Origin of the sequence: Sedimentitalea sp. (genome assembly GCF_039973035.1) — a bacterium.
Lineage (GTDB): Bacteria > Pseudomonadota > Alphaproteobacteria > Rhodobacterales > Rhodobacteraceae > Sedimentitalea.
The window spans coordinates 1-57,671 of sequence record NZ_JBDWLR010000001.1 but is presented as its reverse complement, the minus strand read 5'-3'; the positions used below and the strand labels follow the sequence as shown (position 1 = coordinate 57,671).

General features: G+C 56.1%; 48 protein-coding genes and 7 pseudogenes (1 of these 55 running past the window's edge). 31 read left to right on the top strand and 24 right to left on the bottom strand.

Features of this window, described 5'->3' with window-relative positions:
- Positions 1 to 331 carry the 3' portion of an aromatic ring-hydroxylating dioxygenase subunit alpha gene (locus ABJO75_RS00275; RefSeq protein WP_348124762.1) on the top strand. 731 nt of this gene lie to the left of the window's left edge, so the window shows 331 of its 1,062 coding nt (coding positions 732-1,062); its start codon lies beyond the left edge, outside the window; the stop codon is at positions 329 to 331.
- Positions 328 to 939 carry a hypothetical protein gene (locus tag ABJO75_RS00270; RefSeq protein ID WP_348124760.1) on the top strand — a complete coding sequence of 204 codons (612 nt, stop codon included), beginning with the start codon at positions 328 to 330 and terminating at the stop codon, positions 937 to 939. Before ABJO75_RS00275 ends, ABJO75_RS00270 begins: the two co-directional genes overlap by 4 nt.
- Positions 940 to 1,526: 587 nt before the next feature.
- Here ABJO75_RS00270 and ABJO75_RS00265 read toward each other — a convergent pair.
- From ABJO75_RS00265 to ABJO75_RS00230, 8 genes are all read right to left on the bottom strand, one after another.
- On the bottom strand, positions 1,527 to 2,648 hold the full coding sequence (locus tag ABJO75_RS00265) for a C45 family peptidase (protein WP_348124856.1): 1,122 nt from the start codon (positions 2,646 to 2,648) through the stop codon (positions 1,527 to 1,529).
- 10 nt (positions 2,649 to 2,658) lie between these two features.
- Positions 2,659 to 3,729 carry a PHB depolymerase family esterase gene (locus ABJO75_RS00260; protein WP_348124759.1) on the bottom strand — a complete coding sequence of 357 codons (1,071 nt, stop codon included), beginning with the start codon at positions 3,727 to 3,729 and terminating at the stop codon, positions 2,659 to 2,661.
- Between the two features lie 29 nt (positions 3,730 to 3,758).
- The gene (locus ABJO75_RS00255; RefSeq protein ID WP_348124758.1) at positions 3,759 to 4,175 is read right to left on the bottom strand and encodes a CopG family transcriptional regulator; all 417 of its coding nucleotides are present in this window, start codon (positions 4,173 to 4,175) and stop codon (positions 3,759 to 3,761) included.
- A 186-nt stretch (positions 4,176 to 4,361) separates the two neighbouring features.
- Positions 4,362 to 4,589 (bottom strand): transposase, encoded by a 228-nt coding sequence (locus ABJO75_RS00250; protein WP_348124756.1) that lies wholly within the window; start codon positions 4,587 to 4,589, stop codon positions 4,362 to 4,364.
- A gap of 76 nt (positions 4,590 to 4,665) precedes the next feature.
- Positions 4,666 to 6,432, bottom strand: a complete 1,767-nt coding sequence (locus tag ABJO75_RS00245) for a hypothetical protein (RefSeq protein WP_348124755.1) — start codon at positions 6,430 to 6,432, stop codon at positions 4,666 to 4,668.
- A 58-nt stretch (positions 6,433 to 6,490) separates the two neighbouring features.
- Positions 6,491 to 7,807: a sugar ABC transporter substrate-binding protein gene (locus ABJO75_RS00240; RefSeq protein WP_348124753.1), complete on the bottom strand. Its 1,317-nt coding sequence runs from the start codon at positions 7,805 to 7,807 to the stop codon at positions 6,491 to 6,493.
- 170 nt (positions 7,808 to 7,977) lie between these two features.
- Entirely contained in the window at positions 7,978 to 8,118 is a 141-nt protein-coding gene (locus tag ABJO75_RS00235; protein WP_348124751.1) for a hypothetical protein, read from the bottom strand.
- A 26-nt stretch (positions 8,119 to 8,144) separates the two neighbouring features.
- Entirely contained in the window at positions 8,145 to 8,708 is a 564-nt protein-coding gene (locus ABJO75_RS00230; RefSeq protein WP_348124749.1) for a transposase, read from the bottom strand.
- 130 nt (positions 8,709 to 8,838) lie between these two features.
- Between ABJO75_RS00230 and ABJO75_RS00225 the strand changes: the two are divergent.
- Positions 8,839 to 9,076: pseudogene (locus ABJO75_RS00225) on the top strand (integrase core domain-containing protein); the annotation flags it as partial.
- Positions 9,077 to 9,107: 31 nt separating this feature from the next.
- On the opposite strand, the gene ABJO75_RS00220 reads toward ABJO75_RS00225, so the two are convergent.
- The 4 genes from ABJO75_RS00220 to ABJO75_RS00205 form a co-directional block, all read right to left on the bottom strand.
- Positions 9,108 to 9,902 (bottom strand): PRC-barrel domain-containing protein, encoded by a 795-nt coding sequence (locus ABJO75_RS00220; protein WP_348124747.1) that lies wholly within the window; start codon positions 9,900 to 9,902, stop codon positions 9,108 to 9,110.
- 301 nt (positions 9,903 to 10,203) lie between these two features.
- A complete protein-coding gene (locus ABJO75_RS00215; protein WP_348124745.1) occupies positions 10,204 to 10,773 on the bottom strand; it encodes a type 1 glutamine amidotransferase domain-containing protein in 570 nt (189 codons plus the stop codon).
- A gap of 303 nt (positions 10,774 to 11,076) precedes the next feature.
- Complete coding sequence (locus ABJO75_RS00210; protein ID WP_348124743.1) at positions 11,077 to 11,430, bottom strand: PRC-barrel domain-containing protein; 354 nt, start codon at positions 11,428 to 11,430, stop codon at positions 11,077 to 11,079.
- 568 nt (positions 11,431 to 11,998) lie between these two features.
- Positions 11,999 to 13,204 carry an MFS transporter gene (locus ABJO75_RS00205; RefSeq protein WP_348124741.1) on the bottom strand — a complete coding sequence of 402 codons (1,206 nt, stop codon included), beginning with the start codon at positions 13,202 to 13,204 and terminating at the stop codon, positions 11,999 to 12,001.
- 625 nt (positions 13,205 to 13,829) lie between these two features.
- On the opposite strand from ABJO75_RS00205, the gene ABJO75_RS00200 reads away from it, so the two are divergent.
- From ABJO75_RS00200 to ABJO75_RS00185, 4 genes and pseudogenes are all read left to right on the top strand, one after another.
- Positions 13,830 to 14,486, top strand: a complete 657-nt coding sequence (locus ABJO75_RS00200) for a DUF998 domain-containing protein (protein WP_348124739.1) — start codon at positions 13,830 to 13,832, stop codon at positions 14,484 to 14,486.
- On the top strand, positions 14,486 to 15,004 hold the full coding sequence (locus tag ABJO75_RS00195) for a YetF domain-containing protein (protein WP_348124737.1): 519 nt from the start codon (positions 14,486 to 14,488) through the stop codon (positions 15,002 to 15,004). Before ABJO75_RS00200 ends, ABJO75_RS00195 begins: the two co-directional genes overlap by 1 nt.
- Positions 15,005 to 15,260: 256 nt before the next feature.
- A pseudogene (locus ABJO75_RS00190) lies at positions 15,261 to 15,368 on the top strand (IS481 family transposase); the annotation flags it as partial.
- 278 nt (positions 15,369 to 15,646) lie between these two features.
- On the top strand, positions 15,647 to 16,753 hold the full coding sequence (locus tag ABJO75_RS00185) for a PHB depolymerase family esterase (protein ID WP_348124735.1): 1,107 nt from the start codon (positions 15,647 to 15,649) through the stop codon (positions 16,751 to 16,753).
- A 130-nt stretch (positions 16,754 to 16,883) separates the two neighbouring features.
- On the opposite strand, the gene ABJO75_RS00180 is transcribed toward ABJO75_RS00185, so the two are convergent.
- Positions 16,884 to 18,281 carry a PAS domain S-box protein gene (locus tag ABJO75_RS00180; RefSeq protein WP_348124733.1) on the bottom strand — a complete coding sequence of 466 codons (1,398 nt, stop codon included), beginning with the start codon at positions 18,279 to 18,281 and terminating at the stop codon, positions 16,884 to 16,886.
- A 403-nt stretch (positions 18,282 to 18,684) separates the two neighbouring features.
- Between ABJO75_RS00180 and ABJO75_RS00175 the strand changes: the two are divergent.
- Positions 18,685 to 18,837 (top strand): annotated as a pseudogene (locus ABJO75_RS00175) (IS6 family transposase); the annotation flags it as partial.
- Between the two features lie 280 nt (positions 18,838 to 19,117).
- Here the strand turns inward: ABJO75_RS00175 and ABJO75_RS00170 are convergent.
- The 7 genes from ABJO75_RS00170 to ABJO75_RS00140 all read right to left on the bottom strand — a co-directional run bounded on the left by ABJO75_RS00170 (position 19,118) and on the right by ABJO75_RS00140 (position 24,895).
- A complete protein-coding gene (locus ABJO75_RS00170; RefSeq protein WP_348124732.1) occupies positions 19,118 to 19,606 on the bottom strand; it encodes a GNAT family N-acetyltransferase in 489 nt (162 codons plus the stop codon).
- Between the two features lie 3 nt (positions 19,607 to 19,609).
- Positions 19,610 to 20,536 carry a 3-keto-5-aminohexanoate cleavage protein gene (locus tag ABJO75_RS00165; protein ID WP_348124730.1) on the bottom strand — a complete coding sequence of 309 codons (927 nt, stop codon included), beginning with the start codon at positions 20,534 to 20,536 and terminating at the stop codon, positions 19,610 to 19,612.
- A 9-nt stretch (positions 20,537 to 20,545) separates the two neighbouring features.
- Positions 20,546 to 21,883, bottom strand: a complete 1,338-nt coding sequence (locus tag ABJO75_RS00160) for an aspartate aminotransferase family protein (RefSeq protein ID WP_348124728.1) — start codon at positions 21,881 to 21,883, stop codon at positions 20,546 to 20,548.
- Between the two features lie 13 nt (positions 21,884 to 21,896).
- On the bottom strand, positions 21,897 to 22,658 hold the full coding sequence (locus ABJO75_RS00155) for an amino acid ABC transporter ATP-binding protein (protein ID WP_348124726.1): 762 nt from the start codon (positions 22,656 to 22,658) through the stop codon (positions 21,897 to 21,899).
- Positions 22,659 to 22,674: 16 nt separating this feature from the next.
- Complete coding sequence (locus ABJO75_RS00150) at positions 22,675 to 23,331, bottom strand: amino acid ABC transporter permease (RefSeq protein WP_348124724.1); 657 nt, start codon at positions 23,329 to 23,331, stop codon at positions 22,675 to 22,677.
- Positions 23,332 to 23,370: 39 nt separating this feature from the next.
- Positions 23,371 to 24,018, bottom strand: coding sequence for an amino acid ABC transporter permease (locus tag ABJO75_RS00145; protein ID WP_348124723.1), 648 nt, complete (start codon positions 24,016 to 24,018; stop codon positions 23,371 to 23,373).
- 82 nt (positions 24,019 to 24,100) lie between these two features.
- Positions 24,101 to 24,895, bottom strand: coding sequence for a transporter substrate-binding domain-containing protein (locus tag ABJO75_RS00140; protein ID WP_348124722.1), 795 nt, complete (start codon positions 24,893 to 24,895; stop codon positions 24,101 to 24,103).
- A gap of 141 nt (positions 24,896 to 25,036) precedes the next feature.
- Between ABJO75_RS00140 and ABJO75_RS00135 the strand changes: the two genes are divergently transcribed.
- From ABJO75_RS00135 to ABJO75_RS00105, 7 genes and pseudogenes are all read left to right on the top strand, one after another.
- Positions 25,037 to 25,996, top strand: a complete 960-nt coding sequence (locus ABJO75_RS00135; protein ID WP_348124720.1) for a LysR family transcriptional regulator — start codon at positions 25,037 to 25,039, stop codon at positions 25,994 to 25,996.
- 57 nt (positions 25,997 to 26,053) lie between these two features.
- Positions 26,054 to 27,051 (top strand): annotated as a pseudogene (locus ABJO75_RS00130) (IS481 family transposase).
- 9 nt (positions 27,052 to 27,060) lie between these two features.
- Positions 27,061 to 27,189, top strand: a pseudogene (locus tag ABJO75_RS00125) (transposase); the annotation flags it as partial.
- A gap of 469 nt (positions 27,190 to 27,658) precedes the next feature.
- Positions 27,659 to 29,158: a hypothetical protein gene (locus tag ABJO75_RS00120; RefSeq protein WP_348124718.1), complete on the top strand. Its 1,500-nt coding sequence runs from the start codon at positions 27,659 to 27,661 to the stop codon at positions 29,156 to 29,158.
- A 104-nt stretch (positions 29,159 to 29,262) separates the two neighbouring features.
- Positions 29,263 to 30,081 (top strand): transglutaminase family protein, encoded by an 819-nt coding sequence (locus ABJO75_RS00115; protein ID WP_348124716.1) that lies wholly within the window; start codon positions 29,263 to 29,265, stop codon positions 30,079 to 30,081.
- Positions 30,082 to 30,854: 773 nt separating this feature from the next.
- Positions 30,855 to 31,187 (top strand): transposase, encoded by a 333-nt coding sequence (locus ABJO75_RS00110; RefSeq protein ID WP_348124855.1) that lies wholly within the window; start codon positions 30,855 to 30,857, stop codon positions 31,185 to 31,187.
- Between the two features lie 690 nt (positions 31,188 to 31,877).
- Positions 31,878 to 32,840: a Gfo/Idh/MocA family oxidoreductase gene (locus ABJO75_RS00105; RefSeq protein WP_348124714.1), complete on the top strand. Its 963-nt coding sequence runs from the start codon at positions 31,878 to 31,880 to the stop codon at positions 32,838 to 32,840.
- A 125-nt stretch (positions 32,841 to 32,965) separates the two neighbouring features.
- On the opposite strand, the gene ABJO75_RS00100 is transcribed toward ABJO75_RS00105, so the two are convergent.
- Together ABJO75_RS00100 and ABJO75_RS00095 are read right to left on the bottom strand one after the other, a co-directional pair.
- Complete coding sequence (locus ABJO75_RS00100; protein ID WP_348124712.1) at positions 32,966 to 35,464, bottom strand: arylsulfatase; 2,499 nt, start codon at positions 35,462 to 35,464, stop codon at positions 32,966 to 32,968.
- Positions 35,465 to 35,544: 80 nt separating this feature from the next.
- Positions 35,545 to 36,285 carry a porin family protein gene (locus ABJO75_RS00095; RefSeq protein WP_348124710.1) on the bottom strand — a complete coding sequence of 247 codons (741 nt, stop codon included), beginning with the start codon at positions 36,283 to 36,285 and terminating at the stop codon, positions 35,545 to 35,547.
- A gap of 287 nt (positions 36,286 to 36,572) precedes the next feature.
- Between ABJO75_RS00095 and ABJO75_RS00090 the strand changes: the two genes are divergently transcribed.
- The 6 genes and pseudogenes from ABJO75_RS00090 (at position 36,573) to ABJO75_RS00065 (ending at position 42,466) form a co-directional block, all read left to right on the top strand.
- Positions 36,573 to 37,538: a helix-turn-helix domain-containing protein gene (locus tag ABJO75_RS00090; protein WP_348124708.1), complete on the top strand. Its 966-nt coding sequence runs from the start codon at positions 36,573 to 36,575 to the stop codon at positions 37,536 to 37,538.
- 206 nt (positions 37,539 to 37,744) lie between these two features.
- Positions 37,745 to 38,533, top strand: a pseudogene (locus ABJO75_RS00085) (IS3 family transposase); the annotation flags it as partial.
- Positions 38,534 to 38,541: 8 nt separating this feature from the next.
- Positions 38,542 to 39,048, top strand: a complete 507-nt coding sequence (locus ABJO75_RS00080) for an ABC transporter ATP-binding protein (protein ID WP_348124875.1) — start codon at positions 38,542 to 38,544, stop codon at positions 39,046 to 39,048.
- A 579-nt stretch (positions 39,049 to 39,627) separates the two neighbouring features.
- The gene (locus ABJO75_RS00075) at positions 39,628 to 41,058 is read left to right on the top strand and encodes an NAD-dependent succinate-semialdehyde dehydrogenase (RefSeq protein ID WP_348124877.1); all 1,431 of its coding nucleotides are present in this window, start codon (positions 39,628 to 39,630) and stop codon (positions 41,056 to 41,058) included.
- A gap of 251 nt (positions 41,059 to 41,309) precedes the next feature.
- A complete protein-coding gene (locus ABJO75_RS00070; RefSeq protein WP_348124878.1) occupies positions 41,310 to 41,831 on the top strand; it encodes a TRAP transporter small permease in 522 nt (173 codons plus the stop codon).
- Between the two features lie 83 nt (positions 41,832 to 41,914).
- Complete coding sequence (locus ABJO75_RS00065) at positions 41,915 to 42,466, top strand: carboxymuconolactone decarboxylase family protein (RefSeq protein ID WP_348124880.1); 552 nt, start codon at positions 41,915 to 41,917, stop codon at positions 42,464 to 42,466.
- A 90-nt stretch (positions 42,467 to 42,556) separates the two neighbouring features.
- Here ABJO75_RS00065 and ABJO75_RS00060 read toward each other — a convergent pair whose 3' ends face one another.
- Complete coding sequence (locus tag ABJO75_RS00060; protein WP_348124882.1) at positions 42,557 to 43,306, bottom strand: SDR family NAD(P)-dependent oxidoreductase; 750 nt, start codon at positions 43,304 to 43,306, stop codon at positions 42,557 to 42,559.
- A 149-nt stretch (positions 43,307 to 43,455) separates the two neighbouring features.
- Positions 43,456 to 44,700 carry a C4-dicarboxylate TRAP transporter substrate-binding protein gene (locus ABJO75_RS00055; protein ID WP_348124883.1) on the bottom strand — a complete coding sequence of 415 codons (1,245 nt, stop codon included), beginning with the start codon at positions 44,698 to 44,700 and terminating at the stop codon, positions 43,456 to 43,458.
- Here ABJO75_RS00055 and ABJO75_RS00050 point away from each other — a divergent pair.
- The 10 genes and pseudogenes from ABJO75_RS00050 to ABJO75_RS00005 all read left to right on the top strand — a co-directional run bounded on the left by ABJO75_RS00050 (position 44,699) and on the right by ABJO75_RS00005 (position 57,309).
- A complete protein-coding gene (locus ABJO75_RS00050; protein ID WP_348124885.1) occupies positions 44,699 to 45,646 on the top strand; it encodes a LysR substrate-binding domain-containing protein in 948 nt (315 codons plus the stop codon). The two genes, ABJO75_RS00055 and ABJO75_RS00050, sit on opposite strands and share 2 nt — an antisense overlap.
- A gap of 298 nt (positions 45,647 to 45,944) precedes the next feature.
- Positions 45,945 to 47,252 carry a TRAP transporter large permease gene (locus ABJO75_RS00045; protein ID WP_348124887.1) on the top strand — a complete coding sequence of 436 codons (1,308 nt, stop codon included), beginning with the start codon at positions 45,945 to 45,947 and terminating at the stop codon, positions 47,250 to 47,252.
- A gap of 79 nt (positions 47,253 to 47,331) precedes the next feature.
- Positions 47,332 to 48,924 (top strand): NAD(P)/FAD-dependent oxidoreductase, encoded by a 1,593-nt coding sequence (locus ABJO75_RS00040; protein WP_348124889.1) that lies wholly within the window; start codon positions 47,332 to 47,334, stop codon positions 48,922 to 48,924.
- Positions 48,925 to 49,034: 110 nt separating this feature from the next.
- Entirely contained in the window at positions 49,035 to 50,729 is a 1,695-nt protein-coding gene (locus ABJO75_RS00035; protein WP_348124891.1) for an NAD(P)/FAD-dependent oxidoreductase, read from the top strand.
- Between the two features lie 23 nt (positions 50,730 to 50,752).
- On the top strand, positions 50,753 to 51,814 hold the full coding sequence (locus ABJO75_RS00030; protein ID WP_348124892.1) for a cyclase family protein: 1,062 nt from the start codon (positions 50,753 to 50,755) through the stop codon (positions 51,812 to 51,814).
- A gap of 93 nt (positions 51,815 to 51,907) precedes the next feature.
- Positions 51,908 to 52,708, top strand: coding sequence for an SDR family oxidoreductase (locus ABJO75_RS00025; RefSeq protein WP_348124894.1), 801 nt, complete (start codon positions 51,908 to 51,910; stop codon positions 52,706 to 52,708).
- A gap of 30 nt (positions 52,709 to 52,738) precedes the next feature.
- A complete protein-coding gene (locus tag ABJO75_RS00020; protein ID WP_348124896.1) occupies positions 52,739 to 53,488 on the top strand; it encodes an SDR family oxidoreductase in 750 nt (249 codons plus the stop codon).
- An 81-nt stretch (positions 53,489 to 53,569) separates the two neighbouring features.
- A complete protein-coding gene (locus ABJO75_RS00015; RefSeq protein WP_348124898.1) occupies positions 53,570 to 55,180 on the top strand; it encodes a GMC family oxidoreductase N-terminal domain-containing protein in 1,611 nt (536 codons plus the stop codon).
- A 52-nt stretch (positions 55,181 to 55,232) separates the two neighbouring features.
- Positions 55,233 to 56,192 carry an alpha/beta hydrolase gene (locus tag ABJO75_RS00010; protein ID WP_348124900.1) on the top strand — a complete coding sequence of 320 codons (960 nt, stop codon included), beginning with the start codon at positions 55,233 to 55,235 and terminating at the stop codon, positions 56,190 to 56,192.
- A 313-nt stretch (positions 56,193 to 56,505) separates the two neighbouring features.
- A pseudogene (locus ABJO75_RS00005) lies at positions 56,506 to 57,309 on the top strand (IS5 family transposase).
- The last annotated feature ends 362 nt before the right edge of the window (positions 57,310 to 57,671 follow it).

Here is a 57,671-nt window from a genome sequence, read left to right as displayed (position 1 = left end):
GGGTCCGGGCGGCCCGTTCCGGATCATTGGCTTTGCGACGCCGATTGACGAGAACACCCACCACAGCTTTTTCTGGCGTTGCCGCCAGGTGCAGGGGTTGGCTGCGGAAAGCTGGCGGTTCCTCTATCGCGCAGTGTTGGAGGACCGGCATTGGCACGTGCTGGAACAGGACCGCACGATGCTGGAATCGATACCATCAGACGCCCGCCGTCGCGAGATGCTGTACCAGCATGACATCGGCGTATCTCGTCTGCGCCAGATGATGGTAAAGCGCGCCAAGGCCCATTTCAAAGCGCTGGATGCGGCAGAAACGGAGAAAGAATCCGCATGACCCCAATTACCTCGGAAGCGTTGCGTGCGGCCCTGACCGCACCCTTCGTTCCCGGTGAGGCGCTGGACTTGACTAGGCGCCGAGTAACCGGGCCGGTAGATTTATGTGGACTGACATTGAGTGGGTTCGATTTGAGTGGCTCGGTGTTTGAGCACAATCTGGATTTGTCAGGTGCCACTTGTTTAGGGCTAACGTGGTTAAAGGCTTGTCATTTTACTGCCGGACTGCGCGGATCGGAGACCGTCTTTGGGCATGACCTGCGTCTTGACGGCTCTGACATCTATGGGGATCTGAACCTGCGTGGCGCCGAGATGTGCGGCACGCTTGTTCTGGATGATGCCACGCTCGACGGGACGACGGATTTGCGCGATGTTCAGGCGCTTTCCAGTCTGTCCTGCGCACGGGCCGTGTTTCGCGGCGACGTGGACATGAGCGGGGCAGAATGTCTGGGCGGTGTGTGGGCGGACAGTGCCTGTTTTGAAAGTCACGTTACAGCCCTGCAGACGGAAGTGCACGGTCGAACATGGCTTCGCAACATGCGTGTCGGTGGACCGTCGCCAAGCCACTTTCAGACCCAACTGGTAACGTACGGATACCTATGGGAGTGATTGGGAACGGTACGCTGAAGTGTTGTTGCATAGCATCGCTCAGCTGATACCGGGTGCTGTTTTTTCGCTCACGACGCTGTGGCTGCCGCACAATTTTAACGCTGATCCCGCGACAAGTTCCCCAAGCAGAAGCATCGCGTGACGAATTGGGCTGAGTAAAACTTAAGCTTGCGGCAGCAAGGGGACCTGCCGGTCTAGATTGGCGAAGGGGCACCCGCTCTGTGATCGGCACCGCGCCGGACGAAGCCAGGTGGGTGGCCTGTTTAATGAGATCTGGCGATTGAGACCTGCCTGCCCTTGGGCATGGTCTTCCGGCAGCCGCTGCGCCAGACCCAATGCTTGATGTGTTCGATTGCCAAGTTATCGGGGGAATCGAAATCGCGGTGCCCAGTCTCTCCACATTGTCGCGTCGGGGCAACGGCCTGACATTGTGCGTTCAGCCGCATGACAACGGCCAAGCGGAAATCCAGTTGGTCGTGCCCTCTCAGCGATGCAAGCATCGCTTGCCGGGCAACGGATAGCACCGGGCTGAAGATCCACGGTGTAGGCAGCAGTGCCACGTCTCCGAGCGTCCTTTCCCATCGGGCTTACGCGGCTACATCCTCATGTGCGGCGCGTGGCAGATAGGCGCTGATCACTTGTTCGGTGCCATTTGCGTAGTCTGCGGCCAACCGCTGCCAGTCGATCCGGGCCGCCGCTGACCAGTCCACACCGTCAAACGCTACTGTGCCCGCCACGCCAACTGTCGCATTGGTGTAAGTAACAAAGCGTTGCCCTTCCTCAAATTCACTCAACGAGTGATCCCATCGGTTGCCTGCCAACGTCAGCCCCATCACACATCTCTTCGGATCGTATTCTGCCGTGAACAGGGTGCCGAACCCTTCGGTGTATCGATCCTGGATTAAAGGTGTGTTGAGGAACTGCTGATTTAGATCCGCTGGCGCAACGCTCAGGCCGTCCAGATGCGCTAGACGTTCGTGGCTGCGCGTAAAGGCGGGTCGTTCCGCTTGTTCCGGACCGCTCTGGTGATTTGTCGCGATCGCGTTCGGCATCAGCTTGACCCCGCCCCCGGGGGATATCTCCAGACGCGCGGTTCGGCCTGAAGCATCCGCAAGCACCAGATTGTAAGCCATGTGGGATGGTATGCGCCTCAGTGCGACAATAGCCTGCACCACGGTATCGCAGGTCTCCAGCACGTACCGCAGGATCGTGGTTATGCCAAAACCCTCACCAATGTCCGAACGGCCACCGTAAGCAAGAGCAACGCTGAGCCCTGCATCGTTGATGCCATCAGAGAGTCCCCAGAGAAATTCGACCATCCCCATGACAGGGCGTCCTGTCCATTCCGTTCGCAGCAACAGTCCTTCGTTCAGCTCTGGTGACAGATCATAGTTGCGCACCAGTCGCACCTCGTTCTGATCGGCAACGGCAGCAAGCGAGCATCCCCCCAGATAGGGCGGCGGGCACCACGTCGATAAAAAGCGCGCCGCACGATCCGATCCGCCCGCGAGATCAACCAGACTGCGATAGACTGGCACGAGCTCCGGCATGTACCTTTCCAAAGCGCATCCGCACTGCGTTCGCGTTGGGCCAGTGTCGCCACCACGGGCCATAAACCAGGCTTCATAAGCAGGCCATGATCGCTGCCAACGCGCAGCCCATTTCGGGCCGGGAGTGTCTTCACTGATGGCGTCAAATGTCAAAGTCATCTGTGTCATTTCAATTTACCTCTCTCGGCGTGTCAAAGAAGAAGCGGACCATTTCTGCACTTGCGCTCGGTCCTCTTGGATCGGTGTAGGAGCCAGAGGCAGAACCGCCCGACCAGGCATGGCCCTGCCCTTCAATGATCCAGTATTCGACGAGACCCGCGCCGGTGTCGTCACTTGCAATCACCCGCTTGAATTTCCGGCCGTTGTCCTCTCCATGTTCGCGAGTCTCATGGATATTGATCGCATCCCGATTGATGGCTCGCTGAACGATGCCTTCACCGTTCTTGGGATGCACCGTCGCATCCGCAGCGCCATGAAACACAATTGTTCTGACATCCCGACCATCTTGGATACACGCAGGTGCCGCGAGAATGGTCCCTCCCATTGCCGCAAATGCAGATGGAACGTCTTTGGCGGCACCCACCGGCAATCCCGAATGGGCGCCAACCGCAGCAAAAACATCCGGGTAGGCTTCGCCCAAGATCGCGGCCATCGCCCCGCCAGCGGACAGACCTGCAACAAATGTGCGGTCTCGATTGATGCCATGCTCAGTTGCCATTTGGGTTGCCAACCCGGCCAGAATAGCAGGCTCTCCCCTGCCCCGCCGCTGATCACCGCGACTGAACCAGTTCCAGCAGGACTGTGCATTGTCCCCGCGCGATTGCGCTGGATAGATGACGACAAAGCCATGTTGTTCGGCCAGTTCATTCATACCCGTGCCCGCGGCAAAATCTTCGGGCGATTGGGTGCAGCCATGCAGCATCATGATGACACCGGTCGCACCGTCCCGTGCTGACGCCGGAACATAGGTTCGGTACATCCGACTGCCTGCGGGGCAGGTATAGGTGTCCTGATTGAATTGGGCTCCATCGGGCAGCGCCGCAGAAGTAGGCCCCCCCGTGTGGTTCCGTGACAGCGTGGCGAGCACATTGTCCAATGTAGACATTCCGCCAGAATTCGGCAGACCCGCGCCCGACGAAAGCCCGTGTTGTGCCAAAGTGCGTTGCACCAGATCATTGGCATCCGAAAGGCGTGCGCCATCGATCGCAGGGCGCCACGCGCCTACGTTAAAGAGTTTCATGGTCGTTTCCTTTTTAGGGTTTGAGCATCCTATTTGATGCGGTCGGCAAGTGCCTTCTTGATGTCTGAACTCGCCTGCAAGGCGCCCAGCACCGTGATAGATCCTATGGTTTGAAGCGCCAATTCCGGGGTGACTTCCGCGTCGATCCGCGCAAGGCCCACGACCTTGACGTGCAGCATCTCGCCTGCATCCCTCAGTGCCTCAAGATCTGCGACAGAGTAGTCGCGCAGACCCAGCTCCATCGTGTGCCGCTCAAGCGACTGACTGACCACGCTGGTGTGTGTGTCCAACTGGTTGCGGATCGCGGTACGGATCAGGTCACTTCGATTTGAGTAGAACCCCTCCTGCACCAGCAGATCGATGCGCCCAAGATCAACAAAGCCCAGATTGATCGTGATTTTTTCATTTTCGGGTTGTCTGTCGCGCAGCTGCTTAACATTTGTCATGCAATTCTCCATCCATGTGGATGGTATATGGAGTTATGAGCGGTAAGCGCAAGCTATTTTCCGAGAAAATCTAGGCTGAAGGGCAGGTTCTCGCATCGCCCGCACGCAATTTAGGATGACAGCTGGTCGCATGGCTTGTCTCAGCTATTGAAAGCTCTCCGCCACGGACCGACCGCGTTGCAGAGATCAATTATAAGGCGGATTAAGCTTCAACAGTTTGCATGTCGAAATCACGTGCTTGCAGACCATCTGCTTAGCAGTCGACCGCATGAAGCTCTGTGATTGTCTAAGCGGAAGTCGAAACACGACCCATAGACTAAGGCAAATCTCGATTGCCAAATCGGAGTAACGCGTCTGGCTACCGCGGGTTTTCCGACGCAGCGTCGCCCAAAATTCAACAGCATCATTTGACATTCATACGGTCAAATCACCACGGTGACCAAGGATTAGGTCTTACTCAAAAGTATTCACCAACCGATAACGTGCCGTGTCATTGCGTTGGTGTGGCTGCACCGGAATTCCCGACGTCACGACGTTGCACCGCCTTGCCTCGCTGAAGATCCCACCAGGCAAACACGAAATAGATGAGCGTGCACCAGATGGTGACGTCGTAGAACATCTCGCGGTTGACGTAATAGGCATAGAGATCGGGGCTATTGAAAAGCACGCGCCACGCGAGCACGAACGGTATCAGAAGACCGATGACGATCCAGATTGCGCGGATGACCTTGGTCAGGATCGAAGTATCCTTGACATGCACATGGCTCTCCCTTCGCGCCAGCTCGGCATGGTACTCCGCCACCCGTCGATCAAAGTCGGCCTCGCGCTTCTCCGCCTCGGGGTAACTTTCGCCGGCCCCTGCCTGCTTGGCCAGAACGGTATAACAGACAAGGGAGAGGACCCATGTTGGCAGGAAGAGATAGACGAAGGGAATGATGTTGATGAAGTTCAACCCGAAGCCGAAGGCGAGACAGATCCCCCAAGTTATCAGCGCTGGCATGTTATCCTTGGCACCTTTAAGGCGGTGCCAATTGCTCTTCATTCCCAGCCTGGGAAGGATGTGCTGCTCGGCGAAAACAACGCCGCCGATGGGCACAAGGACAAGTCCTGCGTAGGCAAGGATCGGCAGGATGCTGCGGTAGATGAACGGAAAACAGCTTCCGACGACGACCACGGCCCCGACAGCGAGCGTGATTTTCTGGCGCGCGATGTTGGGAAAGACCGCCTGTGCCGCCAGACCGGCGCGATAGAGGTTGGGGTTGGCCGTTGTCCAACCCGCGATCACGACGATCACAAAGCCAGTGGCGCCGAGCGCGTAGTAGGCAACGTCGCCGGGTGAGACGACCGCGACGCTCAATTTCATGATTGACGCGGTTGCCGCCCCCATCAGGGCCGCAGAAATCCAGGCGACGTAGTGGCCAAACATCATCCCGGTTGCGGTGCAAAGGCCATAGATTGATTTCCTCGCGTAACGCAAAAGCGCCATGTCGACGAGACCGAAATGTGCGAAGGTGTTGGCTGCCCAGGCGAAGCCGATGACTTCAATCAATCCGATCCCGGGTTCTCCAGCGGCATTGATTCCGGTAAACACCGTCGCTCCCGCCAAATTCACAAAATCCGAGAAACCTGCAAGCGTGGTGTATCCGGTAAGAGTCTCGTTCAACGCAGGGATCAGGACCATACCACCGGCCGTAAACATCACCATCAGCCATGGGGTGCAAATGGTCGCGAATTCGGCCACCACGTTGAACCCATAGTAGGCCACTGCCACCGCGATCACGCTTGCCGATGCAGCGATCATGGCGAAGTAGAGGTTGCTGGGGTAAGGATAGACCTGCGGCGGAATATCAAAGAGCGCCCGGACCGCGGTGGCGGAAACGGTGATCATCGCCGCGGAAATGGCGACGAAGATCAGCACATTCGCCCCGTTATAGAATCGCGGGACGAGCGCCCCCATGTTTTGTTCGAGATAGGTGTAGAGACTGAGCCGCGTCTTGACCGCGATGGGGGCGGTAATTAGCCAAAAGCTCATCACGGCCAGTGTGTTACCGATCAGCAGCCCGATCAGGATATCTTGAATTGACGCGCCCATGGCGACGAATGCCGCGCCAATGACGAATTCGGTCGCGGCGACATGTTCGGCACCATAGAGACCGAGAAAGTGACCGGCCCCATGCGTTCGGTGCTCGGGAACCGGAAGGAGTTCGTCATCCATCTCGGAGACGGGCTTCTGATAGACGTCTGCTACCTCTGTCACGTTATCCTCCCTTGGTGTCGTTGCTTTGTGGTCGGGCCGTGCACATCCACGTCCAAAGTCAATCGTCGCTTATGAAACGTGCCCGCTCGATCACCTTTCCCGTGACCCATTGCGCGTTGTCGAGCGCCTCATCGGTCGGGATCTCGCCTGCCAACGCCTTGGCGATCTGAGAGCCGACGGCTGTCGCCATGCCCGGAAACTCGGGGATCGCGACGTATTGGATACCCGTGTAGGGAACGTCGTCGACGGTCGGGTTATCCGGATCGGACGCCTCGATCGATGCCAGCACCATCTCGGCAAAGGGGGCAGCCTCCAGATACTTGCTATTCTCGTAGAGAGAGGCCCGCGTACCCGGCGGCGCATTGATCCAGCCTTCCTCCTCGGCGACGACTTCCGCGTATTCCTTCGACGTCGCCCAAGCGACAAAGCGTTTGGCCTCCTCTTGATGCTCTGAGCCGGACGAGATTCCAAGCGCCCAGGCCCAGAGCCAGTTGGCCCGTTTGCCGAGGCCCCGATGGGGGGCAAGCGCAAAGCCAACCCGGTCGGCCACGTTTGATGTTTCGGGATCAGCGATCGATGACGCTGCAACTGTGGCATCGATCCAGATCGCGCACCGTCCGTTCTGGAACAAGTTCAGTGTTTCGGTATAGCCGTTCTGCGCGGCGTCCGGCGGACCATAGTCCCGAACCAGACTCACATAGTCATTGACCGCACTCGCCCAGCTTTCACTGTCAAACTGAGGTTGCCAGTCATCGTCGAACCAACGCGCACCGTAGGAATTCGCCATTGCCGTGATGACCGCGACGTTTTCACCCCACCCCGGCTTGCCCCGCAGGCAGATGCCATAGACATCATCGTTCTGTTCGCTGATTGTGGAGGCCGCCGTGCGGATGAAATCCCAGGTTGGCTCATCCGGCATTTCCAGCCCCGCCTCCTCGAACAGGTCGGTTCGGTACATCGTAAAAGCGGATTCCCCGTAGAAAGGCGCGGCGAAAAGCGTGCCTTCATAGCTCAAGCTGTTTCTGATCGGCGGTAAGATGTCGTCGCTTTCATAGTTTTCGGGCATCTCGTCGAGCGACGACAGCCAGCCCCGTTCGGCCCAGATCGGCACTTCATAAGTACCAATCGATACGATATCAAAACGCCCGGCTCCGGTTGCGATATCGGTCGTAACCCGCTGTCGCAGCGTATTCTCGTCGAGCGTGATCCAGTTGAATTCAATGCCGGGATTGTCAGCAGTGAATGCGTCGGACAGCTGTTGCATACGCTCCATATCGGGGTTGCTCACCGTCGCGATGGTCAGCGTCGTCTGCGCGGATGCTGTGGTGGCCAACGCCAGTGGCACAGCGACGATCAGAAAGGCTCGCCATAGCATGGTCGGTTCCTCCCACTGGTAGCATTACCTAGGGTAAACCACTAAACACCGTAGGGTTGAGTGTTGTCAATATTTAGCTTCCAAACTTCGAAATAGCGGTTGGATCCCTCTGGCTGGCCGTGTGGCACGGATCAACTGCAACTCAGAACGCTTCCTACCCGAAACGGAATTCAGGCGATCCGTTCTAAACTTGGGCGGCCAAGTCCGGCCATGGAATCGAGAATCTGCACGCCAATCTTGCCTTCTGTTTTCTTATTTTCGAAGTTGCGCGCCTTTGGTTTGGACCCGATGACGCCTGTCCAGCCGTCCATGATCATTTCGCCCCAACTTTGTTGGTCTAGCCAGTGGCTTTCCGCCAGGCAATCCGCGCGCGGGCTGCGATCTCGACGGTATGACAGTCATGTGTCATCGGATCATTGCCCGCATTGAGGCTCAATATTGCATTTTTTGGTAGTGGGATCCTCACCTCGATCATCGATCCGAACCAAGCGGCAAGCAAATCAGATGCTGCTTCTCCATCATAAGCACAGTCTGCCAAAAAGTGAGAGACTGGGGTATCGGCCTGAGCCAAGAGATATGGAAGCACTGTCGGATCGCCAACATTATTGGGTGTCAGATCAGAGCAGACGTCTTCGCCACTGACAAAATCAAGACCGACTTGGAGCTTGCGCCAAGAGCGCCGTTTGCGCGTGGTTTGTAAAGTATGACATCGCCTAAAATTTGGTTCAGCGAAGCACCATCTAGGTCTTTCGTCCAAATCGCCTCGCAGGACGGAATAACCCAAGTCAGAACATGCGAAATTCCGGCTACAGAGATCGTTGGCAAAATGCTCAAGGCAAAGGAAACCACATATGTTCTCGCCGGCAAGGTTTCTCACAGGGACGTTTTCGGCAAACGCCATCCCCTCGTATGTCGGTATTTTGCCGCTGGCGGCAAGGCGGACGGATCATACGACAAACCAGCCGCAACATTCACAGCTACTAGAGCCTTAATCATCGCTTACGCTCTCGGTGCGTTTGATACATAAGGCCGAATTGCTAAACGGTGAGAAACTTTTATTTGTTGCGTGAAGCCCAGATCATCATCGAAAGATAGAGGAACCAATACAACACCAAGCGACCCCATAGTGCACTGAATTACCGCCCAACCGCGCCAGAGGCCATCATACCGATGGACCAAAGACCAATCATGCACCAACTTTCAATTTGGACCACTCGAGCGGGGCTGCTCAACAGCGACATTTCTCTTACTGATGAACAGGTGGGGTGAGGACTCCCCCTCACCCCAGCGGAGCTTTTGGTTAGCCTTGATATTCAGGCTGCTTCTCAAGTATCTGTTGCGAACTGTCGATGTAGACACGCAGATCGCCGCCGTTCTCAGGACGCACGATTGCTATTTCATCGAGCGTCACAGCGACGGGGTGTTCACCCATCCCGAGAAAGCCGCCGACGTCGATCACGGCTCGGTCGATCTTGCCATCGTTGGTCAACAGCAATTCGCTGATTTCACCGACCTCCTCATCTGCAGAACTGTAAACGCGCGTACCGGTCAGGTCCTCAGCGGTCAAATCATCACGCTTCACAGTCGCATAGCCATCACGCTCGATCGCGGGGGGCGTCAGCATCGGACGATCAGAGGCCGGGTCAGTTGCTTTGCTGTGCTTCGAGCTTCGCTCGTAGGCCGGCGCCTCTTTGACGCCTGCAGCGTTGGCGTTGACGACGAGGAAAAATTCATCCGCTGCTTCGCCATCGCTGACGAATTTCAGCTGCGACATTTCAATGGCAACGTCTTTTTCGCCAATGCCGATGAACCCGCCGACGCCGACGATGAATGATTGAACGTCACCATCACGGGTCAGAACGATCTCGTTGACCTCACCAATATCATCCCACTCCTTCTCGCCTTCGGCGGCAAAGCCGGTTTCATTGTTGATGTCAGTTTCTGTCGCGTAGACACGCATGCCGATCAGCTCGGATGCGTTCAGGTTGACGCTTTCATCAAACGTCATGTCAGAAAAAGCAGCTTTGTGTACGTCGGCGTAGGCGGCTGTGCTGAGCACAAGAGCTGCTGCGGTCGAGGTCAAAAAGCGTGTCATGGTATCTCCTTTTTGATGAAGCTGGTCGTCGCCAGCGGTATGGCAATGAAACCAATAAGGAGCGTTGCGGTTCCAATAAATTTTGGGTGGTGGATAATTCTATCTAACATTTGATCATTGGAATCAGCATGTTGATAAATACACAAACGTATAGAAATTTTTTGAGTGCCTAGATTTCCATTTAGAAACTCGCAAAAATTCGCGCACAGGAACTGACTTCACACTTCACGACCCAAGTCCGGGTACGCACGGATGCGTTGTAGTTTGCCCACGACAATCAATGCCGTGGGCATCTGAAGTCTCAACTAGCGAGTTTCACGTCCCGCTGATGCTTACCTTCACGCACTTCTTCGATGATCTTGGCGACAAAAGCGTCAAGATCTTCAGGGCTCCGTGATGTGATGATCCCGTTCGAGATCGCCACCTCCTGGTCCACGAACCTTGCACCTGCATTTTGCAAGTCAGTATTGATGGAGTGATACGATGTCATCTCCCTGCCTTCCACAACACCGGCTTCGATCAGGAGCCAAGGCGCGTGGCAGATCGCAGCGATGATCTTGTTGGACGCGACGAACCGTCGGATCTTGTTAACCGCGACACTGTCAGCGCGCAGGATGTCGGGATTCATCTGCCCGCCAGGCAACACGAGTGCGATGTAATTATCAACATCCACATCGGAAATCTTCAGGTCGGCGTCTACACTATCGCCCCAATTGCCGTCCTGCCACCCCGTGATCGCGTTTCCATCCGGTGTCGCAACATGAACGGTTGCGCCTGCCGCCTTGAGTTTTTCCAAAGGGACGACAAGCTCGGATTGTTCAAAACCATTTGTCGACATGATCAGAATATTCGTGTTTTTGAGGTCTGACATTTTGCGGTCTCCTTAAATTGCATTTCGTTGCAGGGCTCGGGGCACACCTGAGCCGCAGCATTTTTGGGTACATTGGATTTGCGCCTCTTGGGTTGGAACCCTTCAAGCCCTGCTAAGTTCCATTCACAAGCTCGCCGAGATTGACTAGTTTTGTTGCTAGGCGAGATCGAAAGCGAATTCGCCGCCATATAAGATCTGGGTTGGCTTGACCGAGACTTTAAGACACAGGTGGATGGCGCTGCCTGCTAACGGCTTTGGTTCACGCAACAGTACACTTGGCGATTCCGTCTTGAGGCTAGCTGGCTATTCATCCCACGGGCGCAGGTTCAATAGCTGATCTTCAGTCATCTTCGAAACATAAGCGCGACCATCGTAAACGAGCGCCTTGAGTGGAACGGCGACATCATCGTCACCAAACAGATCGACTCCGTCAAACTCAACCAATACCCCAGCTGGGATACCGTCCGCATCCACTAGAATTTCTTCGACCTCGCCAATCTTCTCTCCGGATGTGGACAGTACTTCAATGCCGTCCGCGCTCATCAGATAGGAGTCATCGCGAGTCTCTACCGGTCCGCTCGCTCCAACCTCGGCGTCTTGCGCCAGGACGGGTAATGCGAAAGCAGCGCAGAAGATTATATGAATGGATATTTTCATGTTTAACCTCTCTCTTCCTCAAGACAACGCTGCGACGCAAGCATTGTTCCCAATTTGATCGTAGTCTTGCGAAAAGCTGGACGCGCTGAACCAATTCCGGGAAATAATGGCGGTAGATTCGTATTGGCGGCAAGTGGCTCCAGCAGAAGAATCTGCACGTTGGGTTCCCTCACCGCGGCAAACTTTCATTGTATTCAGCCCAATTGGTCACCCGATGCTTCTGTTTGAGAACCTCATCCCGGCAATCAGCTTTAAACTTGTTCGGCATTTACGGCATCCTGAACGGAAAAGACCGCACCCGCTATCAGCTTAGCGGGAAGCCATGCAACAAGCCCAATGGCTGCCATCAAATGGGGTTTCATCGCTATTCAGACCGAACGCCCCCTCTGGACAATTCCGCCGTTGTTTTAAGCCGACATCTGGCCGGCCAAGCGGCAGGCCGCGCGGCTGTTGCTGTCACGGAACCTGTCGAAGCGCCGCCCATCACGGTATTAGCGATGAAGTTCCATCCCGGGGAGAGGGTTCGTGCCTCAAACTTATAATTTCTGCTTTTGACAATATGATTGGGTCAAGGGGTTTCCCGCTGGACCTCCGACAGACGCGAGGCTGCGAGGATCGCCGTCAGACTGAAGGCGGCCAGAATGGCCAGAACGCTTTCGGGGCCCGCCGCATCGGCAAGCGCGCCAAAAAGCCCACCCAACACAAGCAGGACACCAATTAACGTATTTGAAAGAGCCGTGTAGACAGATTTGCGTCCATCACTGTCCATGTCGGTAAGATGCGTCTTACGGCCCGCGCGCACGCCTTGATAGGCGATCTGCGAAACAAAAACGTATCCCGCGATCAGAACACCGCTTCTGTCATTCACATCCAGAAACCCGGTTGTCGCGGCGATGGCAAGCATAACGCCTGAAACTGCACCTGCCAGCATCAGGGTTTTTCGACTGGACCAATCCGAAAGCGCGCCCCAGATATATGCAGACAGGATCGAAGCGACAGAGGACGCGAGCACAAGCAAACCAAGGTTGCCAAACCCCGTATCTCCGCTGCCCAGCATGACCAGAAAGGGCGGAGCCAACGCGGTCGAGATCAAAAGGGCACGCGTGGCGATGAAATTGCGAAACTCACCGTCTCTCTGCAACGGATCAAGCAAGCCGGACAGCGACACGTCAGCATCCGAAGCACTTTGGTCCGCGGGTTCGTCCAATCGGGCAAAAACCGCTGCGGCAAGAAGCCAAAGACATCCAGCAAATGCGATAGCGCCTGATATGGCCACCGGCTCACGGGGCAGCAGGCCGGTGCTTAGCAAAACCGCGAACGCCAGCACAGCAATGGCTGCAATCGTCCCGGCACTGCCCGAGACCTTTCCGCGCATTCTCTTCTTGATCGTGCGCGACAGCACGTCCTTGTAACTCGCCGAACAAGCCGAGCGAGCAACAGCAAGCATCGCAAGCAGCACAAGGATAACCCAACCTGCGACCCTTCCGGGAAGGGCAATGGCGGCGATTGCGATACCAAAGGCAGCCAGACCCTGTACAGCTGCCCCACCTGCCCAGAAATACTTTCGGATCTTACTTTTCTGAATCACGCGGGCGAGCAGAAGTTGCGGCAGCAAAGCGCCCGATTCACGCACCGGCACAAGCATGCCGACAAGAAATCCGGGTGAACCAATGGCGTCTAGCAGCCAGGCAAGCACAAGCTTGGGGTCAATCAGGCCATCTGCGGTTTTGGTCAGAGCCAGGGACGCAAGGTGAATGCGATAGGATCTGTTCATGTTCGTTCAGCGCGCGAGGACAACATCTGATCGCACATCGGCTTTCACCTGAATGACATCGATTAGATAAGATGCCACGTCCTTGCGCGAACTCAAACCCATGCGCCAGTTCTCAGGTCTGCGCGCTCGGTAAGGCTCATCGCGCTTTTGGTGCGCCCCGCGAACCCCGTTGCGACCAGCAAACGGGTGACACCAGCGCTTTCCATTTCATGCACCACTACCCAATACCCCATGCAGCACTAGGATCAATACCTTGAGAATACCCCAAGATGTGCTCTAGGCCCAGATCTCTGTCATAGAATGGCGGATCCGAAACGCTATTGCGGCACCATAAAGTTATCTCGTGTCGGCCAGCTTGCGGACGTCATCAGGGCCAGCGGGCAAACGCGCCGCTCAGACAGGCCGGAGAGGTAACCGCTATGACAGACGATCAAAATCTCAAAGGAAACCCTTGCAAAATCAGAGCTGTCCACAAACGGCAATCTCGCTCGATATCGCCGTGCACAGAGAATCGTCTTGAAGCGAAGCCTTCGGGGTATCAGAGAATTCCTCGAACAGAACATGTCATGAGCGTCGGAACAAATTGTCTTTTTGGTTGTTAACCCAACAAACGCAAGGAGCGCCGATGCCAAGGACCACCGAGACCAACAGCCAGATGCCCGCCGAAGTATCCGAGCAACCGGTCCTTCTGCGTGCTCTGAGTTTTCTGGGTGTTTTCGGTTGCATAGCGCTCGCTACCTCTATTCTGATCTCGGATTTCGTCGTTCCGAACCATGACTGGATTGCTGATACTATCAGTGACCTCGGGGCGGGACGCTACGAGTTCATCGTTGATATGGGTCTCTACGCCTTTGCTGCGGCGTTGATCGGACTCGCTGTACTGGCCGCTCATGTCCATCTCGGCGCATGGGACTGGAGCGTCGGGATCATCGCGCTCATTGTTTTTGGCCTGTTGGTGTTCCTCATTGGGGCACGCAACGAATACGGCGACAACGACAGTGACGGCTGGGTCATCCACAGCTACTTGGTCTATGCTTTGGGTTTCACCATGACCATCGCCTGCTTTGCCTTGGCTCGCGGGGCCGCACGGGCCAGTCCCCGCTATCGTACAGTCTTAATCGCCACGGGCATCGTCTGGGTGGCTTCATCCCCTGTTTTCTTCTTTCTACCCACCGACATTGACGGCGTCTACGAGCGTTACCTTGGGGCAGTGTCGTTCGTGCTTGTCGTGACCCTCTCACACCTCTTTTATCAACGCGCCAAGCACGGGAGAGCTTATTGATGTTCACCGATTTTACGACACTCGACATCCTTATGCGCGGCACTTTACTCGCGGTTATCGGCCTTTCATGGGTGGTGGTTTGCGTGCGTGTGATCGGCTTACGGGCATTCTCCAAGATGACGTCGTTTGATTTTGTCACCACCGTTGCCATCGGTTCGCTTCTCGCAGGATGTGTGCAAGCCACGGATTGGAGCGCGCTGATGCAAGCGCTGATCGCCATCGCAGCGCTTCTCGGTATCCAGTACGCCGTGTCTCGCGCCCGGTCTCATCGTGACGATTTTGAGGGGGTTATTGGCAATACGCCGACTCTACTGATGCGCGATGGAGAGTTTCAGGAGAGCGCTCTCACACGCACCCGCACCACCCGCAGTGACATCATCGCCAAACTTCGCGAAGCAAATGTTCTACACGTCAGCGAAGTTCGCGCCGTTGTGCTGGAATCCACTGGCGACATCTCTGTGCTGCACGGCGAGAGTCTCGACGACGTCCTTCTTGACGGGGTTAGAGTCGGCTATTGAGTTTGGGCTACTGTACCAAAACCGACCGTCGTTGTCCGGCGATCCTTTCTCGGGAATGGAAGGCAAGCGTTGTGGGACAAGTTCGTCACGGGAGCGCCACGTACTGGTACCCGGCAGGCGAATTGCAGATCAAATCTGCCGAGAGGCCACGCACGCCGTCAGAGCAACGATACAGCAATCCACTTGCCGACCGTCGATTGCTTGCAATCCCTGATGGGACCAAGCTTCGCTCGCGCAGTTGAGCGAGGAGCTTGGGATCAATCCCGAGACTGTTTCGAAGTGGCGAAAGCGCGCGACTGTTGAAGACTTGAAAACCGGGTCGAAGGAGCCGCGTTCAACCGTTCTCACCGCAGCGGAAGAGGCAGACTCACACCCTACGAATATATCTGCAAAAACTGGACTTCAAATCAAGAGCGATTCACCCTTGATCCGATCCACCAGATACCCGGACTGAACACCTAGCAAATCGGTAATTTTGAAGCCGGGGACTTCACGATCATCGCCATGTTTGTGCGAATATTGAGCACGCGTGAAAGGAACGATCTGTCTGGAGCAGGATCAGCGATCACAAGACTGCAAAAAGAGGCAGGATCGCCTATGTTGTGAGGTGATAAGTCTCCCCCCATTCAAATTTGAGGACCGATGTTTGATCCGTTTAAGCGCGTGCGTCGGAAAGCCGCGAGAAAGCTTCAGCGCAAGACCGTTTCGCTCATGACGGAAGCGTGGAGCGCGATGCTTGCGCCCAAAAAACCGCCAAAGCGAAAGCCCACCAAGAAGGCGGCGCAATCAGTCAGCGCGCGCAAATCCAAACCGATAAAACGTCCAAAAAAAATTAGTCCACCGGCGACATCCCGGTCAAGAATGTCCGTTCCGCGCGGAGCGACATTCGTCAGTGGGACATTTGAATGCGAACATGGGAAACGGTCCTATAAACTCTACGTTCCCTTCATTGCACGAAAAGCAGAGGTGCCAATGCCGTTGATTGTCATGCTGCATGGGTGCGGGCAGACGCCTGACGATTTCGCCCGCGGCACGGGTATGAATGCGCTGGCTGAAGAGTTTGGGTTCCTGGTGCTGTACCCCGCACAGTCGCGGAACGCTCATCTCAACGGATGCTGGAATTGGTTCAAGCGCAAGAACCAAACCCGCGGTACGGGAGAGGCCGCCTTGATCGCCAGCCTGACGCGTCATCTTATGGGCGAGCGGAACGTCGATCCAGCCAAAGTGTATGTCGCAGGCTTGTCTGCAGGGGCCGCTGCTTCGTTGGTCGTCGCGACCACTTATCCGGATATATTTGCTGCTGTAGGGGTTCATTCGGGGCTGGCGGTCGGTGCAGCGCATGATTCAGCCTCTGTCGCGCGCGCCATGCAGAACGGGCATCCAGGTAATCGGCATGATGTCCAAATGCCGACAATTATTTTTCACGGCGACGTCGACAAGGTGGTGAACCCGCGAAACGGTCGCTTTGTCGCGATCCGGGCGCAGGAGCCGTATAGTGGCTTGGACCGAACCGAACGCACCGGACGAATTGTTGGTGGTCGTGAGTACACGCGCATCCTGCACCGCGTAGGCAAAGGGCGTCCTTACATAGAGCAGTGGGTTATTCATGGTTCCGGACATGCCTGGTCTGGCGGCCAATCGGCTGGAGGCTATACAGATCCAAACGGGCCTGATGCATCGAGACAAATGGTCCGCTTCTTCTTGAGACATCGCACCACAAAGAAGCGACGTTCTCATCCGTCCATCTAACCAACTCGCGTTCAATCATAGCGATGCGGCCGCTGGGCAGAACATCCAGCGCTTCAATGCTGATTGTGCCGAAGACATATCTCCATTGCGTCAATCCGCAAAGATTCAAGGGCAATGGCATGAGCACGGATCAGCGAGCATGAAAATGCAAAGCGGGCAATTCTATTTTCCACTCGATACCATCAGCCCCCACACCATAAATTGTTTTTGCATCCAGCAACGTCGTTGCGTGAGAAGTAAGTACCGTATTTCCAAAGCCCTTCTTGGTGGGTTTACCATCAACAATAATCCCGGTTTCTACCCACCTGAACTGCAACAGCCCGTTACCTTCCGCAACGTGCCAAGAGATTGAGATCCGGCCGCGGTCCTGCTTGAAAACACCGTATTTTGCGGAATTTGTCGCCAATTCGTGGATGGCCATCCCGATCGTCTGCACAGATTCTGGTTGAAGGTGGATGTGGGGGCCAGTGATGATTACCCGCTTGTCGCCGTCGACCAACGAAAACGGCTCGAGATGTCCAGTTACAATGTCTCTGAGCGAGACACTCGTCCATGCGTTGTGCACGAGCAGGTCCGTTGACTTCGAGAGCGAGGCCAACCGCGCTCCGAAATATCGGTTGAAGTCTTCCAGCGTTGCAGCGGTGCGCGCTGTCTGGCGCTGAATGGCCAACACTATGGTCAACATGTTCTTGGCCCGATGGATCACTTCATTCGCGATGAGGTCGCGGGCACGCTCGGCGTTTCGTACTTCGGTAATGTCCCGATGAATATTCGAGATCGCGATGATCTCTCCATCCATGTTTCGGACCGGCGCGCAACTTATCCAGACTTCGCGCTCCGTTCCATCCTTGGCGACGCGCGTTGCCTCGAAATCTTGCAACCTCCCGGCAATAATTTCGTCGCGATAGTAAGCTACCCGCTTCGGCCAATTGTCAGGGTAAAGTGTTTCAAGGGATTGCCCGAGAATTTCGGTCTTTTCGTAGCCGTAGAGCTTCTCGGCGGACGGATTCCACGTGAGGATCTTGCCATTCAAATCGTAGCTAATAATTGCATCGCTGGTCGTGGCGATCAATGCGGCCATCGCGTTGGAATTGATGTAAGTTTGCTCGATCTCTTCACGTTCGATATGCCGCTTGGTAATGTTGCGATGCTGAACGATCAGGTAGTGCCTGTCTTCTTCCTGATATCGGTTCGCAGTAAGTTCAAACCAGCGTTTTTCATTCGGGCTGTCGCAGGGATATTCGCAGCGAAAGGTGTTGCCAGTCTTCAGCGTCCTCATCAGACCATCCGGCACGATCTGCGCTGCTGCACTGGAAGTGCCGTCGGCAGATGTGCAAACCGCCAAATAATTGCTGCCGATCGAACAGCTGCCGGGCTCTCCCCCGTTTTCCACGCAGAATTGTTCCCATGCAACGTTGGAGGCAACGATATATCCGGACGCATCCAGCACAGCGACTTCGTCATCCAGCGCATTCAGCACACCAAGTATTCCGGTCAGCTCGCTATTTTGATTGTTCGTTCCCTGCATCCGAAGATTCCTAGCGCTGCGACAGACTTCTGGACGTCGGTAGGATTTTTGGTGGGTTCCAGAATATTGCAAAATCCGAACAGATACAATTCGTTACCAAACACTTAGTCATACGATACCGCATTGGTATGCCAAAGGAAGCGGTACTGTTGCGTTAACTGGTACTGATGTTCGAACTAGCACACATCATGCGGTTAGCTGGCGATGCTGAACAGGCTTCTGACGATGGCGATCTCCCCTCGCACGCGTTGCGCCTTATTGTGGACGTGTCCGTTCCTAGTTGTTCTCACCGTCTCTATCCCCTGCAGCGTCGCTTTGGCCGACCGGAGATATTTGAAACTCTGAAAATAGCCCAGCACCGTAAGCTTAATGCGCGGCCTCCATTGACGTGGGATGGGGCCGCATGACCAAAACGTACGCCGTACCGCTTTATTACCGCAATCAATTTCCACTTGAGGTGATTGCCCAGGCGGTCTGGCTGTGTTTCAGGTTTCCGCTCAGTTTGCGGATGGTTGAGGATTGTCTGGCAGAGCGAAGTATCATTGTTTCGCACCAACCGACGCGACAACGGGAGCGAGGGATGAAGAAGTTCAAATCACCTGGTCATTTGCAGCGATCCCTGTCCATCCGCGATCCTATAGCTAATCTCTTCCCCCCCGCCACGAAATGCCGTCCACCGACGTCCGCGAAATGAATTCGCTCGCTATGCAAACTTAGCGCATAATCGCTCAGGTTGAAGTCGCGTAGAGATCAAACTGCTAGATGTTCTTGGCTGGTGTTCGCCAACTTTACGATGCCCGGCTGATGTTTTCATTGGAGATCGTCAAAGATGGCTTTCATGGCGTTTCTTTCAGTTTGAAAAGGCGAGGGCCGCTGAGAAGCATGCTCGTTTCACCAGTGTGCGGTGTGAAGCCCATGCGCTCGTAAGCGGCGCGGGCATTCGGGTTGTCGTGGTAGACGGCCAGCTTCAAAAAGCGCCCCATGCTGCGGCGCGCGCCTTCCTGCAATAAGGCGGCCAACAGCTGACGCGACAGCCCTTCGCCACGCGCTTGCGGCGCGACCCACAGGTCACTGACATAGAGGCCGGCTCCGCCATGTATGGTCGAAAAAATCGGCGCAGCCAGAACCACTCCAACAGCTTGTTCTGCTCGCTTGGCGAGCAATGCGATGCAGCTTGAGTCAGGCCCGCAGACGGCCTTTGCGAGGGTGTCTTCCTTGGTAGAATAAACGTCGGCCAAATCAGCCGCCAAAGCCCTCAGTGCTGCGGCAAGCAGGGGCAATTCCGCCTCGGATACTGGGGCAATACTGCTCCGCACGCCAGGCATCGGCTATATTCCCGTCCTGTCCGCGCCCTTGAGGTCAAGTATCTCGCGCACGTCATCGGGGCTTGCCACGGTCCGGCCCAGCTCTTCAACGATGCGGCGGATCTTTAGAACCTGCTCGGCGTTGTCCTTCGCCAGAACGCCGCGCGAGATCATCAGGCTGTCTTCCAGCCCGACGCGCACATGCCCTCCCAGTATGGCCGACATGGTGATCAGCGGGATTTGGTGCCGCCCGGCGGCCAGCACTGAAAACGCGTAGTCTTCACCAAACAGCTTGTCGGCGATCAGCTTCATATGCGTAAGGTTTTCGGTGTCGGGGCCAATGCCACCGAGCACGCCAAAGACGAACTGGATGAACAGCGGCCCGTTGATCAAGCCGCGGTCCACAAAGTGGCGCAACATGTAGAGGTGGCCTACATCGTAGCATTCAAACTCGAACCGTGCGTCGCGCTTGTCGCCCATCTCCTGCAACACATGCGCCATATCGCGAGGCGTGTTCTTGAATACCAGATCATCGGAGTTTTCGAGAAAGGGTTTTTCCCAGTCAAACTCCCAATCGGTGATGCGATCGGCGGCGGGGTAAAGGGCAAAGTTCATCGTGCCCATGTTGAGCGAGCACATCTCTGGCTCGGCCAGTTTGGGCGCAGCGAGGCGGTCTTCCAGCGTCATGGTGGCGCTGCCGCCGGTGGTGATGTTGAGCACCGCATTGCAGCGTTGTTTGATCTGCGGGAGAAAAGCGTTGAAGTGTTCAGGTTTTGCAGAGGGGCGGCCATCGTCGGGGTCGCGGGCATGCAGATGCAGGATAGCGGCGCCAGCCTCGGCGGCACCAATAGATTGCTCGGTAATCTGCTCGGGGGTTATCGGTAAATGCGGCGACATCGAAGGCGTATGAATCGACCCTGTTACAGCGCAAGTGATGATGATCTTTGACATGGGTTCCCCTTAGATTGCGCCGAAAAACTGCGGGATTTCGGTCATGTAGCTTTTAAGAGACCGGTCGAGAATGTCGGTGATCTCGTCAAGCTGGGGCTCGTTGACGATCATCGGCGGGCAGACAAGGAAGTGGTCACCTGTGGCACCCCCGCGCGTACGGCGCGAGTAGATGATCAAACCGTTTTCGTAGGCAATATCAACCAGCCGCGCATGGGCGTTCAGTTCGGAGGGGAGTGGAGCCTTGGAGGTGCGATCCGTCATCAGTTCGAAGGCTGTTAGCAGCCCCTTGCCGCGTACATCGCCGATCAACGGATAGCGTTGCATGAGGCCGCGTAGCCGCTCGGCCAGTTTGTCGCCCATCCGTTCTGCGTTGCCGACCATGTCATGGGCCTCGATTTCGTCGAGAACTGCGCAGCCCGCCGCACAAGCCAGCGGATTGCCCGCATAGGTAAAACCGTGGACAAAGCCACCCGCGCCCATCACCGCCTCGACGATATCATCGCGCGCGACCATCGCGCCGAGCGGCACATAGCCGCCGCCAAAGCCTTTGGACAGCGCGATCAGGTCGGGCGTTGTGCGCCAATGCTCGGCACCAAAAAAGCGCCCGGTGCGCCCGCCGCCTGTCATCACTTCGTCGTGGATCAGCAGCACGTCATATTGCGTGCAAATCTCGCGGATGTGCTGCATGTAACCCGCAGGCGGCACCAGCGCGCCGGTTGAAGCTCCGCCGACAGGCTCGACGATGAAGGCCAGCACAGTCTCCGGCCCTTCCTCAAGGATCTTGTCTTCGAGCATGTTCGCATAGTGCAGCCCCGTGGCGGGGTCGTCAGCGTTAAGACCGTCAAGGTAGGCGCGGGGCGCAGCCACTTTGGGCATGTTTTGCATCATCGGATCAAACGGCGCTGTCATCGGTGTGTAACCCGTGATCGCCAGCGCGCCGAGGGTACAGCCGTGATAACTCGGATAGCGCGAGATCACCTTGTAGCGCTGTGACTGGCCTTTCGTGAGCGCATATTGCCGCGCCATTTTCAAAGCACTTTCAACAGCCTCGGAGCCGCCCGAAACGAAGAACACCTTGTTCAGTCCTTCAGGTGCCAGAGCAGCCGTTTTCGCGGCGAGCTTCTCGGAAGACTCTGTCTGGAAATGCAGCCGGTAGCCGAAAGTCGAGCTGTCCATCTGCTCGCGCATTGCGGAGAGAACCGCGGGGTTGGAGTGGCCAATGTTGCTGACCATCGCACCTGAAGAGCCATCAATATAACGCTGGCCATTCTTGCCCCACATATAGATGCCTTCGGCTCTCTCAAGCACGGGACGGGGCGATTTGGTTTGATAGAACAGGTTGCTCATGATCAAGACGCTTTCAGCGGTTCAGGTGCTTGCGCAGGAAGTTCCGGGTGCGCTCCTGCTGCGGGTTCTGGAAGATCACCGAAGGCGGGCCCTCTTCGACAACCACACCCTGATCCATGAAGATAACGCGGTCACAAACCGAGGCGGCAAAGTCCATTTCGTGGGTGACGATGATCATCGTCATGTGTTCTTCAGCCAGTTGTTTCATCACGAGGTTAACCTCTTCAACAAGCTCGGGGTCAAGCGCTGAGGTTGCCTCGTCAAACAGCATCACCTTCGGCTTCATCGCCAACGCCCGCGCAATGGCCACGCGCTGCTTTTGGCCGCCTGACAGCCGCGAGGGGAATTCGTCGATCTTCTCGGACAGGCCGACCTTGGCAAGCTGCTCCTCGGCTAGCTTGTTGGCGTCGGCTTCCGACATCCCCTTCAGCAGGCGCGGCGCAAGTGTGATGTTGCCGCGCACAGTAAGATGTGGGAACAGGTTGAAGTGCTGAAACACCATGCCGATGTTTTGGCGCACTTGATTAACATGCGCTTCATATTGGCGGTGCGGTAGTGTCTTGTTGATCTGCACACCCTCAAGCCAGACTTCGCCGGATGTGAGCGGATCAAGCTCGTTGATCGCGCGCAGCAGCGTTGACTTGCCAGAGCCTGACGGGCCGATGATGGCGACAATCTGGCCGCGATCGACTGTAAGGTTGATATCTTTGAGAACTTCAAGTGAGCCAAAGCTCTTGGCGGCGTTCTTGATGGTGACGAAAGCTTGTTCGGTCATGTGGTTTCTTTCGGTCTCAGCGCGAAGCGGCAATGCGGCGTTCCAGACGGCGTAGGCCCGCCTCTAGCGCAAGGTTGATAATGTAGTAGCAAAATGCTGCTGCGAGGTAGAACTCGAAAGGCCGATAGGTGCGGCTGATAGCCTGTTGTGCGGTCAACGTCAGCTCGGCGACACCGATAACCGACACCAGCGCGCTGTCCTTCAAGAGCGCGATCATGTTATTGCCCATCGGCGGAATCACGGCCCGCACAGCTTGCGGAATCACAATCCTTCGCAGGGTTTGCCCGCGTGACAGGCCCAGCGTGCGCGCACCTTCGTATTGGCCTTTATCGACGGCAAGAATAGACGCCTGAATCAGCTCCGAGTTATACACCGCAAAGTGCAGGCCCAGCCCGATCACGCCCGCAACAAACGCGGGCAGGTCGATGCCGATCTGGATCAGCCCGAAGTAGATGAGAAACAGCTGCAACAAGAGCGGCGTGCCCATGAACAGGAAAGCAAACGCGCGAAACGGCCAGCGCAAGACCCAATGCCCGTAGAGCGCGATGACGGCAAAGACGATACCACCAAAAAAACTAAGGAAACCTGCGCTGATCGTGATTGCAATTGTCCAGCCCATACCGAGCAAAAGCATGCCGAAATAGTCAGGGACAACCGTGAAATCAAGTCCCATGGCAGCCTCCTATCTGGGCGGATATGGAGATGTAAGTTCTCATGATATCCGCGCCCTTCGGTCAAGCCAGTTGATGCCGAGGCCCACTGCATAGATGAACGCCATGTAGAGAATGCCAGCCAGCAAGAACATCTCGAACGGCTTGTATGTCGAGCCGATAAAACGTTGCGCTGTCTGCGTAAGCTCGACCACCGAGATTGGCGCGAGCAGGGCTGTGCCCTTGATCAGCGCGTTGATGTTCACGCCCAAAGGCCGGATCATCATGCGCGACGCCTGTGGCAGTACGACCTTGCGCATCGTCTCCCATTTACTCATGCCAAGGGTGCGCGCGGCTTCTGTCTGGCCCTTGTCGACGGACAGGATAGCGCCGCGGATTGTCTCTGTCATATAGGCGCCAATGTTTACGCCCAGGGCGATGGTGCCCGCCGCGAAGGCATCCAGGTTGATGCCGACCTGTGGGCCGCCGAAGTAGAGGATGAAAACCTGAATAAGTGCAGGCGTGCCGCGAAACAGGCTGACATATGTGGCAGCAATCCAGCGCAGCGGTGCCAGCCGTGACAGGCGCATTGTCGCGCCCAGTGCGCCGCAGGCGAGACCAAGAATGCAGGTTAAAACCGACAGTTGCACCGTGACAAGAGCCGCCTCCAGAAAGAACGGATAGACGCGCAGGATAAGATCAATATCCAAGGGGAAACTCCGGGTAAATCACATCGGATGCAAGGGGCCGGTGTCTGTCCTGCCGGAGCAACCGGCAGGACAGACAATCAGCTTAACGGATGTCGCCTCCAACCCATTCGTTGGCAAGCTTCAGGTAGGTTCCGTCTTCCATCATGTCGTCGAGCGCCTTTTGCATCGCGGCAGCCAGCTCCGGGTTGTTCTCGCGAATGGCGATACCGGCGGGAAAGGCCTCCGCATCCGGCGCGGGGATCTCCGCCAGATCATACTGACCAGCCTTCATCGCCAGCAGAACAGGGATCGAGTCATTCACGATCACATCGACGCGGCCATTGGTCAGCTCGAGCAGCAGCTCGGGCAGGCCCTTGTAGGTTTTCACATTGTAGCCTTGGTCACGCGCCCACTGGTCGTGTGTTTCGCCAAGTGTGAGGCCCACTCTGACATCCTCGTCATCAAGCTGCTCAAGCGTTGTGATCTCCGAACCGGCGACGGTAAAAAACGCGCGCTTGGTGTTGTAGTAAGGGCCAACGAAGTCGATGACTTTGTCACGCTCCTCGGTGATCGACATCGAGCCGACAACAGCGTCAAATTTGTTGGCGATCAGGCCGCCGATAATGCCATCCCATGCGGTTGTGATGATCTCTGTTTCAAGGCCCATACGCATGGCGATCTCAGTGCCAATGGCGGGGTCAAAGCCGACAACCTCGTTGCTTTCGTTGACGAAGTTGAAGGGCGGGTACTGGCCCGTCATCGCAATCCGCAGAACACCGCGCTCTTTGATCTCGGCGAGTTCATCCGCACTGGCCGCCATCGGTGCGAGGCCCAGGCCCATCGTCGCGACGGCCCCCATCAAGACACTTCGGCGCAAAATTCTCATTGAGTTTTTCATGTTTGTTTCCCTGTCGTTGTCCGTGCCTTCTTCCGACCACGCAAACTGAGTCGCAGTCAGGAGACACTATCAAGCAAAGGTTGCGTTGCATTTATCCATAGGGCAAATAGATAATGTAAATCTCAAAAATAGATTGAAACTATGCTTAAACCCTATGAACAACGCTTCCCCTGGAATCTGGACTGGAACCTTTTGCGCACATTTATCGTCGTTGTCGATGAGGGCGGCATCACACCGGCGGCACATTTTTTGGGTTTAAAGCAGCCGACGATCAGCGCCGCCTTGAAGCGATTGGAGGACATCTCGGGGCGCAAGCTGGTCAACCGCTCGCCCAAGCACTTCAGTGTGACGCCCTGGGGTAAAGTTCTTTATACCGAGGCCAGCTCGATCTTTGGAACATTGGCTCAGTTGCCTGATTTGTTGGGTAGTGTCGAAGAAGAGGTGACCGGCCAAATAAGCTTCGCTGTAGCAAGCCACGTTGTGTCACCCCATTTTGACGCTGTGCTAGAGCGGTTCAACGCACTCTATCCAAACGCAAACTATACCATATCGACGATGGACAGCGACGAAGTCATAGCTCACTTGCTCCAAAATCGGGTGTCCTTTGGGGTGTGTCTGTTTACTGAAAAGCCCGCAGCCCTTGAAGCTAGAGTGCTCTATCGCGAGTATTTTGGCCTCTTTTGTGGCCCTTCACACGGGCTGTTCGGGCGAGAAAACATAAGTGTTTCCGAGCTGAAGAACGAGAATGTCGTATCCTTCCAAACCGATGAATTGGCCGGGCCCCTGTCTAGTGTCGCCCATATGCGCAAACGCCTGGGCATGAGGTCTACCCCGAAAGGGTTGTCGTCGAACCTTCCCGAGGTGCGCCGCATGATTGTCGCCAATATCGGAATCGGCGCTCTTCCGGTGCATGTCGCGAACAGAGATGTGCAATCAGGCTTACTTTGGCAGGTTCCTCCCTACAAGTCGTTGCCGATTGTGGATATTCACCTGCTAACCAACTCGAAGCGCAGCTTGAACAGCGCAGAGCGCACACTGATTTCGATGTTGAATGACGAGCTTGATACCCTACCTATTTCAGAGCGCACCTACAAAGCCTAGGTGTTTGATCCCATGGTTTGATGGAGCGATCTATTCTTTGGAATGGAAGGAAGCATTATGGGACAAGTTCGTCATGGGAGCGCCACGACCACGCACGCCGTCAGAGCAGCAATACAGCGATCGCAAGTTACGAACGCGGCGCTAAGCCGGGAACTTGGGATCAATGTCAAAACGGTTGCCAAGTGGCGCAAGCGCGAGACGCTGGAAGATCGGAAGACTGGGCCAACTGAACCCCGTTCCACGGTTCTGAGCGCGAGTGAGGAAACGATGGTCGTGGCTTTCAGGCGTCATACGCTGCCTCCGCTTGATGATTGCCTCTATGCCTTACTACCGTCGACCCCACATCCATTGGCTGGCAGGCGAATGAAACATTCGCCGAGAAGCTGACGCGCTCTGCCTTGCATCGCTGTTTGCAACGGCATGCCATCTCTCGACTGCCAGACATGGAGGGCGACAAGCCAAAGCGGCAAAAGTTCAAACGCTATCCAATCGGGTATTTTCATATCGACATCGCGGAGCTTCGTACCAACGAAGGCAAGCTCTATCTCTTTGTAGCCATTGATCGAACCAGCAAGTTTGCCGTCGCGCAGCTGGTCGACAAAGCAAACCGCAAGACGGCCTGGGAGTTTCTAGGGGCTGTATTGGAAGCCGTGCCCTACAAAATCCACACCACACTGACGGACAACGGCATCCAGTTCTGTGAGCAGCCACGCAACTGCAACACACCCTATTCCCGGCCCATGCGGTTCGACATGATCTGCGCCGCAAATGGCATTGAACATCGTTTAACAAAGCCAAACCACCCTTGGACAAATGGGCAAGTTGAACGCATGAACCGCACCATCAAGGACGCGACCGTCAAGCGGTATCATTACAATAGCCATGATCAACTCCGCACGCATCTCAGCGCTTTCCTTGATGCTTACAACTACGCGCGCCGCCTCAAGACGCTCAGCGGCCTCACACCTTACGAGTACATCTGCAAAATCTGGACATCCGAGCCAGATCGATTCATCCTAAATCCGATCCACCGGATGCCGGGATTGAACACCTAGGCAATGCACCGCCGGGCAGTGATCGAACGCATGTTTGTCAGGCTCAAAGACTGGCGACGCGTCTCAACACGCTATGATCGATGCCCCAAGGTCTTCCTGTCGGCAATCGCTCTCGCAGCAATCGTCATAGTTTGGTTAAGAGACCTGACCCTACGGGTGATCGCCAGCCTCGCCGTCTTTCGGTTTGGAAATTGCATATTTGACAAGCCCTAAGCGTTCGACACAATAATCGCAGACACAACGAGCGACCAGCCGATAAACCAAACCTTGCTGAAACAGTCCCCTTTACAGTGCTCGTGGCATTGCTTGTGCTATACGGTATTGGTCAATACCATGCGTCAGCATGAAATGGTTTTTGTGTTTTCTGCTATCGCTGTCATCTGCCGCGTACGCAAATGATGATCCTTTCTCCGGATGGGCCGACCAAATGGACCCCAGCGGGCAAAGCGATCCGGCAACCAAAGGTGGGTATCGACTCGGTCCGAACAATTCCATGAGTGTTTTGCTTTGCTCATCAACTTCGCAGTGGTTGTCCGTCCAGATTGCGTTTCTGAGTGGCGCGCCATCTGATTTCATACCTGAGACAGCCTTCATAAGACTTGGCGACGTGGACTATGTACTGCCATGGGTCGCGTTTAACGAGAGCGCGGACATCGGTGCGATTGCCCTTGCGTTCAGCCCAGCGGACACTCGCCGATCGCCACGCTGGGATGGGCAGGAGGGCTTCATCTCGGCCCTCAGGGCTGGTGCGGATATGAAGGTGATGGTTGCAACATCACCCGACCGTTCAGATGCGCGCGAAGTGTTTCGCATCCCAGGTGAACCCGGCGCCAAGACCTTTAAGGATCTCGCTCAAACCTGCGGCAGCGGGGCGTCAGATCTCACACCCACCCCCAAGCCACAGGCCGCTCGTACCGCCCTATGGGTCACCGAATTCGATCCCGGTGAAAATGGTGGGCAAGAAATTTTAGGAGGGTATTGGCAGGGATCGACCGGCAACAGGGTATCGCTGAGTTGCTCCGAAACGTCGCAATCGCTGGCACTCCGGCTGGACTTCTACCAAATCATTCCTGTTAAATCCAACCTTGATACCGTCTTTCTCCGCGTCGACGGGCTGGACTATCTGCTGCCCTGGACCCTGCAAAAGAACTCGAGCACAAGTCTCAGCTATGTTTTTGCACCTAGCGGTCCAAATCAATCCACACGCTGGCATGGGCAGGAAGGTCTACTTACAGCAATCAAGCAGGGCGCGACAATTCAGGTCCTGGCTGCGCGCGCGGCTGATCGGACAGATGCACGCCATCTGTTTGAGACCTCGCCCGACCCAGGTGCCGAAACCTTCGAAATTCTCGACCGGACTTGCGGACGGGCCGAGCCGGCGTTGGAAGCAGCAATACCAAGCAGGACGAAGCTACCGACCAGTTGGAGCGTTGTCGCTCGCTCAGAGATGTCACCCCGGCCAACAGCGATGTCGACAACAGTTGACACCGTGGGTCGTATGGTGACCGTTGGCATCATGTGCGACGGCAATGGTAGCCCGTTGATCCGGGCCAAGGTGTCTAACAGTGGACCGCCGCCACAAGGAACATACCCGTTGACCGCAGATGTAGATGGACGGCAATTTGCGATGACTTGGTCGGGCTCTGGCAATTTCGTTCAATCCACCCCGAACCCCGAGTTGCTCAGTGCAATGCAGCGCGGGCAGCGGGTCAGTTTCATCGTCGATGCCCAGGTCAGCGCAACCTTCAGCCTCAATGGGTCTCGCGTGGCCCTTGATCAGGCGCTTTCAAGGTGCTTTTCGACCCTGCCAGCCCGACGTTCCGATGGCCTTGCTGCCGTCGAAGCACTGAAGGCCAACTTGCGCGCCGAGGTCGATGCGATGTGTGTCGCATCAGGTGCATCTGAAGCAATATTAAATGCAGGTGCATTTCAGGAAACCTTGCGGATGTCGAACCCACTGCCGGATGTGGTTCTCGATTTCAGCTTTGTTTCCTGCAATAGCGGTACGGGCGCTGGTGCCGTTCAATGTAACGCTTCGGGCTGTCTGCACAGGCGATACTTGCCGGGCGAGGCAGGCTACTTCCTGAACGATGAATACCGCCAATAACGGTCTTGTTGCGGGGGTCATCCCTCGGTTGATATCGTGGTGGTCCGTTAAACTTTGCGCTCCTGCGAAATGAGCTTGATAGATACGATCTAAAAGGACATGTTATGATCCTCGATATTAACGTTGCTTTAGCCTACAGTGTTGAGCAACCCGTTGACCTGATCCTGCAGATACAGGCACCGAGCTTCGCGGATCAGCGAGTCTTGTCGGATGCAATAGACTTCGGATCGCCGGAACACGTGGGTCGGATGGCTGGTGAAGCCGGACTGGGCGGACGAATTCTAATCCGAACAGCGGAGGATTTTCGGTGTAACTATTCGGCCCGTGTCGATGTCGACCGGCCTGAGTTGAATCTTGCGCAACTTGGTGCTGTGTCACCTCACCTACTGCCGAGTGATGCGGTGAGGTATCTGATGCCCTCCCGCTATTGCCAATCCGATGAACTGCAGAGCTTTGTCGCTGCGGAGTTTGGTCATTTGGACGGCGGCCAACGCATCGCTGCAATCCGCGATTGGGTGTTCCAACATTATCGGTATGTTCCTGGCTCCAGTAACGCACAAACAACCGCCATCGATACATTTGTGCAGCGGCAGGGTGTCTGTCGAGACTTTGCACATGTCTTGATCGCCCTCGCACGGGCATCGGCAATCCCCGCGCGGTTCGCAAGTGTCTATGCCCCGAACGTGACACCGCAAGACTTCCATGCCGTCGCGGAAGTCTTTCTTGATGGGACCTGGCACCTTGTCGACGCTACGGGCATGGCGAGCGCAGATGAAATTGTTCGTATTGGCGTCGGTATGGATGCTGCAGAAGTTCCATTCTTGAGCAGCTTCGGACCGATGACGCTAATCGCTCAGAGTGTTTCGGTCTCGCAGGGGGCACCCTCTACATCCGACGCTAACGACGGTCTAGGACGATCATGAGCGTTTTCGATACTTGTGGGGAGGTGTCGTCAGGTTAACTCCCCGGCATTGTAAGTTGGCATGCCGATGGTTGATCAAGTGGCATGTGCCGCGGCTTTCAAAGCCTCGGATGGTGAGAGCGGAACAACGGCGGGCTGGTACGGAGAAGGAATTACGGGTTGCGACCTGCATTAAAACGAAGTCCTGCATTCCTCGCTCTCTATTTCGGAAAGGCAATTGGCTGTTCTTTGCTCGGTTATTGAAGCTCTTGTGGGACCAATGATCAAGGCCGGGAGCCCCCTCACGTTTGGCGGTACCATAGGAGCACAGTTTGTTCGTAAAGAGTTGGTCCTAGATTTTCGACCAATTTTCCGCCGGTCTAAGCTATTGCATTGGTTTCATGTCAGGCGGCTGCCTTCAGGTTGTCGCTATGGATATCATATGCCTTGGCCGGCGTCAGCAAGCCGTGGAATGAGTGTGGGCGTTCTCCGTTGTAGTGGGTTAGCCGGTTGCCGATCGCGTTGCGGGCCTCGGAGCTGAGCAGCCCCACTTGAGTGGTCCAATTTGAAAGTTAGTGCACCATAAGCCTTTGGGTCATTGGCCGGTGTCAAGCGCTCGGTAAGGGTCTATAAGCTCCCGCCGCAAAGGTGCTGGGCGCCACGATCCCGCGCTGCCGCTTCACGCGCAATGCGCTGGCCTGCGTCGGCAAAGAGCACCGGCCCATCGTTACAGCGGCCCTCAGGACGGCCTTTGATCAGAACACACTGGCAGACTCAAAGGCACATTGGGCGTAGCTGTTTGAAACCTTCCAGCCGCGTCATCCCAAGCTCGCTGAACTGATGCTGCGCGCCGAAGACGATGTATTGGCCTACAAGACTTTTCCGCAGGCTCACTGGCAGCAAATCCACTCGACCAATCCCTTGGAGCGATTGAACAAGGAGATCAAGCGCCGCACCAATGTCGTCTGCGTCTTTCCCAAAGAACAAGCCATAACACGCCTCGTCGGGGCGCTTATGTTGGAGCAGAATGACGAGTGGGCAGTCACACGCCGCTACATGACGCTGGAAACAGTGGCCACCATCTGCGAGGATACGACCATGGACCCGGCGAAAATCGCCGCCCTGTAAACCGGCTCAAATCCCAGCCGGAAAACAATTCACACCACGCCCCGGGACACTATCGTTGTCTAGAAATGAGGTTATCTCTCCCGAGGTATGAACACTCATCCCAGCGATGCGGTGTGGAACAAAAAAATTGGGCGCAAGGTCCCCCTTGCGCCCGGCACTTGCTAAAATCGTTCATGAACACCTTCGCTCAATTACGAAGAAATCGTTACCGTCACCACTCACCTATTCCGTACTCGTTGTCAGGATCATCGTTACAATACCCAAGTATTGCCACAGCTTGCCTTGGGGCTCTGTAAACATGCTCACACAAGGTGGAATTAATATGGAATTTTCTGGATTAATTGTGGCACCCACCTTCGAGCCCGGTGGTGTCGAACCGCCGCCCGCTCGTTGTGACATCAGCGATATCGTTAGAATATATGACGCTCCTCAAGCGCGCGGTGGATGTCACCGAGCATTTGTGCTCCATCGAAAAATCTGACCTTATTTTGATGTAATTGATATCTGTGTCGAATTCCGAGGCTGCGATCGCCGCGCTTACAGGGTTAAGCCGCAAGTATACATATTTGCCTTGCTCCCTTGCCGGTGAGCGAGGGATCAAGCAAAAGATCAACGGGAACGAAGGCGGCGATATGCGGATAGAAACTGCCCTACTGGCCTTAAAGGCAGAAAAAACAAGGAACAGTACAGATGACCGTAAGAGCAGCAGTTATCGGCCTCGGTATCATGGGGCGAAGGATGTTGGAGCATATGGCGAAGCACCCGGGATACGAGCCGGTCGCGGTTTGGGATCCTGATCCGGATGCATGCCGGAAGGCCCACGCGATCGCTCAAGGCGCCGAGATCACGACCTCGGCAGAGGATGCCATTGCCGCTGCGGATGTCGTTTATCTTGCTTGCCCTCCGGGGCCGCGCAAAGCGTATGCGCTGGCCGCTGCATCTGCGGGCAAGGCAGTTTTTCTGGAAAAACCTCTTGGCATCGATGTCCGTGAAAGTGAGGGGCTTGTCGCTGGACTGAAGGACAGCGGGGTTCCCGCTGCGGTCAATTTCACTCAGGCAGCAGGCGCAGCGCTGACGGATGTGTCGAGGGCTGCTCACGCGGGCGGATTGGGTGAACTTGTCGGAGCGGATATCGTTGTAACCTACGCGTCCTGGCCGCGGGAATGGCAAAAGGCAGCCGATTGGTTGAGGTTCCGCGACGAAGGAGGGATGACTCGGGAGGTGATTTCCCATTTCCTGTTTTTCTCGGAGCGCATCCTTGGTCCGCTTTCCGTGGTTTGGGCACGCCCATCCTACCCGATAGTGTCCGATCTTTGTGAAACCCATATGTTGGCCCGGTTGGAAAACGCCGATGGGATTCCAGTGTCCATCATGGCCAGCGTTGGTGGTGCCCAGCCGGATCGGCAGGAACTGACCATAAAAGGCACTTTGGCCAGTCGGCGTATCACGGACTTCTATATTGATGCCAGTTCCGACGGAGGAGAATTCACTGAGCCGACACAGCGACCTTCGGACCCGCGTGGGTCCAGTCTCAAGGCGCAACTCGATGATCTCCTGCTCTGTATCGCGCGAATGCCAAACCGGCTTGCCACACCTGACGAGGCATTGCGGGTCCAGAAGCTCGTCGAGGCAATGCTGGTAGAGGAACACTAGCCACGGTTCCCGACCAAAGTTCCATTCTTACAATCTCAGAACCTTGTTGCATGAGTCGACCTTGAGGTGAGCGCGCCCTGACCGGGCCATCGAAACTGAACGGCCAGGTCGGTAAGGCGTCAATCTCAGTCGCTTGTTTTGAGCATCGCTTCCGCCAGTTTCTTCTTGTCGGCTTCTGAGAGTTCAGGGCGGTCCACCTTGACCGTCAGCTTTTCGAGCGTGGCAGTCAGCTTGAACGGCGGCATGTAATCCGTGTCATTCACGCCTGTCAGAGTGTCCGACCCGATGTCAAAAGACTCGTCCCATTGCAGGATCATTGGCAGGGTCGTCTTCATTTCCTGCGTATGCACGTCTTTTCCATCCACCCGAAGCGTACCGGTGCCACCACGGCCTACGCCGCTGAAGTTGTTGAAGGCCAGCGTACCCGTGCCGAGACCATCATATTTGAAGTCGAACTCGACCACGTGCTTGCCCGGAGAGAGAGCATCCGGACCTTCCCACTTGATCCGCTCCAGATCGACCATGTTCCACAGAAACACAGGCTTGCCTTTCAGCAGGTAGAAACCATAGCCTGCAAACCGGCCACCCGATGTCAGGATCATGCCCTCGGCCCCGCCTTCGGGCACGTCGATTTCTGCGGTGATCGTATAGGACGTGTTCAGCAACAGCGGCGAGTCGCCTTGCGGCAGACCGACCATCGGCTTGGTATAGACGAACTCTGTCCGGCCAGCGGTAATGTTCGGGCGTGGCGCGACCAGGCGGGCCTGAACTGACGCATCGAGAGGGAATACTTGATATGTCTTCGCCTCCGCGACGAACAGCGCTTTCATCTCTTTAACCTTATCGGGGTGATTTTCGGCGATGTCGGTGGTCTGGTTCATGTCCTTGCTTAGGTCATAGAGTTCCAGAACCTGGTTGTTCAGCGGATCCGCGTTTGCCGGGCCGGAAATCTCCCAAGGCGCGCGATTGACTTGCGTGCTGAGTAGCCAGCCCTCGTGATAAAGCGCCCATTGACCCAACATCTCGAAATACTGGGTCTTGTGGCGGCTCGGCTCGTCGGCATTGGCAGCATCGAAAGTATAGGCAAAGCTGGTGCCCTCAATCGGGGCTTGTTTAATGCCGTCCACCATTTCGGGCGCCGCAATACCGGTTACTTCAAGGATCGTCGGCACAACGTCGATCACATGCATGAACTGGTCGCGCCTTCCACCCTTGTCCTTGATACGGTCGGGCCAGGACACCACCATGTTCTGGCGCACACCACCAAGTCGTGAAGCGTTCTGCTTGAACCAGTCGAACGGTGTGTCAAAGGCCCAGGCCCAGCCAGCCGACATGTGGTTGTAGGTCGCTTCCGTTCCCCAGACGTCATACCATTTCATTTGGGTCTCGGCAGGGATCATATTCATACCGTTGAAAAACGCGACCTCGTTTGGTGTGCCCAGCGGGCCGCCCTCAGCACTCGTGCCGTTGTCACCGTTGATGTAGATAACCAGCGTGTTATCTAGTTTTCCGATGTCATCGATTGACTGAATGACGCGCCCGATTTCGTGATCGGAATAGGCGGCATAGGCGGCGAATACCTCAACCTGCTTGATAAACAGCTTCTTCTCGATATCGGTAAGTTCATCCCATGGTTTGATCTTGTCCGCCGGCCAAGAAGTGAGCCCAGCATCCGCGGGAACAAGGCCCGCCTTTTTCTGGTTCTCGAAGATCGTCTGGCGCAGCGCCTCGTACCCATCATCAACGAGGTTCATCGCCTCGATCTTGTCGACCCATTCCTTTGTCGGGTGGTGCGGTGCGTGGTTTGCACCCGGCGCGTATTTCACAAAGAACGGTTTGGTCGGGCTGATCTGGTGCAGATTGGTAATATGCTCGATCGCATCATCGGCCATGCCCGTGACCAGGTTCCATTCGCCTTCAGCTTCGTTGAATGGATAGATCTGCGTGGTATTGCGGAACAGGTTCGGCTGCCACTGGTTGGCATCGCCGCCAACGAAGCCATAGAAATACTCAAAGCCCATACCCTGCGGCCACTGGTCGAACGGTCCGGCCTGACTGGCCTGGAAGGCAGGCGTGTTGTGATCCTTGCCGAACCACGAAGTGGCATAGCCGTTGTCGAGCAGAATCCGTCCGATCGTCGCCTTGTCCTCGGCGATGATGCTGTCATAGCCGGGAAAGCCTGTGGACTGCTCCGAGATTACGCCAAAACCCGCAGAATGGTGATTGCGACCGGTGATCAAGGCCGCGCGGGTAGGCGAGCAAAGTGCTGTCGAGTGGATCTGTGTGTAACTCAGCCCTTCGCTTGCCAACCTGTCCATAGCTGGCGACGGGATGACCCCGCCAAAGGTGCTGGGCACAGCGAATCCTGAGTCGTCGGTGATGATCAACAGGATGTTGGGAGCTCCCTCAGGCGGCGCGATGGTGGGTGCCCACCAGGGGGTGGACGATAGCGCGTCGTTCTTGATCACGCCTCCGAATTCCATCGGCGGCGCTGGCAACTGGTTGCCAGCAATCGGCGCAGTCGCGTTGGGTGATCCGGTCTGCGCCTGCTGTGCAGCAAGCGGTGGCCCGGCGGCCATCAGGCCGACGAGCAGAGTCGCTTGGTAAAAGCGTGGTTTTTGCATTATCAATCCTCTCGGTTGGCAGTGGTCTTGAACTTGGCAGGAGAGAAACCCTCGCGGTTCCCCTACTGATGGATGAAGGTCTAAAAGCGATAAGTCGCACCGAAGATCGGTCCCGACTGTGTGAACGAAAAGCTGCCGGTTGCCGTTGCGTGATCGAAGGTAATGTAGCGATACCCACCGCGCAGAACCCAGTTGTCGTTCAGTTCGTAGTCCGCTGTCAGCAACGCCTGCCAGGTTTCTTCACCACTCTCGAAGCCGCCATAATCAAAGAAGGCGGTGCCCGCCCAGCGATCCGAGAATTGGAGTTGTGCCCGCAGACCGATGACCGGATTGATCCAGCTCTCATCTACTGAAGCGATCACCCCCGGCGGCACTGGTTGCAGTGACATGGTGGATTTTGCATCGAACCACCGAAACCCTGCCGCGAGATCGATCTGAACTGTCGGTTCATCATAAACCCGATAGGCCGCGTAGCCATTGAGAATCTGAGTCGTTACCGCCGTGTCCACATTGCTGAACGACGGGTTTGGAGGCGGGCTGCTGAAGGAAAGATCCGTGTACATGTAGTCGAGGAAAAAGCTCCAGCGACCATTGCTCGCACCGACCGCGCCCATGAAGGCCAAATCCAGATTGGACAGCGCATCGCTGAAGCTTAATCTTCCGTCAAGAGTTTGAACCGGCGTCGAAATCGACGTAGTCGTTTCCGGCATGAAAAGGTAGATCGTTCCTTCATAGTCCCAATCGTTCTGCTGGGCCAATACTGGCGCACCGCCCGCCGCAAGTGCGAACAATCCGACGGCGGCGCAAAATAGGGATTTCATCTGGGTTGCTCCTTGTATGGGCGCGATCAGAGTTCTGGCCTTGAAACGCGCGTTGTATCGAATGCATCATCCCGCCGCCCGGGGCGGTGAAATAGAAGCATGCCCACTCTCAGGGCGTCCGCGCTTGATCTAGATCATTAACACGCTGCCGCATTTGACTTTCGGCGCCAGAATCTCTTATGCTGCTCGACCATTCTTGCGGTGAGCCGCCTACCGGACAGGAGATACCCGTGACGCAGGCAATACCCATCATTCGCGCAGCCTCAATCGCGCCCATGGTGCGATGGATGCTTGAGCAGGATATGGACGCAAGGGCGGCGTTGTCAGCGGTATCTTTGGATCTTTATCCAACCGATGACCCATTGGCTGTCATCCCGCTGCGCGCAGTCGTAATGCTTTTGAGGGAAATTGCACAATCCGCCGGTCCTGATGTTCCCTATCGAATTGTTGGAAGCAGAGGCTTTTACGAACTGGGGTTATTGGGAAATTCCGCGCGCGATGCAAAAACCCCTCGTGAGGTGTTCGAATGTGCCGTTGCCGCGATGCCGCTCCACTGTTCGCACGAGTTCCTTGCATTGAAGCGAAGCCCAGATGAATTGACGGTCAATTACGGGCTGCAACTCAACCTGCCAGACGCGGAAAGTATCCACTTTGTGCAGCAGTATGTTTGCGCAATGGTCGACATGGTTTTTGCAATGACTGGCCGCCGACGACCGTATTTTACGCGAGTAGAGATGGTACCACATCCAATACTGGGGTTTTCGCATTTACACTCGCAACTCGGATTGGTCGTGTCGGCGGGGCCGAGAAGGATATTGGAAATCGCGGCACCATGCGAACTCGTTGACTGTCCTCTGACTACGAAGGATAGCGATCAGTTTCTGAACACAGAGCTAGCCGCACTGCACCCCTTGCGCACCGATCAGGCCATTTCGGGCAGCATCGCGGAACTGGTCGGCAGCATGATGAGGCGAACCAAACCCACAATCGTCGAAATTGCAAGAACAGTTGGCATCCGCCGACGCACATTGCAACGTCAACTTGCCGCCGAAGGCAAGAGCTTTTCGAAAATTGTCGACACTGCGCGCAGGGACGCTGCGATTGCTGCCTTGGCTGCGGCCGACACCTCTCTTGGCGACCTGTCGTTCCAACTGGGCTATGCGCGACAGGAGACGCTCACCCGTGCCGTCCGCAGGTGGACGGGCCAAACACCAAGTGGAATTGCGACAGCTTCAGCTAAAATAGACGACTGACAAACCCCGCTTGAGTCGTTCAATTTGGACGCTAGTTCAAATTGGCCTTGCTTTATCGGTACAGTGATCTCTGGAGCAGGCTGACGGTATCGTCTCACCGCCACATCATACCGCCAGGCCCAATCCGATGCCTTCGATCTTTGGAGCATCCCTCATCCGCCTGAGGGGTTCTGTTACAGCACCAGGCCAAGCCAGGCGGCGAACGCTTGATCGCCGACATGATCGAGCTGACACGTTAGTACGGTCGATATGGCTACCGTCGGGTTGCCGTTTTGTTGAGAGATACTGGCTGGCAGGTCAACGACAAGCGTGTCGAACGGCTATGGCGACGTGAGGGGCTTAAAGTGCCGATGAAACAACCGAAGAAGGGGCGGCTGTGGCTGAACCCCTCTCGGGACATTGCTGTGCAATGCCCTGCCGGGCAGTGGATGGGTCGTGCGTCCGGCTGCGCCCTGGGTATCGTAATCACGTCTGGTCGTACGACTTCGTACACCACCGGACAGACGATGGTAGGGCATTCAGAGCACTGAACATTCTGGATGAGCACAGCAGGGAATGCCCCCTCTCAGCGATGCAAGCATCGCCTGCCGGGCGTCGGGACGATCCGGGTGAAGCGAAAGCTAAACTCGACTGAGGTCATCGACGCTCTGACAGACCTATTTATCCTACGCGGTGTTCCAGCCTACATCAGGTCGGACAATGGCCCAGAGTTCATTGCTGAGGCCGTCAGGGACTGGATCAAAGCGGTTGGGGCCAAGACCGCATACATCGAGCCCGGATCACCTTGGGAGAACGGGTATTGCGAAAGCTTCAACGGGCGGATGCGGGATGAGCTATTGAACGGCGAAATCTTCTACTCGCTCCGTGAGGCACAAATCATCATCGAAAGATGGAGGAACCATTACAACACCAAACGACCCCATAGTGCTCTGGGCTACCGCCCACCTGCGCCAGAGGCCATCGTTCAGATGGACCAAAGGCCATTCATGCACTAACTCTCAATTTGGACCACTCAAGTGGGGCTGTTCAGCCGGATGTGCTCGTTTGCGATGAACCGGTTGCGTCGCTTGATGTTTCGATTCAGGCGCAAATCACAAACCTCTTTCTGGAACTGACTGAGGGTCTCGACGTGACCAGTGTGTTCATCAGCCACGACTTGTCAGTGGTGCAACATGCCAGCGACCGGGTTGCCGTGATGTATCTGGGGCGGATTGTGGAACTTGGGGCTGTGGCGCAGGTTTTTCAACGGCCCGCTCACCCCTATACCACCGCCCTGTTTGGAAGCGTACCCAAGTTGGTGTTGGATGCAGATGAATTGGTGCGGTTTGACACCATTGATGGCGAGGTGCCATCGCCCCTGTCGCCGACTTACGGATGCTACTATCATCCACGCTGTCCTTTAGCGACAGAAACCTGTCGTATGACACAACCGGAAGCGACCGCAGTTTCCGAATTAAGGACTGTCGCCTGTCACAACTTTGAGAGGCAATTTGCTGCTGCCCAAAACTGAGCGTTCTGGTGAAGACGGGCCGACGTCCTGCGCATAACCCGAGAGCTCCTGCCGATGGTGCAAGTTGTACGCGATCAGTGATCTGAGCACGGCTCTCGCGGCATTTTCGCGACCTCACGCTAGCTCATGTTAAAGCGGACGCACAGCCAGACTGCGTCAGCGATGATCTCGGGCGGAAAGCGGCTGCGTTTCTAGTTATCAAAGGCTTGATTATCCTCAGCGGCGACACTGATACCAGCACACCAACATCCACCGCCGACCTGACGGAACAACAGCGCCTCAAGCGCTTTGCCTAGCCGTGTGATCTCGTCGCTCTTGCTGTTTTGGCGCAAAACCGTTTCGCGCTAAACAGGGCATGTTGCTCGGTCGGTAAGCCGTCCAGCTCTTTAAGGGGTTCCCGCCTTGTGCCACTGCTGCGGCTTGCAATCATCGCGTGGCTAAATGGATTCCATTTAACTGAGCCCCAGCCTTACATTCCGAACGGTAATATACATGGTATCTTATATCAATTGATGGGCGATCTTTTACGGTGGTATGAACATGTCACTTTCGCGGCAAACAATGAGAGGCGGCCCCTTGATGGACTATCCCGAACTGAGTCTCTTCATAGGTGGCGAATGGCGAAAAACCGCAGAGACAATCCCGGTCATCAATCCTGCCGATGAAACCGTCGTTGGTGCCCTGCCAGTCGCTCGTACTGCGGACATGGATGATGCACTGGACGCTGCGGCGATAGGATTGCGTGTCTGGAGCCGGACAGCGCCGCGTGAACGCAGTGCAATCATTACACGTGCCGCCCGTCTTATGCAGGATCGCATCGATCAAATCGCCTATTCCAATACGCTCGAGATTGGCAAGCCACTCGGCCAAAGCCGTTATGAAGTCAGCCGTGGTGGCGACATAATGGAATGGGACGCGGGGGAAGGGCAGCGCTTGTATGGTCGGGTCATTCCCGGCTCCACTGGCCTGCGAAACACGATGTTGCGCCAGCCGATTGGCACGGTCGCGGGCTTTTCAACTTGGAATTTCCCGGTCGCCACTGCGGTGCGGAAAATATCGGCGGCGTTGTCGGCGGGCTGTTCGCTGCTTCTCAAAGCACCAGAGGAAACGCCCGCAGGCGCCTTTCACATCGCGAAGGCCTTGCAGGATGCGGGCCTACCGGATGGAGTCCTGAACCTGATCTACGGGAAACCGGCAGAAATATCCGGGCACCTGATCCCGCAGGAACAGATCAGGCTGGTTGCCTTTACAGGATCCACCGAAGTCGGGCGGCATCTGACGAAACTTGCCGCAGAGCATATGAAACCTGTGGTTATGGAACTTGGTGGCCACGCGCCGGTCATTGTTTGTGGCGACGTTGATCCGGTAAAGGTTGCTTTGCTGGGTGCGACGCGGAAATATCGTAACTCCGGGCAGGTCTGCACCTCTCCGACACGCTTCTATGTCGCCGAAGGAAATTTCTCGACCTTCGCAGACGAATTCGTCGCCAAGGCGAAGGCGACGACAGTTGGCAACGGGTTTGCAGAGGGTATCGAGATGGGACCGCTCGCGAATGACAGGCGCCTTGATGCGATGACAGCGCTTGTCGAGGATGCCGTTTCACAGGGTGCCGAACTTTGCGCGGGTGGGCGCAGGATCGGAAACAAGGGCTATTTCTTTGAACCGACCGTGCTTGCGAACGTTCCGGATAGCGCAAAAATCATGACAGAAGAGCCCTTTGGCCCGATCGCGGTTCTGAACCCGATCAACTCGCTTGAGGACGGATTAGCAAAGGCGAACCATTCGCCGTTCGGGTTGGCCGCTTATGGGTTTACAAATTCGGCTGCAAATGTCGATCAGATGATGCGGGAATTGGAAGTCGGGCAGCTCTCGATCAACACCTTCGACACATCGATCCCGGAAACACCTTTTGGTGGCGTCAAATCAAGCGGCTATGGTCGCGAGGGCGGCGAGGAAGGTCTGCACAACTATTCCATCATCAAGAATGTGTCCTATCAGCCTGTCATCTGACGGTTTCGCTGTCCTTATATTACTTTTCGGGCGCAAATTGGCATCAGATTTCATTTTCCATAACCCAGCTGTGAGGCAAGTATAGGTTTGAAAGCTGAATCATGGAGTAGACTTCTCCCTGGCCGGGCTGCTTAGTAAACCGACGCTTGCAAAATGCGCCGGGGTGCCAAAAGCCCGCACTTCCGCACCGGAGAATACCCCCCTCCGGTGCGGACTTTTACGTAGGAAGCCGAGTATACGAGGATGTTCAGATGGAAATGATTGGTCGCCTTTTGACACGCACCATCAACGTGACCACATGGGTTGGGATGATCGCCATTCTGCTGATGATGGTACAGATCACTGTCGATGTTGCGGGCAAGTTTCTGTTCAACACACCGATTCCCGCCACAATATCGATGGTGTCCAGCTATTACATGGTGATTGCCGCCTTTGTACCGCTCGCGCTCGTTGAGACGCGCAATGGTCATATCACCGTCGAAGTTCTAACCGAGTTCTTTCCCATGCGGACACAGTATCATCTGTATTCGTGGACCTATCTTCTGTCGGCTGGAGTTTTTGGTGCTTTGGCCTATCGAAGCTGGGGCGAGGCGGGCAAGGCGCAAAACTCAGGAACCTTCATGGTCGAGCATGGCATTAAGATCATCACTTGGCCGTCCTACTACCTGCTTCCGATTGGCGCGGGGCTCATGACAGTTGTGCTGGTTTATCGATGGTTGGTCTACGTCACCGGCGCCAAGAGTGGTCTGGGTGAGAGCCCGACGATCGGCTAGGAAACAAGCGTCACCGGCGCGGGTCGGAGCTGTTCGATCTGCGCGTCAAAGTTGGCTTATCTCTTTCATCAAGGAAAATTGCTATGTCTGGTCGGCTGAAAGCACTGCATCCAAATGACTTGGACGCCGGGCAGCGCAAAACCTATGATGACATCTTTGCACGACGGGGCAGGGTCAGCGGGCTGTTCATGGCATGGCTGCGAAACCCGGAACTGGCCGAGCGAGCCCAGAAACTGGGAGCCTATTGCCGCTATGATTCAACTCTGTCGCCGATGCTGTCCGAGTTGGCGATCCTCGTCGTGGCCCGCCATTGGAAAGCACAGGCAGAGTGGGCAATACATGCGCCGATCGCAAAAAAAGAAGGGGTTCCGGCACACGCGATTGACTCCATTCTGGTGGGCTCTGATCCGCACCTGAGCGACCCGACCGCTCGAATTGTCTATGACTATGCGAGCGAATTGCTCCGCGAAACCCGGGTCAGCGATCAGACGCATACGCTTGCCATGCAGACGCTGGGCGAAAAGGGTGTCGTCGATCTGGTCGGGCTGCTTGGGTATTATGGTCTGGTTGCTTTGACATTGAACGCGTTTGAGGTTCCGGTTCCCCAAGGCAGCGACGTGCCGTTTGCAGAGTAAGTAAAAACTGACCCGGTGATCTGCTGTGACGCGCCGGTGTTGACTCAGGATCTGAACACCAGCCATGAAGTCCCTGAAATTGCAGAGCAATCAGACAGAGAGATATCCGCCATCAACCGGCACGGTGACGCCATTGACAAAGCTGGCTTCGGGCGAGCAGAGAAAGGCGACAACGGCACCAACTTCCTCGGGTCGTCCGTGGCGCTTTTGCGGGACATGGAACTGGATCCAGTCTTCGATCGCCTGATCTCCCTTGCCGCCCATCCCCTCAGTTTCGACGTAGCCGGGCGCGACAGCGTTGCAACGGATTCCATATTCGGCCAGTTCGCGGCACATAGATCGCGTGAACGCCCTGATGCCTCCCTTTGATGCGGTATAGGCCGAATGCCCAAAGCCGCTTGTAAAGGCGGTGACGGACGCGATGTTCACGATTGCCCCTTGTGTGTCCTTCAGGTCAGGCAAAACCGCATAAAGGGCATTGAACGAACCAGTGAGATTTACGTTGATGATCGCGTCCCAGTTCGGTGGAGAATTCGGGTCGCCGACGCGGTCGTATGCGACGATTCCCGCATTGTTCACGAGAATTGAAACAGGACCTTGTTCAGCGCGAATTTTCGCGGCCACGGCGGCACAGTCCTCTCGATCCGTCACATCAAGGGTGACGGCTGCGGCGTCAAACCCGTCGGAGCGCATACGCGCTGCTGCGGCTTCGGCACCAGGTCCTGCGATATCCGCGAGGATCACTTTGGCCCCGCGCGAGGCCAGACAGCGCGCCGCCGCCGCGCCAATTCCCTGAGCGCCGCCAGTAATGAGCGCGATCCGCCCTTTCAGATCAGTCATGTGGTTTCTCCGTGCTAAAGGTTGCCGTCCTTGGGTCTGTTGACCGGGCCATGCCGGAACAAATCCGCCAACCGCCAAAATGACCCATCTTGAACGCAAGAAGGGCCCCCAGTTTCCAGGAGGCCCTTCCGGTGAGCAGTGGTGCGAGTCTAGTTCATGCCATATGTGGCAGGGTCGACCTTTGAGAAAACTTCGTCCCAGTAAACTTGGGCCAGTGCTTCCTGATCATCGCCGATATGGCCAACGAGGGTCTTCCATTTATCCACCAACTTGGTGAATTCCGCGATTTTGACATCGGTATTGCCGACGCCGTAGTTCTCGATGAACTCGTTGCCGATAAACTGCAGATCGGCGTCCACGAAGGCATCCGATTCCGCTTTTACTTCCGCATTCGCGTTCAGAATCTCAATGCCCATTTCACGCGCCGCTTCGATATCTCTTACCGCTGCTGCGTAGTATCTCGATGTCAACTCGGCAGCGGACCGTGCGGACGCCTTCAGTAGAACGGCGCGCTCTTCGTCGGTGAATCCTCTCCAAACGTCGATATTGAAGTTGTTGGTGCCCACTCCAGCGAAATTCCCTCCGGGAATGTTCAAAGTGATGTTTTTTGTCACGTCGAACAAAGAGTAGTTGGTCAATTCAGCGGCCGCCGCCATGGTGCAATCGATGACGCCTTGGCCCATTGCCTCGTACTGGTCGTTTCCAGGAATTGATACCGCGACACCGCCAAAATGCTCGGCCCAACGCGAGAAGTTGGCAGAACCGGATCGGAATTTTTTGCCCTTGATGTCCTCAAGCGTGGTGACGGGCGAGGTGCATAGCATCATGTAAGTGGTGCTTGTTCCCGTGCCCAGATAAACCTGACCCTGCTCGACATATTCTGACTGGCATTCCGCGCAGTTGAAGACATAGTCCGACATCGCGCCGGCAATAACCGCGCCCGTGTTTTCAACCTGCACACCGGCTGTGGTCAACATTCCGAGGCCTGCAACCAGATTGGTTTCGGAATACTCAGCTGGAAAATACGCACTCAGCACGAAACCCAGATCAGCGACCCCATCACGGATGCCAGGAGGGGTTTCCTTGAGATTGAGAAGCGACATCGAGAAGACCTTGATGTCGATGTCGCTGTTCTCGCCAACATAGGTGGCGAAAGACTCCATTGTTTGAGTAATCATGTTTTTCGGTCCGACCCCGACGGCCGCGTTCAGCGTATCTGCGGATGCAGAATATGTACCGGGTCCAGTCAACAGGATGGCCGAAGCCATCAGCAGCGAGCGCAATTTCATTGTGTTCCTCCTCCGTAGTGGGACGTTGCCCTCACTAACTTTACCGCACTTGTTTGTTATGTATAATGAAAACAACGTCAATAAATATAGCGAAAAGTTATACATGTCTGCCGATCGATTAAAACTGCGCCACCTGAGATGTTTCCTCGCAGTCTTCCGCTCCGGCGGAATAAGCGCCGCCGCCGAGGCGCTCTCGCTTAGCCAGCCTGCCGTGACCAAGACGCTCAAAGAGCTGGAGAGTATCCTTGGCAGCCGCTTGATCGAGAGGGGACGTGGAACCGCCAAACTTACGATACAGGGCGAGGTTTTCATGCCACGCGCGGCAGCCTGTATCAAAGAGTTGGATCGCGCGGTGGAAAGCGTCATGGCCGCAGACTCCAAGATGGAATGGCATATCCATATCGGCTCGATGCCTTCGACGGAAACCAGTCTGGTGCCGGCTGCGGTGAGTATCGTGCAACAAGATGTTCCGGCGGCGGTGGTTCGAATATCGACCGGACCTCTGAAGTATCTGGCCACGATGTTGCTGGATGACCAGATCGATCTGGTTGTTGGCCATATGCCTGCACTGGATCAAATGGTGGGGCTGACGTTTGAGCATCTTTATGTCGAACCCTTCCTCTTTGTTGTTCGGCACGATCATCCACTTGCGAGCGCGCGACCCTGCGACGTGGGCGCACTCAAGAAGTTCGAGATGATCCTTCCCGAAAACAGCCCGAGCGATAATGCGCATGTCGCACGCCTTTTGGCTGCAATTGGTCTGACAGATGACATAACCGATCGGATCGTCGCGATGGCTCCGGCTTTCGTGCGGGCGTTTCTGCTTCAGTCAGATGCGATTTGCGTCGTTCCAGAGGGCATGTTCATGCGAGAGCTGGCGACGGGCGAACTGACCGCGCTTGCGATTGACACCTCTCATAGCCTTAGTCCTGTCGGCGTCATTCTCAAAGAGGACGCAGAGATCAAACCCCCGATAGAAGTCATGAGACGCGCGTTTCATGCGGCCTCTAAGAACCGTGAAAAGCCTGGGCGATGGAGCGCTCCTGACTGAGGCCCCCGGCAGTTCCGCTTCGACCCGTTGATCATCCACAATAATCACTTCACGAGACTTGCACGCTCAGCAGTGTTGCTGGATCGGTGCTGTATATAACTTTTGGTGCAATTAAGGAGACTACTTTTCATTATGCATAACCAAACAAGTGAGTATGTTGGTCAAAACTCGACAAGCGAATCTAGGGGAGGAGAGACGCAATGACTGTAAGACGATTGGCATACTGTGCCGCGTCACAAGCGAAGTGTCGCTGTGCGCGACGTCTTTCTCATCTTATTGATCCAGCGGAGTTGAACCCTTGACGGATGTTCAGATCGGGTTCGCAGGTATTGCCATCCTGCTGTCGCTTATTGCGCTTAGGGTTCCCATCGGGGTCAGCCTTATCGGCGTATCATTCGGGGGCATATGGGTCCTTGTCGGAGAACGGGCCGCATGGGGTGCGATGGGGATCATTCCCTACTCATTCGCAGCGACCTGGCAGCTTAGTTCAGTACCGATGTTCCTTTTGATGGGCTTCTTGTGCTTTCATGCCGGGCTTACCAAGGGATTGTTTGACGCGGCGCGGGTCTGGCTGTCAGCTCTGCCTGGTGGGCTGGCGATTGCGACAGTGTTCGGCGCTGCGGGATTTGCTGCAGTGACCGGCTCGTCCGTTGCCTGCGCCGCAGCCATGGGACGCATCGCCGTGCCTGAAATGTTGCGCCAGGGTTATGATACCAGCCTCGCGACCGGCACGGTTGCAGCAGCCGGGACAATCGGCGCGCTCATCCCGCCCAGTATTCTGATGATCATGTATGGCATCATTGCTGAAGTGCCGATCAATCAGTTATTTCTTGGCGGCGTCGGGGCCGGCCTGCTGACAGGGTTCGGGTATGTCATGGTGATCACCATTCGCGCGACCCTACAGCCTGAATCCGCGCCCAGACTGGACCAGAAGATTTCTCTCAGAGAACGTTTCATTGCGTTGAAAGAAATCTGGCCGGTTCTGCTGTTGGTCATCGGGGTCTTTGGTGGGCTGTTCAGCGGTGTGTTCACACCGACCGAGGCCGGGGCCGTTGGTGCGTTTCTTTCCTTCGTCATTGCCTGGCTGAAAGGCTCGCTGACAATCCAAAAGTTCCGCAATGCGCTGATCGAAACTCTGCTGACGACGGCGGCATTGTTTATCATCGCCATCGGGGCGAGCATGCTGACCCGCTTTCTGGCGTTTAGCGGTGCTGGCGACTACCTCTCACAGGTCGTTGCCGCGATGGGTGCGAACGAGTTGCTGTTGCTGCTCGGCATTTCCCTGATCTATCTCGTCCTCGGCATGTTTCTTGAGCCACTGGGTGCCATGCTGCTGACGCTGCCGATCCTGCTTCCGATTATCGAGACAACCGGGTTTTCGCTGGTCTGGTTCGGCGTCCTGCTGACGAAGTTCCTTGAAATTGGAATGATCACACCACCGATCGGGCTGAATGTGTTCGTGATCAAGGGCGTGGTGGGCGATCTTGCGACCACATCCACGATCTTTCGCGGCGTCATGTGGTTTCTTGTTGCCGATCTTATTGTGGTCATGCTGCTGATCGCGTTCCCGCAGATCACACTCTTTTTGCCGAGCCTCCTGAACTGATGTTGGCGCAGGCAGCAAAATACGAAAACGGATATGGGCCAACAGGCCGAAGGTTAGAAGAATGAGGAGACCGCCAGAAATGGGAAAGCAGGATCTAGATGTCGTCGTCATTGGCGCTGGATTTGGCGGCATGTACATGTTGCATCGCCTTCGAAAGATGGGCTTGCGCGCTCGGGCCTATGAGGTCGGGGATGACGTCGGTGGCACGTGGTATTGGAACCGGTATCCGGGGGCCCGTGTCGATGTGGAAAGCATGCAGTATTCCTATCAGTTCGATGAAGAACTGCAGCAGGAATGGGAATGGTCCGAGAAATACTCGCCGCAACCGGAAATCCTGCGATACGCCCAGCATGTGGCCGAACGGTTCGACCTGCGTAAGGACATCCAGTTCAACACGCGGGTGACGGCGGCGCATTTTGATGATGCCAACGAGGATTGGTTGATCACGACGGATCGCGGCGAACAAGTCCGGGCCCGCCATTTCGTGCTGGCCGTGGGGTGCCTGTCGTCGTTCAACGTGCCCGATATTCCGGGTATCAATGATTTCGCTGGCGACAGCTATTACACAGGCAAATGGCCACATAAGCCAGTCGACTTCTCCGGCCAACGCGTTGCGGTGATTGGCACCGGTTCCTCGGCTATGCAATCGAGCCCGGAAATCGCCAAACAGGCCAGCGCGCTGACGGTGTTTCAACGCACGGCTAACTTTTCGATCCCGGCACAGAACCGTCCGCAAGACCCCGACTATGTCGCCTATGTCAAAGCGAACTATCCTGAACTTAGGGCCAAAGCCAAAACGATCTATGGCGGCGTTGTCGATGAATTCGGAACTGCCAAGGCTTTGGAAACACCGATTGAAGAAATCCACAAGGACCTCGAAGCGCGTTGGCAGAAGGGGGGGCTGACCTTCCTCGGCGGGTTCACGGATATGCTGACCGACCGGCAGGCCAATGAGATCGCCGCGGAATTTGCCAAGAACAAGATACGGTCAATCGTCAAAGACCCGAAGACGGCAGAAATGCTGTGCCCCAAGAACATCATCGGCGGCAAGCGGCTGTGCGTGGATACCGAATATTTCGCCATGTACAATCATCCGCACGTGAACCTTTTGGACGTTCAGGAAACGCCCATCGAACGGATCACCGCCAAAGGGATCGTGCGCGGTGGTGTCGAGTATGAGTTTGACAGCATCGTCTACGCCACCGGTTATGACGCGATCACGGGCAGCTATCTGCGCATCGATATTCGCGGTCGGAACGGGGTCGAGCTCAAAGACCATTGGGACGCAGGTCCGCGCACCTACCTGGGGCTGATGGTGTCCGGCTTTCCGAACATGTTCATGGTCACCGGCCCCGGCAGCCCCAGTGTTTTGACCAATATGCTGCCTTCGATCGAGATATCGGTGGAATGGATCACGGATGCGATTGCCGACATGCGTGCCGAAGACAAAAAGCTTTGCCAAGCACGTCCAGAGGCCGAAGCGGAATGGGTTGCGCATGTCAATGAGGTCGCAAGCAAGAGCCTGCGGTCAACCGTCAAGAGCTGGTACATAGGCGCCAATATTCCCGGAAAACCTTCGGTTTTCATGCCCTATCTCGGCGGCCAGCCCGCCTATCTTGCGAAATGCCAAGAGGTGGTCGCCAACGGATACGAGGGTTTTGATTTGACCTGATAAGCCGCACCTGAATCTGAGTGATGCATCCACGGGCGACCACTGCGGTTCGCCTGATGATGAAGCTCGGCCTCACGAGAACAAACTCCCGTACATTTGGAGATACAGCCATGAACAATGAAAAGTCCGAAACCGCGAACGCAGAACTCGATTTTGATGCGATCATCATTGGTGCTGGCATGTCTGGCATGTACCAGCTTTTCCGGCTCCGCGAGCTTGGCTTGAAGGCACTCGTCCTGGAGGCGGGAACTGGCGTCGGCGGAACCTGGTATTGGAACAGGTATCCCGGCGCGCGGTTTGATTCCGAGAGCTGGTCATACGGTTATTCGTTCTGCCCCGAAGTTCTGGAAAAATGGAACTGGTCAGAGCATTTTGCTGGACAACCTGAGATCGAAGAATACTGCAATCTGGTGGCAGATACCCTCGACCTGAAGCGTCACATCCGGTTTTCATCACGCGTTGCCGCCGCCCATTTTGACGATGATTCCAATTCCTGGCGGATCGAACTGACGGACGGAACCAGTTTCCGCAGTCGGTACATGGTGACGGCCTTGGGGCTCTTGTCATCTCCGACCATGCCACGTTTCGAGGGCGTCGACGATTTTAATGGGGTTTGGTGTCACACCGGAGAGTGGCCCAAGGAAGGCATCGACTTTGATGGCAAGCGCGTTGCGGTCGTCGGGACCGGTGCCAGCGGGATCCAAGCCATTCAGGAAATCGGCAAGACGGCGAGCCAACTGACGGTTTTTCAGCGCCGCCCCAACTGGTGCACGCCGCTTCACAACTCTCCGATCACGGATGCAGAAATGGAGGATATCCGCGCCAGATATCCCAAGATTTTCCAACGCTGTCAGGAAACGGCAGGTTGCTTTATCCATTCACACGATCCGCGCAGCGCGTCTGATTTGTCGGAAAAAGATCGGCTGGCGTTCTGGGAGAGCCTTTATGCATCTCCGGGCTTTGGCATCTGGCAGGGCAATTTTCACGACATCCACACTGACCGCGAGGTTAATCGCCAGTTGTCAGATTTTGTGGCCGAAAAGATCCGTCAGCGGATTCACGATCCAAAGGTGGCAGACATGCTGATCCCCAAGGATCACGGGTTTGGCACACGGCGCGTTCCACAAGAAACGCATTATTACGAGGTCTTCAATCAGGACAACGTGGAACTTATCGGCGTTCTCGACACCCCAATCGAGCGGATCACGCCGACCGGGATCAGAACGACTGAACGCGAGTTTGAATTCGACGTCATCATCTATGCCACCGGCTTTGATGCGATCACCGGCAGCTTTGACCGGATCGATGTCAGAGGCAGCGAGGGAACCACCCTGAAGGACAAGTGGCAGGGCGGGCCCAGCACGTTTGTCGGCATGATGGTCGAGGATTTTCCGAACATGTTCATGGTGATGGGTCCGCATGGCGCACTTGGCAACCAGCCGCGCTCGATCGAGCACAATGTCGGGTGGATCAGTGATCTGATCGGCCACATGGAGATGAACGGCCTGAAATCAGTCAGGGCAAAACCCGAGGATGTCAAAGCCTGGCATGATTTTGTGGCGTCCAAGGCCGAAGGTCTTTTGTCCAACGAAGTCGATTCATGGATGACCGGGGTCAACCTGAACGTTGCGGGCAAGGAAAAGCGTCAGTTGGTGCGCTACAGCGGCACCGCCCCGGAGTATCGGGCGCGCTGCGATGCGGTTGCGGCCGGTGGATATGCGGAACTGGAATTTGGTGGAACAGAATTGTGTCCCCCCTCTGCGGCAAGGGGTCACGAGTCTGCCGCAAACGAAACCAACCTTTAAATTCCGAAGAAATGGAGCTCATTATGTTTGGTATACTTCGTAAGCATATTGTTACCACCACGGCGCTGTCGCTTATGGCGGTCGGTGGCGGCGCGTTGGCGGATGCCTGTGATGACGGCGATTGGACCGCCTGCCAAGGCCGGGCATGGGTCGATGGCGATCAAATGGATACCCCGCTGGGCAGCAAATGGTGGCCGCATCCGATCTGGGGCGAAGGCGACGAAGCTGGTTCGACCAACTGGTACAAGGACCCCGAAGTGGTTATGCGCGCGATTGCCCAGATCAAGACTGGCAAGGTCTACAGACTCGGGCATGACTATCATTCCGATATGCCCATGTTTGGCAAACGAAAATGGACCATGATCATTCCCGGTGCCCCCACCGGCGGACCCTTTGGAACCAACGCGTTGGTATGGAACGACGAGTATCTTGCGACGGAAATCGGCCAGGTTGGCACCCAATTTGATGGGCTCGGGCATGTCGGTGTCCAGATCAAGGAACCAGGCAAGCTGACTCAGACCATTTTCTACAATGGCTATACGGTTCAGGAGGTTAACAGCACCTATGGGCTGAAAAAACTGGGTGTCGAAAAGCTGCATCCGATCGTGGCGCGGGGGATCCTGATCGACTTTACCTCCATCAAGGAGTGGGACGTGGGTGACTGCGCGACAGTAGCTGATATCGAGACCGCGCTCGCCAATCAGGACATGGCGGACTTTGAGTTCATGAATGGCGATGCGATCATGTTGCGTTTTGGATGGGAGCAATACTGGGAAGACGCTGCAAAGTACAATTCGGGCGAGCCCGGTTTGTGCATGGATGCCGCTCGCTGGATCGTGGCCAAAAATCCGGGTGTAACAGGCGGCGATTCATGGGGTGCAACCGATCCGGTTCCTTATCCGGACCCGGCCTGTGCCTCTTGCGTTCACAGCTTCTTTCAGACCCGCCATGGCATCGTCAATCAAGAGAACCTGATGCTCAAGCAACTGGCTGACGATGAGGCCTATGTGTTTGCCTACATGTACAGCGCCATGCCAATCCGTGGCGGCACGGGCTCTCCCGGTTCACCCGTCGCTATCCGGTGAACCAAGGGCTTTCAGGGGCGGGGTGAACTCGCCCCCAAACGCCTGCGGGCGGTGCGTTGAGCGAAAAATATCAGAAAGCAGAAGGTGATAACCGTGAGACTGGAAAATAAGACGGCCATCGTTGTCGGTGCCGGACAATCACCCGGTGAGACCACGGGAAACGGGCGGGCCACCTGCCTGACATTCGCCCGCGAAGGGGCTAGGGTGCTTTGTGCGGATCGGGATTTGTCGGGTGCCGAGGAAACCGCCACATTGATACGCGAGGCGGGCGGCACCGCCATCGCCGTAGAAGCAGATGTCGCCAGCGAAGCGCAACTCGCCGCAATGGTCGCGCGCTGCCAGTCAGAATGGGGGCGTATCGACATTCTGCACTACAACGTCGGGATCAGCCTCGCCGGTGGGGATGCAGGTGTAACCGAAATCACCGAGGACGCCTTTGACCGGATCATGACAATCAATCTGCGTGGTTGCGTCATGGCCTGCAAACATGCGCTGCCGATCATGCGCGAACAGGGTTCTGGTGCCATCGTGAACGTGTCTTCGCTGGCCGCGATCGAAAAGAACCCGTTGGTGGCCTACAAGGCGAGCAAAGCAGCGATGGTTGCCTATACCGAGCAGCTTGCCATTCAGAATGCCAAATACGGCGTGCGCGCCAATGCGATCCTGCCTGGTCTTCTTGAAACGCCGATGGCGGTCGAAACGCGGATGCGCGAATGGGGCCAGACCCGCGAAGAAGTTGTCGCCTCACGGAACGCCAGAATTCCTCTGAGTAACCGGATGGGTACGGCATGGGATGTGGCGAATGCAGCATTGTACCTCGCCTCGGACGAGGCGGCATTCGTGACCGGTATCGCCCTGCGTCTTGATGGCGGTGCTGGGGTGAATGTGGGCTAGAGGCGCCTCATTGAAAAAGGAACGATCATCATGCTTTTCAAGGACAAGGTTGTGCTCATCACCGGGGGCGGGCAGGGGATCGGCGCGGCCATCACCCGCAGGTTCTTTGCCGAAGGGGCCATCGTTGCCATCGGTGATGTGGACATGGACCCCGCAACGGCTTTGGCGAACGCGTTGAACGGCGGTGGCTCTGACAGGGCAAGCGCAATCCAGTTGGATGTCGCCCGCGCGCAGGATTGGGCCGATGCCGTTCAGGCGCTGACAACGGCGCATGGTGGCATCGACATTCTCGTTAACAACGCCGGCATCTATCAGAAGTCTCCTCTTGAAGAGATCGGCGAAGACGACTGGGATCTGATGATGGCGGTGAACGCCAAAGGCCCGTTTCTCGGAGCGCGCGAGGTGATGGCATCAATGCGGGCCAGAGGTGGCGGCGCTATCGTTAACGTATCGTCAATGGCGGGGATCAGCGGTTCGCGGGCAACACATTATTGCGCATCCAAGGGCGCTGTACGTCTGATGACAAAATCGGTTGCTCTGTTGGGGGCAAAGGACGGCATCCGCTGCAATTCCGTGCATCCCGGCATGGTCGAGACCGCGATGGGCGATACAGCGGTCGGCCTGCCCGGAGAACGCGAACAACGCATCGCCCGCATTCCACTCGGTCGCTTCGCGGCACCGTCAGAGATTGCGAATGTCGTGGTGTTTCTGGCGTCAGATCAGGCGTCATTCATGACCGGAACAGAAGTGGCGGTCGACGGCGGCGCGGTACTGACGTGAGTGTGTTGGCGCCAAAGCAGATCGGCGCGGCCTCCCAGCCTGCAGAATTCCCCCGAGCAGTGTTTGAGTAAGGATAGCAATATGATCTACGACTACATCATCGTAGGCTCTGGTTCTGCGGGTTCAGTGCTTGCCAATCGGCTGTCTGCCAACCCAAAGAACCAGGTTCTCTTGCTCGAGGCTGGCCCCGAAGACCGCAATATCTGGCTGCGCATCCCACTGGGGTTTGGCAAGACCCTGACAAATCCCAATTTGAACTGGTGCTATGAAAGTGAACCAGAAAACGGCGCCAACGGCAAACGTGACTATCTGCCAAGGGGCAAGGTTCTTGGTGGGTCCAGTTCCATCAACGGCATGATCTACATGCGTGGCAATCGCCAAGATTACGATACCTGGGCGCAAATGGGATGCCGGGGCTGGTCGTATGATGATGTGTTGCCCTACTTTCGCAAGGCCGAGAACAATGATCGCGGGGAAAGCGAGTTTCACGGTGTGGACGGCCCGTTGCAGGTCACTGACCAAGCAGAGTTGATGCCGATCAACAAGGCTTTCATATCGGCAGGCAAGGAAGTGGGTCTACCATTCAATCCGGATTTCAACGGCGCGGAACAGGACGGAATAGGTCTGGCGCAAGTGACGATGTCCAGAGGGCGCAGGTCCAGTACGTCCCACGCTTATCTGAAACCTGCCCGACTGCGCCCTAATATGCATGTTCAGACGTTAGCGCGCGCACATCGTGTTCTGTTTGAAGGACGGCGTGCCGTTGGCGTTCGCTATGAGAGCAAGGGCAAACTCCACGAGGATCGCGCAGCCAACTCGGTCATTTTATGTGGTGGTTCATATGGCTCTCCACATCTGCTTGAGTTGTCCGGGATCGGGGATGGCGAGCGCCTGCAGTCACTCGGGATTGATGTCGCGCACCATCTTCCCGGTGTAGGTGAGGGATTGCAGGACCACCAGATTTTCAGAATGCGTTGGCGTCTTAAAAACAAGCCCCGCACATTCAACGAGCGAACCCAGGGCATCGCGGCACTTGGCGAGGGCATCCGCTATATCACCCGCGGCAGGGGCGTGCTGGCCAATCCCACAAACCCGGTCAACGCTTTCTTTCGAACCCGCGCCGATCTTGCGTCGCCCGACGCACAGATCCAATTTTTCCCGGGCTCGTATAACACGGTTCGCGACCGCACGTTGGAGCGTCTGCCCGGTGCGACGCTGGGGCCAACTCTGTTAAGGGTCGAAAGCCGCGGCTCAGTTCATGCGCGATCCGCCGACCCGACCATGAACCCTGCAATTCATACCAACATTCTCGGGACCGAAGCAGATCAGAGGTCCGCATTGCTCGCCATGCGTTTTGCAAGGAAACTGATGGAAACAGACGCCATGGCGCCATTCTATGATCACGAAATGGGTCCGGGTATCGACGCGCAGACCGACGACGAACTGCTCGCCTTTGCACAAGAGACAGGCGGCAGCAACTGGCATCCTGCAAGCACCTGCCGCATGGGACCGGATGGCGACACCATGGCAGTGCTTGATACGCGGCTGAAGGTGCGTGGTATAGAAGGACTGCGCGTTGTCGATGCCTCGTCGATGCCGCTCGTAGTTGGTGGCAACACCAACGCACCGACCATCATGATCGCCGAAAAGGCGGCGGATCTGATTTTGGAAGACGCCGACCAAAGGGTATGAGAGACTGCCTGCATTTGTGACTGACAATCAGGCGTCAACTAGAGGACCTTACATGCCAGACGACGTGCACCCGCAGATTCAGGCCATCATCGATCGGAGTCATGAACTCGGTATCCCTAGCGTTCAGCACCTGGATGTTAAAACCGCGCGTGAACAGGTCGAAAAACTGGCCGCCATCCGACGCGAAAATTACCCATCGCCAAAGGTGCATGAGGTTGAAAATACCTCGACCGGGCCGGGATATGGCCACGTCCCTGTCCGCATTTACCGTGCATCGGAGTCTGAAAAGGCTCCGGCGGTGGTGTTTTTTCATGGCGGCGGGCACGTTATTTGCAGCTTAGATACGCATGACACCATTGCCCGCTACCTTGCACGAACCGCTGGCTGTACGGTCATTTCAGTGGACTATCGAATGGCACCTGAACACCCTTTTCCCGCTGCAGTGGAAGACAGTTTTGATGCGGTTCGCTGGGTCGCGGATCACGCTACTTCCCTGCGGGTCGATGCAAGCAGGATTGGCGTTTGTGGTGATAGCGCAGGGGCAAATCTGGCGACCGTTGTCGCGCTTATGGCGCAGGAGGGTGGCGGGATTTCCTTAGCTGCCCAGGTTCTCGTGTACCCGGTCATAGATTATCGGGGGGGAACGGCGTCATTTGAGCGATACGCGAACGGCTATGGGAGCCTCGAAGCGAAAACAATCACCTGGTTCATGGAGCAGTACCTGCCTGATCCGTCCATGCGCGACGACTGGCGCGCGTGTCCAGCCAATGCCAAATTGTTCGCTCATCTTCCCGCTACGTTGGTCATTACCGCCGAATATGATGTCTTGCGCGATGAGGGCGTGGCGTATGCCGAAATGATGAAGGCGTCTGGCGTGGATGTTCAGCACGCGGAGTTTCAGGGCATGACGCATGGCTTCTTTGGCTTTCTCGGCCTCGTTGACGCTGCTACAAAAGCCCATGAAACTGTCGGTGGGTTTCTGCATCAGGTCTGGCGGGAGCGCGTGGCCTAGTTTGTTAGTTTGCGGAGCACACCGTTGCCCATAAATTGGCTGTTGTTGCATAAGTTGGTCAATCGTCCAAAACGCGCCCTGCACGAGGTGTAGTTCTGACGGTACGTTTGAAACGAGGGCGGCGAAGTGCACCGTCGAGCAATCCGAGGTTTCTAAGGTACTGCGAGTAGAGCTCATGATTAGGTCAGCTCGAAAATCCATGTTGCGCCGGCGGCAGACCCGCCGTGCTGTGTTGCGCATCTGACTAGGTGTTGTTTCAATACTCCGGCGGGAGAGGCTTCACGATCTGAATCTATGCGGTTAGACGGCCTGCATGAGCAAGCCAATAGTCGCCCGCTACCGCACCACGAACAGGTCCTGCTACAACGCCGCACTCAGGGAGTGCCAGTCGCTGTTGATCTGGTTAGTCAAGGAGATGACCTAGCATGCACCGCATGAGGAACGTCTGGGGCGTCCGCCGGCATGGTGTCCAGTCTCCGACGCCTAGCCGGGCTTGACTGGCCCGTTCCCGATTTCTCCACGTTGTGCCGTCGGCAGGAAACCATCAGTGTCCAGAACCCATATCGCCGTGCCGACGGCCCCCTCAACTTGCTCGTGGACGGCACTGCGATCAAGTTCCTCGGCGATGGCGAATGGCAGGCCCACAAGCATGGCGTTCAAGGCCGTCGCCGGTGGCGCAAGGTCCATCTGGCCATGGACACGGCCACATCAGAGGTTCGAGCGGTTGAATTCATCCCTACCCGAAGCGGCGACAGCCCGGTGCCACTCCGCCATCATCAAGCGCGACATCGTTCCGATCATTTCGATCCGAAAGAACGGGAGGCTATGGAAGGAGGACTGCCCTGCGGCCCGGTACTTCGGTCGAGCGCCCTGGAAGCTATGGACCGGATACCATGCCCGAAGCCGCATGGAGGCGAAGATGCGCTGTCTCAAGGCCTTCGGCGAGCGCATCATGGCGCGCGAGCCCGACGGCCAAACCGCCGAAATCCATATCCGTGTCGCGCTGATGAACCACTTCAACGCCTTCGGCACCGCCGAGATCGTTCGCGTGGCACGACATCAGTGGCGAACGGGGAAGTCACGCCTCAGGCGTGGGTTCTGCACCAATGCCACATAGCTTACACAAAGCTAGATCTGCGTGAACGGCGGGCGATTGAAGAGATGTTGAATGCGAAGATACCCATCAGCAAAAATCGCTGTATGAATTGGCAGGCGCCTCTCCACAATGCACCGCGAGATCACTCAGGCCAAATGGAAATCTGGTCGAAAGGATGACGGCTGCACGAATAGAAAGAAATCCGTAAGAGAACCGTCGCGAAATAACCGCTTCCGACAAATGGCGACACCGCAGAAAGTGTTGAGGTCCCGGCGTAAACGGTGGAAAAGTTGGTGCGAGCCAAGCCATAGTATCAGCAATACTTGGCGATTTCTGGTGGCAACATCCCTGCGCGCGAATACAGGTACTGCACACCGCAACCT

Coding starts and splice junctions, on each gene's coding strand:
- ABJO75_RS00270 (WP_348124760.1), top strand. CDS start 328: ATGACCCCAATTACCTCGGAAGCGTTGCGTGCGGCCCTGACCGCACCC.
- ABJO75_RS00265 (WP_348124856.1), bottom strand. CDS start 2,648: ATGACTTTGACATTTGACGCCATCAGTGAAGACACTCCCGGCCCGAAA.
- ABJO75_RS00260 (WP_348124759.1), bottom strand. CDS start 3,729: ATGAAACTCTTTAACGTAGGCGCGTGGCGCCCTGCGATCGATGGCGCA.
- ABJO75_RS00255 (WP_348124758.1), bottom strand. CDS start 4,175: ATGACAAATGTTAAGCAGCTGCGCGACAGACAACCCGAAAATGAAAAA.
- ABJO75_RS00250 (WP_348124756.1), bottom strand. CDS start 4,589: ATGTCAAATGATGCTGTTGAATTTTGGGCGACGCTGCGTCGGAAAACC.
- ABJO75_RS00240 (WP_348124753.1), bottom strand. CDS start 7,807: ATGCTATGGCGAGCCTTTCTGATCGTCGCTGTGCCACTGGCGTTGGCC.
- ABJO75_RS00235 (WP_348124751.1), bottom strand. CDS start 8,118: ATGGACGGCTGGACAGGCGTCATCGGGTCCAAACCAAAGGCGCGCAAC.
- ABJO75_RS00230 (WP_348124749.1), bottom strand. CDS start 8,708: ATGGCGTTTGCCGAAAACGTCCCTGTGAGAAACCTTGCCGGCGAGAAC.
- ABJO75_RS00220 (WP_348124747.1), bottom strand. CDS start 9,902: ATGACACGCTTTTTGACCTCGACCGCAGCAGCTCTTGTGCTCAGCACA.
- ABJO75_RS00215 (WP_348124745.1), bottom strand. CDS start 10,773: ATGTCAGACCTCAAAAACACGAATATTCTGATCATGTCGACAAATGGT.
- ABJO75_RS00210 (WP_348124743.1), bottom strand. CDS start 11,430: ATGAAAATATCCATTCATATAATCTTCTGCGCTGCTTTCGCATTACCC.
- ABJO75_RS00205 (WP_348124741.1), bottom strand. CDS start 13,204: ATGAACAGATCCTATCGCATTCACCTTGCGTCCCTGGCTCTGACCAAA.
- ABJO75_RS00200 (WP_348124739.1), top strand. CDS start 13,830: ATGCCAAGGACCACCGAGACCAACAGCCAGATGCCCGCCGAAGTATCC.
- ABJO75_RS00195 (WP_348124737.1), top strand. CDS start 14,486: ATGTTCACCGATTTTACGACACTCGACATCCTTATGCGCGGCACTTTA.
- ABJO75_RS00185 (WP_348124735.1), top strand. CDS start 15,647: ATGTTTGATCCGTTTAAGCGCGTGCGTCGGAAAGCCGCGAGAAAGCTT.
- ABJO75_RS00180 (WP_348124733.1), bottom strand. CDS start 18,281: ATGCAGGGAACGAACAATCAAAATAGCGAGCTGACCGGAATACTTGGT.
- ABJO75_RS00170 (WP_348124732.1), bottom strand. CDS start 19,606: ATGCCTGGCGTGCGGAGCAGTATTGCCCCAGTATCCGAGGCGGAATTG.
- ABJO75_RS00165 (WP_348124730.1), bottom strand. CDS start 20,536: ATGTCAAAGATCATCATCACTTGCGCTGTAACAGGGTCGATTCATACG.
- ABJO75_RS00160 (WP_348124728.1), bottom strand. CDS start 21,883: ATGAGCAACCTGTTCTATCAAACCAAATCGCCCCGTCCCGTGCTTGAG.
- ABJO75_RS00155 (WP_348124726.1), bottom strand. CDS start 22,658: ATGACCGAACAAGCTTTCGTCACCATCAAGAACGCCGCCAAGAGCTTT.
- ABJO75_RS00150 (WP_348124724.1), bottom strand. CDS start 23,331: ATGGGACTTGATTTCACGGTTGTCCCTGACTATTTCGGCATGCTTTTG.
- ABJO75_RS00140 (WP_348124722.1), bottom strand. CDS start 24,895: ATGAAAAACTCAATGAGAATTTTGCGCCGAAGTGTCTTGATGGGGGCC.
- ABJO75_RS00135 (WP_348124720.1), top strand. CDS start 25,037: ATGCTTAAACCCTATGAACAACGCTTCCCCTGGAATCTGGACTGGAAC.
- ABJO75_RS00115 (WP_348124716.1), top strand. CDS start 29,263: ATGATCCTCGATATTAACGTTGCTTTAGCCTACAGTGTTGAGCAACCC.
- ABJO75_RS00105 (WP_348124714.1), top strand. CDS start 31,878: ATGACCGTAAGAGCAGCAGTTATCGGCCTCGGTATCATGGGGCGAAGG.
- ABJO75_RS00100 (WP_348124712.1), bottom strand. CDS start 35,464: ATGCAAAAACCACGCTTTTACCAAGCGACTCTGCTCGTCGGCCTGATG.
- ABJO75_RS00095 (WP_348124710.1), bottom strand. CDS start 36,285: ATGAAATCCCTATTTTGCGCCGCCGTCGGATTGTTCGCACTTGCGGCG.
- ABJO75_RS00090 (WP_348124708.1), top strand. CDS start 36,573: ATGCTTGAGCAGGATATGGACGCAAGGGCGGCGTTGTCAGCGGTATCT.
- ABJO75_RS00075 (WP_348124877.1), top strand. CDS start 39,628: ATGGACTATCCCGAACTGAGTCTCTTCATAGGTGGCGAATGGCGAAAA.
- ABJO75_RS00070 (WP_348124878.1), top strand. CDS start 41,310: ATGGAAATGATTGGTCGCCTTTTGACACGCACCATCAACGTGACCACA.
- ABJO75_RS00065 (WP_348124880.1), top strand. CDS start 41,915: ATGTCTGGTCGGCTGAAAGCACTGCATCCAAATGACTTGGACGCCGGG.
- ABJO75_RS00060 (WP_348124882.1), bottom strand. CDS start 43,306: ATGACTGATCTGAAAGGGCGGATCGCGCTCATTACTGGCGGCGCTCAG.
- ABJO75_RS00050 (WP_348124885.1), top strand. CDS start 44,699: ATGTCTGCCGATCGATTAAAACTGCGCCACCTGAGATGTTTCCTCGCA.
- ABJO75_RS00055 (WP_348124883.1), bottom strand. CDS start 44,700: ATGTATAACTTTTCGCTATATTTATTGACGTTGTTTTCATTATACATA.
- ABJO75_RS00040 (WP_348124889.1), top strand. CDS start 47,332: ATGGGAAAGCAGGATCTAGATGTCGTCGTCATTGGCGCTGGATTTGGC.
- ABJO75_RS00035 (WP_348124891.1), top strand. CDS start 49,035: ATGAACAATGAAAAGTCCGAAACCGCGAACGCAGAACTCGATTTTGAT.
- ABJO75_RS00030 (WP_348124892.1), top strand. CDS start 50,753: ATGTTTGGTATACTTCGTAAGCATATTGTTACCACCACGGCGCTGTCG.
- ABJO75_RS00020 (WP_348124896.1), top strand. CDS start 52,739: ATGCTTTTCAAGGACAAGGTTGTGCTCATCACCGGGGGCGGGCAGGGG.
- ABJO75_RS00015 (WP_348124898.1), top strand. CDS start 53,570: ATGATCTACGACTACATCATCGTAGGCTCTGGTTCTGCGGGTTCAGTG.
- ABJO75_RS00010 (WP_348124900.1), top strand. CDS start 55,233: ATGCCAGACGACGTGCACCCGCAGATTCAGGCCATCATCGATCGGAGT.